The organism is Haladaptatus ordinarius (assembly GCF_054177595.1).
Genome location: NZ_JBPEHH010000015.1, coordinates 1 through 54,115, shown reverse-complemented (window position 1 = coordinate 54,115; position 54,115 = coordinate 1). Strand labels below are relative to the sequence as shown.

Annotated in this window: 58 protein-coding genes, 2 tRNA genes and 3 pseudogenes (1 of these 63 cut by a window edge); 27 read left to right on the top strand and 36 right to left on the bottom strand. The window is 61.2% G+C overall.

All coding sequences use genetic code 11. The features are described 5' to 3' along the window. A protein-coding gene (locus tag ACR3FF_RS07975) for a DUF1405 domain-containing protein (RefSeq protein ID WP_458187458.1) crosses the window boundary here: on the top strand, positions 1 to 545 show its 3' portion. It extends 175 nt beyond the left edge of the window; 545 of the gene's 720 nt are visible here — the last part of the coding sequence; its start codon lies beyond the left edge, outside the window; the stop codon is at positions 543 to 545. Between the two features lie 22 nt (positions 546 to 567). Here ACR3FF_RS07975 and ACR3FF_RS07970 read toward each other — a convergent pair whose 3' ends face one another. From ACR3FF_RS07970 to ACR3FF_RS07955, 4 genes are all read right to left on the bottom strand, one after another. Beyond that, positions 568 to 1,458, bottom strand: coding sequence for an HFX_2341 family transcriptional regulator (locus ACR3FF_RS07970; RefSeq protein ID WP_458187457.1), 891 nt, complete (start codon positions 1,456 to 1,458; stop codon positions 568 to 570). Between the two features lie 129 nt (positions 1,459 to 1,587). Next, positions 1,588 to 1,872, bottom strand: coding sequence for a phosphoribosyl-ATP diphosphatase (hisE, locus tag ACR3FF_RS07965; protein ID WP_458187456.1), 285 nt, complete (start codon positions 1,870 to 1,872; stop codon positions 1,588 to 1,590). After that, positions 1,869 to 2,321 (bottom strand): bifunctional nuclease family protein, encoded by a 453-nt coding sequence (locus ACR3FF_RS07960; protein ID WP_458187455.1) that lies wholly within the window; start codon positions 2,319 to 2,321, stop codon positions 1,869 to 1,871. The genes hisE and ACR3FF_RS07960 overlap by 4 nt, the downstream gene beginning before the upstream one ends. Positions 2,322 to 2,502: 181 nt before the next feature. Then, positions 2,503 to 2,769: a hypothetical protein gene (locus tag ACR3FF_RS07955; RefSeq protein WP_458187454.1), complete on the bottom strand. Its 267-nt coding sequence runs from the start codon at positions 2,767 to 2,769 to the stop codon at positions 2,503 to 2,505. A 182-nt stretch (positions 2,770 to 2,951) separates the two neighbouring features. Between ACR3FF_RS07955 and ACR3FF_RS07950 the strand changes: the two genes are divergently transcribed. After that, on the top strand, positions 2,952 to 3,680 hold the full coding sequence (locus ACR3FF_RS07950; protein ID WP_458187453.1) for an SDR family oxidoreductase: 729 nt from the start codon (positions 2,952 to 2,954) through the stop codon (positions 3,678 to 3,680). A gap of 27 nt (positions 3,681 to 3,707) precedes the next feature. On the opposite strand, the gene carA is transcribed toward ACR3FF_RS07950, so the two are convergent. Continuing rightward, positions 3,708 to 4,775, bottom strand: a complete 1,068-nt coding sequence (gene carA / locus ACR3FF_RS07945; protein WP_458187452.1) for a glutamine-hydrolyzing carbamoyl-phosphate synthase small subunit — start codon at positions 4,773 to 4,775, stop codon at positions 3,708 to 3,710. Between the two features lie 102 nt (positions 4,776 to 4,877). Here carA and ACR3FF_RS07940 point away from each other — a divergent pair, with 102 nt between their 5' ends. After that, positions 4,878 to 5,291, top strand: a complete 414-nt coding sequence (locus ACR3FF_RS07940) for an Lrp/AsnC family transcriptional regulator (RefSeq protein ID WP_458187451.1) — start codon at positions 4,878 to 4,880, stop codon at positions 5,289 to 5,291. Positions 5,292 to 5,310: 19 nt separating this feature from the next. Here the strand turns inward: ACR3FF_RS07940 and ACR3FF_RS07935 are convergent, their stop codons facing one another. Next, positions 5,311 to 6,015 (bottom strand): CehA/McbA family metallohydrolase, encoded by a 705-nt coding sequence (locus ACR3FF_RS07935; protein WP_458187450.1) that lies wholly within the window; start codon positions 6,013 to 6,015, stop codon positions 5,311 to 5,313. A 52-nt stretch (positions 6,016 to 6,067) separates the two neighbouring features. Between ACR3FF_RS07935 and ACR3FF_RS07930 the strand changes: the two genes are divergently transcribed. From ACR3FF_RS07930 to ACR3FF_RS07920, 3 genes are all read left to right on the top strand, one after another. After that, a complete protein-coding gene (locus ACR3FF_RS07930) occupies positions 6,068 to 7,024 on the top strand; it encodes a diacylglycerol/lipid kinase family protein (protein WP_458187449.1) in 957 nt (318 codons plus the stop codon). A 138-nt stretch (positions 7,025 to 7,162) separates the two neighbouring features. Continuing rightward, positions 7,163 to 7,669: a CBS domain-containing protein gene (locus ACR3FF_RS07925; RefSeq protein WP_458187448.1), complete on the top strand. Its 507-nt coding sequence runs from the start codon at positions 7,163 to 7,165 to the stop codon at positions 7,667 to 7,669. Between the two features lie 319 nt (positions 7,670 to 7,988). Next, complete coding sequence (locus ACR3FF_RS07920; RefSeq protein WP_458187447.1) at positions 7,989 to 8,918, top strand: DMT family transporter; 930 nt, start codon at positions 7,989 to 7,991, stop codon at positions 8,916 to 8,918. 81 nt (positions 8,919 to 8,999) lie between these two features. Here ACR3FF_RS07920 and purQ read toward each other — a convergent pair whose 3' ends face one another. Together purQ and purS are read right to left on the bottom strand one after the other, a co-directional pair. Beyond that, on the bottom strand, positions 9,000 to 9,674 hold the full coding sequence (gene purQ, locus ACR3FF_RS07915) for a phosphoribosylformylglycinamidine synthase I (protein ID WP_458187446.1): 675 nt from the start codon (positions 9,672 to 9,674) through the stop codon (positions 9,000 to 9,002). Next, positions 9,671 to 9,922, bottom strand: a complete 252-nt coding sequence (gene purS / locus ACR3FF_RS07910) for a phosphoribosylformylglycinamidine synthase subunit PurS (protein WP_458187482.1) — start codon at positions 9,920 to 9,922, stop codon at positions 9,671 to 9,673. The genes purQ and purS overlap by 4 nt, the downstream gene beginning before the upstream one ends. Positions 9,923 to 10,173: 251 nt before the next feature. Between purS and ACR3FF_RS07905 the strand changes: the two genes are divergently transcribed. Continuing rightward, positions 10,174 to 11,133 (top strand): formyltetrahydrofolate deformylase, encoded by a 960-nt coding sequence (locus ACR3FF_RS07905; protein WP_458187445.1) that lies wholly within the window; start codon positions 10,174 to 10,176, stop codon positions 11,131 to 11,133. An 84-nt stretch (positions 11,134 to 11,217) separates the two neighbouring features. Here ACR3FF_RS07905 and ACR3FF_RS07900 read toward each other — a convergent pair whose 3' ends face one another. Further along, positions 11,218 to 12,237: a phosphoribosylaminoimidazolesuccinocarboxamide synthase gene (locus ACR3FF_RS07900; protein ID WP_458187444.1), complete on the bottom strand. Its 1,020-nt coding sequence runs from the start codon at positions 12,235 to 12,237 to the stop codon at positions 11,218 to 11,220. A 144-nt stretch (positions 12,238 to 12,381) separates the two neighbouring features. On the opposite strand from ACR3FF_RS07900, the gene cofH reads away from it, so the two are divergent. Beyond that, a complete protein-coding gene (gene cofH / locus ACR3FF_RS07895; protein WP_458187443.1) occupies positions 12,382 to 13,731 on the top strand; it encodes a 7,8-didemethyl-8-hydroxy-5-deazariboflavin synthase subunit CofH in 1,350 nt (449 codons plus the stop codon). Here the strand turns inward: cofH and ACR3FF_RS07890 are convergent. From ACR3FF_RS07890 to pepF, 7 genes and pseudogenes are all read right to left on the bottom strand, one after another. Continuing rightward, entirely contained in the window at positions 13,724 to 14,212 is a 489-nt protein-coding gene (locus ACR3FF_RS07890) for a sensor histidine kinase (RefSeq protein ID WP_458187442.1), read from the bottom strand. The genes cofH and ACR3FF_RS07890 overlap by 8 nt on opposite strands. After that, positions 14,164 to 14,625: a histidine kinase dimerization/phospho-acceptor domain-containing protein gene (locus ACR3FF_RS07885; protein WP_458187441.1), complete on the bottom strand. Its 462-nt coding sequence runs from the start codon at positions 14,623 to 14,625 to the stop codon at positions 14,164 to 14,166. Before ACR3FF_RS07885 ends, ACR3FF_RS07890 begins: the two co-directional genes overlap by 49 nt. An 8-nt stretch (positions 14,626 to 14,633) precedes the next feature. Continuing rightward, positions 14,634 to 14,981 (bottom strand): GAF domain-containing protein, encoded by a 348-nt coding sequence (locus ACR3FF_RS07880; RefSeq protein WP_458187481.1) that lies wholly within the window; start codon positions 14,979 to 14,981, stop codon positions 14,634 to 14,636. A 60-nt stretch (positions 14,982 to 15,041) separates the two neighbouring features. Beyond that, complete coding sequence (locus tag ACR3FF_RS07875) at positions 15,042 to 15,623, bottom strand: PAS domain-containing protein (RefSeq protein ID WP_458187480.1); 582 nt, start codon at positions 15,621 to 15,623, stop codon at positions 15,042 to 15,044. 49 nt (positions 15,624 to 15,672) lie between these two features. Continuing rightward, positions 15,673 to 15,948 (bottom strand): annotated as a pseudogene (locus tag ACR3FF_RS07870) (response regulator); the annotation flags it as partial. A gap of 98 nt (positions 15,949 to 16,046) precedes the next feature. After that, positions 16,047 to 17,096, bottom strand: coding sequence for a 7,8-didemethyl-8-hydroxy-5-deazariboflavin synthase subunit CofG (gene cofG, locus ACR3FF_RS07865; RefSeq protein ID WP_458187440.1), 1,050 nt, complete (start codon positions 17,094 to 17,096; stop codon positions 16,047 to 16,049). Positions 17,097 to 17,212: 116 nt separating this feature from the next. Beyond that, positions 17,213 to 19,003, bottom strand: a complete 1,791-nt coding sequence (gene pepF, locus ACR3FF_RS07860; RefSeq protein WP_458187439.1) for an oligoendopeptidase F — start codon at positions 19,001 to 19,003, stop codon at positions 17,213 to 17,215. A gap of 99 nt (positions 19,004 to 19,102) precedes the next feature. Here pepF and ACR3FF_RS07855 point away from each other — a divergent pair, with 99 nt between their 5' ends. Beyond that, positions 19,103 to 20,437, top strand: coding sequence for a M28 family peptidase (locus ACR3FF_RS07855; protein WP_458187438.1), 1,335 nt, complete (start codon positions 19,103 to 19,105; stop codon positions 20,435 to 20,437). Positions 20,438 to 20,443: 6 nt separating this feature from the next. On the opposite strand, the gene ACR3FF_RS07850 is transcribed toward ACR3FF_RS07855, so the two are convergent. The 7 genes from ACR3FF_RS07850 to ACR3FF_RS07820 all read right to left on the bottom strand — a co-directional run bounded on the left by ACR3FF_RS07850 (position 20,444) and on the right by ACR3FF_RS07820 (position 24,775). After that, a complete protein-coding gene (locus ACR3FF_RS07850; protein WP_458187437.1) occupies positions 20,444 to 20,692 on the bottom strand; it encodes a PucC family protein in 249 nt (82 codons plus the stop codon). Between the two features lie 76 nt (positions 20,693 to 20,768). Then, positions 20,769 to 21,005 carry a hypothetical protein gene (locus ACR3FF_RS07845; RefSeq protein WP_458187436.1) on the bottom strand — a complete coding sequence of 79 codons (237 nt, stop codon included), beginning with the start codon at positions 21,003 to 21,005 and terminating at the stop codon, positions 20,769 to 20,771. A 31-nt stretch (positions 21,006 to 21,036) separates the two neighbouring features. Then, a complete protein-coding gene (truA, locus tag ACR3FF_RS07840) occupies positions 21,037 to 21,828 on the bottom strand; it encodes a tRNA pseudouridine(38-40) synthase TruA (protein ID WP_458187435.1) in 792 nt (263 codons plus the stop codon). 149 nt (positions 21,829 to 21,977) lie between these two features. Continuing rightward, positions 21,978 to 22,574, bottom strand: a complete 597-nt coding sequence (locus ACR3FF_RS07835) for a DUF7411 family protein (protein WP_458187434.1) — start codon at positions 22,572 to 22,574, stop codon at positions 21,978 to 21,980. Between the two features lies 1 nt (position 22,575). Next, positions 22,576 to 22,917: a DNA-binding protein gene (locus ACR3FF_RS07830; protein ID WP_458187433.1), complete on the bottom strand. Its 342-nt coding sequence runs from the start codon at positions 22,915 to 22,917 to the stop codon at positions 22,576 to 22,578. A 292-nt stretch (positions 22,918 to 23,209) separates the two neighbouring features. Next, on the bottom strand, positions 23,210 to 23,665 hold the full coding sequence (locus tag ACR3FF_RS07825; RefSeq protein ID WP_458187432.1) for a 30S ribosomal protein S19e: 456 nt from the start codon (positions 23,663 to 23,665) through the stop codon (positions 23,210 to 23,212). 75 nt (positions 23,666 to 23,740) lie between these two features. Then, positions 23,741 to 24,775: a lysylphosphatidylglycerol synthase transmembrane domain-containing protein gene (locus tag ACR3FF_RS07820; protein WP_458187431.1), complete on the bottom strand. Its 1,035-nt coding sequence runs from the start codon at positions 24,773 to 24,775 to the stop codon at positions 23,741 to 23,743. A gap of 79 nt (positions 24,776 to 24,854) precedes the next feature. Between ACR3FF_RS07820 and thiL the strand changes: the two genes are divergently transcribed. Next, on the top strand, positions 24,855 to 25,727 hold the full coding sequence (thiL, locus tag ACR3FF_RS07815; protein WP_458187430.1) for a thiamine-phosphate kinase: 873 nt from the start codon (positions 24,855 to 24,857) through the stop codon (positions 25,725 to 25,727). A 9-nt stretch (positions 25,728 to 25,736) separates the two neighbouring features. Here the strand turns inward: thiL and ACR3FF_RS07810 are convergent, their stop codons facing one another. From ACR3FF_RS07810 to ACR3FF_RS07795, 4 genes are all read right to left on the bottom strand, one after another. Beyond that, complete coding sequence (locus ACR3FF_RS07810; protein ID WP_458187429.1) at positions 25,737 to 26,858, bottom strand: site-2 protease family protein; 1,122 nt, start codon at positions 26,856 to 26,858, stop codon at positions 25,737 to 25,739. 34 nt (positions 26,859 to 26,892) lie between these two features. Beyond that, a complete protein-coding gene (locus tag ACR3FF_RS07805; RefSeq protein WP_458187428.1) occupies positions 26,893 to 27,843 on the bottom strand; it encodes an AEC family transporter in 951 nt (316 codons plus the stop codon). Between the two features lie 266 nt (positions 27,844 to 28,109). After that, positions 28,110 to 28,361 (bottom strand): DUF7123 family protein, encoded by a 252-nt coding sequence (locus ACR3FF_RS07800; protein WP_458187427.1) that lies wholly within the window; start codon positions 28,359 to 28,361, stop codon positions 28,110 to 28,112. Positions 28,362 to 28,604: 243 nt separating this feature from the next. Beyond that, positions 28,605 to 29,384: a molybdopterin synthase gene (locus ACR3FF_RS07795; RefSeq protein ID WP_458187426.1), complete on the bottom strand. Its 780-nt coding sequence runs from the start codon at positions 29,382 to 29,384 to the stop codon at positions 28,605 to 28,607. Between the two features lie 87 nt (positions 29,385 to 29,471). On the opposite strand from ACR3FF_RS07795, the gene pyrH reads away from it, so the two are divergent. From pyrH to ACR3FF_RS07775, 4 genes are all read left to right on the top strand, one after another. Continuing rightward, positions 29,472 to 30,191 carry a UMP kinase gene (gene pyrH, locus ACR3FF_RS07790; RefSeq protein ID WP_458187425.1) on the top strand — a complete coding sequence of 240 codons (720 nt, stop codon included), beginning with the start codon at positions 29,472 to 29,474 and terminating at the stop codon, positions 30,189 to 30,191. Beyond that, complete coding sequence (gene lysS, locus ACR3FF_RS07785; RefSeq protein ID WP_458187424.1) at positions 30,188 to 31,840, top strand: lysine--tRNA ligase; 1,653 nt, start codon at positions 30,188 to 30,190, stop codon at positions 31,838 to 31,840. Before pyrH ends, lysS begins: the two co-directional genes overlap by 4 nt. A gap of 176 nt (positions 31,841 to 32,016) precedes the next feature. Next, on the top strand, positions 32,017 to 32,322 hold the full coding sequence (locus ACR3FF_RS07780; protein ID WP_458187423.1) for a hypothetical protein: 306 nt from the start codon (positions 32,017 to 32,019) through the stop codon (positions 32,320 to 32,322). Between the two features lie 60 nt (positions 32,323 to 32,382). Continuing rightward, positions 32,383 to 34,209 carry a site-2 protease family protein gene (locus ACR3FF_RS07775; protein WP_458187422.1) on the top strand — a complete coding sequence of 609 codons (1,827 nt, stop codon included), beginning with the start codon at positions 32,383 to 32,385 and terminating at the stop codon, positions 34,207 to 34,209. A 72-nt stretch (positions 34,210 to 34,281) separates the two neighbouring features. Here the strand turns inward: ACR3FF_RS07775 and ACR3FF_RS07770 are convergent, their stop codons facing one another. Then, on the bottom strand, positions 34,282 to 34,797 hold the full coding sequence (locus ACR3FF_RS07770; protein ID WP_458187421.1) for a PadR family transcriptional regulator: 516 nt from the start codon (positions 34,795 to 34,797) through the stop codon (positions 34,282 to 34,284). A 134-nt stretch (positions 34,798 to 34,931) separates the two neighbouring features. On the opposite strand from ACR3FF_RS07770, the gene ACR3FF_RS07765 reads away from it, so the two are divergent. The 5 genes from ACR3FF_RS07765 to ACR3FF_RS07745 all read left to right on the top strand — a co-directional run bounded on the left by ACR3FF_RS07765 (position 34,932) and on the right by ACR3FF_RS07745 (position 39,990). Further along, a complete protein-coding gene (locus ACR3FF_RS07765; RefSeq protein ID WP_458187420.1) occupies positions 34,932 to 36,437 on the top strand; it encodes a heme-binding protein in 1,506 nt (501 codons plus the stop codon). Positions 36,438 to 36,776: 339 nt separating this feature from the next. Next, positions 36,777 to 37,676, top strand: a complete 900-nt coding sequence (locus tag ACR3FF_RS07760) for an acyltransferase (protein ID WP_458187419.1) — start codon at positions 36,777 to 36,779, stop codon at positions 37,674 to 37,676. A gap of 39 nt (positions 37,677 to 37,715) precedes the next feature. Then, a complete protein-coding gene (locus tag ACR3FF_RS07755) occupies positions 37,716 to 38,795 on the top strand; it encodes a PQQ-dependent sugar dehydrogenase (RefSeq protein ID WP_458187418.1) in 1,080 nt (359 codons plus the stop codon). Between the two features lie 131 nt (positions 38,796 to 38,926). Next, positions 38,927 to 39,205, top strand: coding sequence for a DUF7577 domain-containing protein (locus ACR3FF_RS07750; protein ID WP_458187417.1), 279 nt, complete (start codon positions 38,927 to 38,929; stop codon positions 39,203 to 39,205). Positions 39,206 to 39,282: 77 nt separating this feature from the next. After that, a complete protein-coding gene (locus tag ACR3FF_RS07745; RefSeq protein WP_458187416.1) occupies positions 39,283 to 39,990 on the top strand; it encodes an Nmad3 family putative nucleotide modification protein in 708 nt (235 codons plus the stop codon). 64 nt (positions 39,991 to 40,054) lie between these two features. Here the strand turns inward: ACR3FF_RS07745 and ACR3FF_RS07740 are convergent, their stop codons facing one another. Next, a complete protein-coding gene (locus ACR3FF_RS07740) occupies positions 40,055 to 41,299 on the bottom strand; it encodes a hypothetical protein (protein ID WP_458187415.1) in 1,245 nt (414 codons plus the stop codon). 172 nt (positions 41,300 to 41,471) lie between these two features. Continuing rightward, positions 41,472 to 41,542 (bottom strand) — tRNA-Gly (locus ACR3FF_RS07735). 176 nt (positions 41,543 to 41,718) lie between these two features. Between ACR3FF_RS07735 and ACR3FF_RS07730 the strand changes: the two genes are divergently transcribed. Continuing rightward, the gene (locus ACR3FF_RS07730; RefSeq protein WP_458187414.1) at positions 41,719 to 42,513 is read left to right on the top strand and encodes an NAD+ synthase; all 795 of its coding nucleotides are present in this window, start codon (positions 41,719 to 41,721) and stop codon (positions 42,511 to 42,513) included. Positions 42,514 to 42,576: 63 nt separating this feature from the next. On the opposite strand, the gene ACR3FF_RS07725 is transcribed toward ACR3FF_RS07730, so the two are convergent. Then, the gene (locus ACR3FF_RS07725) at positions 42,577 to 43,275 is read right to left on the bottom strand and encodes an enoyl-CoA hydratase/isomerase family protein (RefSeq protein ID WP_458187413.1); all 699 of its coding nucleotides are present in this window, start codon (positions 43,273 to 43,275) and stop codon (positions 42,577 to 42,579) included. 60 nt (positions 43,276 to 43,335) lie between these two features. Here ACR3FF_RS07725 and ACR3FF_RS07720 point away from each other — a divergent pair, with 60 nt between their 5' ends. From ACR3FF_RS07720 to ACR3FF_RS07705, 4 genes are all read left to right on the top strand, one after another. Beyond that, positions 43,336 to 43,977, top strand: coding sequence for a DUF7114 family protein (locus ACR3FF_RS07720; RefSeq protein WP_458187412.1), 642 nt, complete (start codon positions 43,336 to 43,338; stop codon positions 43,975 to 43,977). A 51-nt stretch (positions 43,978 to 44,028) separates the two neighbouring features. Further along, positions 44,029 to 44,100 (top strand) — tRNA-Thr (locus ACR3FF_RS07715). Positions 44,101 to 44,172: 72 nt separating this feature from the next. Beyond that, the gene (locus ACR3FF_RS07710; protein ID WP_458187411.1) at positions 44,173 to 44,877 is read left to right on the top strand and encodes a hypothetical protein; all 705 of its coding nucleotides are present in this window, start codon (positions 44,173 to 44,175) and stop codon (positions 44,875 to 44,877) included. A 245-nt stretch (positions 44,878 to 45,122) separates the two neighbouring features. Then, positions 45,123 to 46,301, top strand: coding sequence for an AI-2E family transporter (locus ACR3FF_RS07705; RefSeq protein WP_458187410.1), 1,179 nt, complete (start codon positions 45,123 to 45,125; stop codon positions 46,299 to 46,301). Positions 46,302 to 46,428: 127 nt separating this feature from the next. Here ACR3FF_RS07705 and ACR3FF_RS07700 read toward each other — a convergent pair whose 3' ends face one another. Both ACR3FF_RS07700 and ACR3FF_RS07695 read right to left on the bottom strand, forming a co-directional pair. Next, complete coding sequence (locus tag ACR3FF_RS07700) at positions 46,429 to 46,860, bottom strand: GAP family protein (protein WP_458187409.1); 432 nt, start codon at positions 46,858 to 46,860, stop codon at positions 46,429 to 46,431. A 242-nt stretch (positions 46,861 to 47,102) separates the two neighbouring features. Beyond that, a complete protein-coding gene (locus ACR3FF_RS07695; RefSeq protein WP_458187408.1) occupies positions 47,103 to 48,878 on the bottom strand; it encodes an SLC13 family permease in 1,776 nt (591 codons plus the stop codon). 241 nt (positions 48,879 to 49,119) lie between these two features. Between ACR3FF_RS07695 and ACR3FF_RS07690 the strand changes: the two genes are divergently transcribed. Together ACR3FF_RS07690 and ACR3FF_RS07685 are read left to right on the top strand one after the other, a co-directional pair. Continuing rightward, positions 49,120 to 49,998: a universal stress protein gene (locus tag ACR3FF_RS07690; RefSeq protein ID WP_458187407.1), complete on the top strand. Its 879-nt coding sequence runs from the start codon at positions 49,120 to 49,122 to the stop codon at positions 49,996 to 49,998. Positions 49,999 to 50,073: 75 nt separating this feature from the next. Beyond that, positions 50,074 to 51,192, top strand: a pseudogene (locus tag ACR3FF_RS07685) (phage NrS-1 polymerase family protein); the annotation flags it as partial. A gap of 25 nt (positions 51,193 to 51,217) precedes the next feature. Here the strand turns inward: ACR3FF_RS07685 and ACR3FF_RS07680 are convergent. Together ACR3FF_RS07680 and ACR3FF_RS07675 are read right to left on the bottom strand one after the other, a co-directional pair. After that, positions 51,218 to 51,610: a type II toxin-antitoxin system VapC family toxin gene (locus ACR3FF_RS07680; protein ID WP_458187406.1), complete on the bottom strand. Its 393-nt coding sequence runs from the start codon at positions 51,608 to 51,610 to the stop codon at positions 51,218 to 51,220. Positions 51,611 to 51,974: 364 nt separating this feature from the next. Continuing rightward, positions 51,975 to 52,211, bottom strand: a complete 237-nt coding sequence (locus ACR3FF_RS07675; RefSeq protein ID WP_458187405.1) for a ribbon-helix-helix domain-containing protein — start codon at positions 52,209 to 52,211, stop codon at positions 51,975 to 51,977. A 272-nt stretch (positions 52,212 to 52,483) separates the two neighbouring features. Between ACR3FF_RS07675 and ACR3FF_RS07670 the strand changes: the two genes are divergently transcribed. Beyond that, positions 52,484 to 53,011: a DUF7342 family protein gene (locus tag ACR3FF_RS07670; protein WP_458187404.1), complete on the top strand. Its 528-nt coding sequence runs from the start codon at positions 52,484 to 52,486 to the stop codon at positions 53,009 to 53,011. A gap of 11 nt (positions 53,012 to 53,022) precedes the next feature. Here ACR3FF_RS07670 and ACR3FF_RS07665 read toward each other — a convergent pair. Further along, a pseudogene (locus tag ACR3FF_RS07665) lies at positions 53,023 to 54,003 on the bottom strand (RNA-guided endonuclease InsQ/TnpB family protein); the annotation flags it as partial. Between the last annotated feature and the right edge of the window lie 112 nt (positions 54,004 to 54,115).

Below are 54,115 nucleotides of genomic sequence, written 5' to 3'. Positions count from 1 at the left end.
TAACGTGGCAGTTCGCGGTCGAACCCCCCGTGATGTGGGCGTTCGTGCCGGATAGCCCGGTTGCGACGCTGTTCATCGCGCTCTCGCTCGGCCTGTGGAAACTCGGGCGGAATCGAGAGTGGGTGAACGCGCTGGCCTTCTTCGGCTGTATCAAACTCGGCGCGTGGACGCCGTACGTGCTGGCCACCTTCTTCTCGGGGTTCATCGGGGTCGGCTGGCCGATGTACGCGTTCCTGTTCGGCAGCCACCTCGCCATGGTTGTGGAGGCGTTTCTCATCCACCGATACAGCGATTTTCCGGTCGGAGCGGTGTTCGTCGCCGTCCTCTGGTACGGGGTAAACGACCTCGTGGACTACTTCGTCCCCCTCGTCGGCACGCCCCACCACACTGCCCTTCCCGGACAGGAGGCGCTGGCACTCGGGTACAGCCACCCGACGCCAGCACACGAAATTGCGGCGGCGGGAGCCGTGACACTCACCCTGCTGGCGACGTTTCTCGCCCTCTCGACGCGGGTGAAGAAGTTGGAAGTCGGGAACCGTCGGTGACCGTCGGTGACCGTCCGCCGTCTTACTCCCCGTTCGCGTGCGCTCGAACCCACAGCTCTCCGATTCGTGAGAGCCGCGTCCGATAGGATTTCCCATGTTCTTCCTGCTCTACGTATCCTTTTCCGCCCGGTCCCAGGCGGTCGACGTTGTAGATGACCTTCGACCGAAAGCTGTCGGTGTACTCCTCGTTCAGGTCGCGGGCCAGCGCCTGTGCGAGTTCGCTCACGCTCTCGAACTCGCCGTGTTCGCCCAGCGTGAAGAGGATGAGTTCCTCGAACGGTTTAACGTTGGAGAAGGATGCGACCGGAAGCTCTACGATGTGTCTCCCGTCTATCTCTTTCGCGCCGATGGTCGTCCCGCGCTCGTCGAACTCCGAGAGCAGATCGCTCGCGCTCTCTATGTGGGCTTCGATTCTCGCTTCGTCGACGTCGCCGTCGAGCACGGACCCGAGCAAATCCATCTGTTTGTGCAGTTCCTCGGCGAGTTCGGTTTCGAGGTACTTCTCCGGGGCGGTGTAGTAGGTGTGTATCTTCTCGCGGTCGGCCTGTCGCTCGACCATGATGGAGTGGGCCGCCGTCGCGAAGGCGAAACTGACCGTGCGGGGCATCGCGCTGACGTTCACCCACACCTCGCCGCCAGCGTCGAGTTCGGCGTTGATGCGGTCGTAGGCCTGTTCGAACGCGGCGTCGTAATCGTAGACGTCCTCGATGACGACGCGTTCCGTCTCGGCACCCAGCAGGTTCTCGAAGTCCTTCCCGAGTTTGCGAGAGAGATTGCGAGAGTACTCGACGTTGGCCTCGCTGCCGACCGCACCTTCCAGCAGGATGACGCGGTCGACGTCGAGTTGGTCGCGCACGAGCGGCGCGATGAGCCGGTCGTAGTCGAAGCCGACCGGAACGATGTGCGTTTGCATGGGCGTGGATTCTCGTGAAGTGGGTTTAAAGTCGTCGTCAGCGGGCGTCGTCCGGTTCGCAGGTTCTCACGACGACGCTCGGTCGTCGCGGACGAATCGCCGGTAGAATCCACGAAACGGTGACTCGACCTAGCGCCGCCGAGCCAGTTCCGCGTGTAAGTCGTCCAGGTCCATGTCTTTCATCGCCAGCAGGACGAGGAGGTGGTAGACGATGTCGGCGCTCTCGTGGGCTATCTCCTCGTGGTCGTCGTCTTTCGCGGCCAACACGAGTTCCGTCGTCTCCTCGCCTAGCTTTTCGAGGACTGCGTTCTCGCCTTTCTCGTGGGTGAAAAGCGAGGCGGTGTAGGAGTCTTCGGGGAGCGTCTCCTTTCGGGCCTCAATGGTGGCGAAGAGGTCGTCTAACACGTCGCTCATGGTCCGATCTGGGCGACTTCTCGGATGTCCTGCAGTTCGTCGAACTGCGCACGCTCCTGGTGGCCGTGTTCGAACACCTCGTCCGCGACTTCTATCGGTGCGTTGGTGCGCGAGGCGAGCGCCAGCGAGTCGCTGGGGCGGGCGTCGACGACCTCGTGGCCGCGCGGGGTCTGGATGTGCAGGTCGGCGATGTAGGTGTTGTCCTGCAGTTCACTGACGACGACGCGCTCGATGCGCCCGCCGAGTTCTTCGACGACGTCCAGCAGGAGGTCGTGCGTGAGCGGTCGTCCGATGTCCTCGGCTTCCATCCCACGAGCGATGCTGATGCCCTCCTCGAATCGGATGAAGATGGGAAGGACGTCGTCGCCGTCGTCCGGCGCGAGCACGACCACGGGGAGGGGGCCGTCTCCGGTCGCGGCGACGCGCACCGCGTCGATTGAAACGTTCATACGGGAACCGAAGCGACCCAGTGCCAAAAACTTGCTCACCGCCTGCGTGTTGGCGGTTCTCCACGGTGCGGGGGTGGGGTGTGGGCGGTACGGCCTCGATTCGACCCCGACTTCCACGTCACGCGTCACTTCGCAACCACGGCACATCGCCACACCGCGTGTCACGGTGACGTCGTCAGACTCAAACCATCGTCCCGACCACGCTACCGAGGAGAAACGCCGCTAGCCCGTACCACGGTTCACGCCGGAGGGTTCGCTGGGCCATCGGAACCGCACCGCGAACGCCGATGCCGAGTGCGATGATGACGAACACGACACCCACGGCGACGCTCCGAAAGCCGTGCGCGCTCGCGTAGCCCACCAGCACGCCGACGACGGCACCGAGAACACTAGCGTGGACTTCGGTGTACGTGATGGGGTTTCTACTTTCGACGACCGGTTTGCTCATATGCTACACACGACGGAGCGGTTCTTTTTTTATCACGAAATATTCGAGATAGACAATCTTGTGGGTGGCTCCAGTGGTGCGCTCCCGACGCGGCGGGTTCGTACTACCCGTTCGAACGGCGGAGCGTTCGACCCTCGTTGGCCACGAGACCTTTGCCCGTTCCGGCCGTTCGTTCCCCGAACATGGATATCGACATTCAGCGAGTCCTCGTCGCTGGGGCCAGTGGGGGGACGGGACGTGAAATCTTGCGGCGACTCCAAGACACCGACCTTCACGTCAGGGCGATAACGCGCTCTGCCGAAAAGGAGCGTGAACTCTCCGCACGCGGTGCGAGCGAAGTGTTCGTCGGCGACTTGCTCGACCCGGCGGATGCCTCTCACGCAGTCGCGGACTGCGACGCCGTCCTCTGTACTGTCGGCACGAAACCCGGACTGGGAGTCGTCCTCGACAGCGAACTCGTCGACGGCGCGGGCGTCGAGAATCTCGTCAACGCCGCCGTCGCCGGCGACGTCGACCACTTCGTCTTGGAGAGTTCCATCGGCGTCGGCGACTCCCGCGAGGGAATGCCCGCGCCGTTTCGCGCGCTCATCTGGCGTATCCTGAACGCGAAAAATCACGCCGAGGCGGTGCTCCGAACGTCCCACCTGACCCACACCATCGTCCGACCCGGCGGATTGACCAACGCACCCGCGACTGGCGATGTGGTGGTTGGCGAGGGTGGCGCGACCGTCAGGGGACGAGTTCCTCGTGCCGACGTCGCCCGCCTGATGGTCGCCGCGCCGTTCACGCCGGACGCGAGAAATCGAACCTTCGAAGTCGTCAGTCGAGACGGCCTGCGCGGGACTGCTCGGGGGGTGGTGGAACTCGATTGGCAGGTTCCCGGTGAACAAGAGATCGAACTCGACGAGTAGGTCGCTGTGGATAACCGGAGTCGACGGTCAGTCGGCCGCGACGAGTCGCTTTCGGGGTGCCATCGAAAGCACGTCGTCGAAGAAATCGAGGGTGTCGTGTGGGCCAGGGTTGGCTTCGGGGTGGTACTGGCGGGTGATGACGTCGAGTTCGTCGTTCTCTAGCCCTTCCGGCGTGTCGTCGTTGACGTTGATCTGCGTGACTTCGAGGTTGCCGGGGTCGGCGACGGTGTAGCCGTGGTTCTGGGTGGTCATCACGACCTTGTTAGACGCCACGTCGCGAACTGGCTGGTTGACGCCGCGGTGACCGAAGTCCATCTTCTCGGTCGTGCCGCCGAGTGCGCGGGCGATAATCTGTTGGCCGAGACAGATGCCGGCGAGCGGGAGTTCGCCGACGTAGGTTTCGACCAGTTCCTGTGCCGCTTCGAAGTTCGCAGGGTCGCCCGGGCCGTTCGAAACGAACAGCACGTCGGGGTCGACCTTGTCTACGTCGGCGGCGGTCGCGTCGTACGGGAGCACGTGGACGTCTGCCCCGCGCTCGACGAGCGAGTCGATGATGCTCCCTTTCGCGCCACAGTCGACGAGTGCGACGGTCTTCTCGACCTCACCCTCGCCGAGGTGAATCTCTCGCTCCTCGACGCTGACCTGCGCGCCGATGTCGTGGTGGTCGCTCATGCCCGGACAGGCTTCCAGTTCGGCGAGCGCGTCCTCGGGCGTGGCGTCGTCACCGACCGCGATACCGCACTTCATCGCACCTTCTTCTCGAATCCCACCGACGAGGTCGCGCGTGTCGAGGTGGTCGACCGCAGGAACGCCCTCTGCTTCGAGCCACTCCGCCACGTCGTCGGTCAACTCGCGCGCGACGACGGCGCGCGGATGAACTCGGTCGCTCTCGAACCGTTCCTCGCGGACGCCGTAGTTCCCGATGAGCGGATACGAGAAGGTGAGCACCTGCTCCTCGTAAGAGGGGTCGGTGAGACTCTCCTCGTATCCCGTGTACGCTGTTGTAAAGACCAGTTCCCCGCAAGCCGTTCCCGGAGCACGACCACGTGCTTCGACCACATGGCCGCCCTCCAGCGCGACGTAGGCACCCGGCATTACGAGATTCATATGTAACCGCCCCCTATAAACCTTGCTTTCGAAGCATTGTTACGATATTCGTAATCATCAAGTAGCGGGCCACACTAGGTGCAAACCTCCATGGACGCACTCGACCGTCAAATCCTGAACCTCCTGCGACGAGACGCCCGCACACCGTACACGGAAATCGCGGACGAGGTCGGCACGTCCGAAGGAACGGTACGAAATCGGGTCGAGCGAATGACCGACGACGGCGTCATCGAGCGGTTCACGGTCGCGACGCGCACAGGAAACGTAAAAGCGATGATAGAAATCGGCGTGGACGTCGCCGTCGATACCACGCGGATGTCCGACCGCCTCGCGGACTGGGAACAGGTCGACTTCGTCTGGCAGGTCAGCGGTGAAGACGACATCGTCCTTGTCGTGGACGCCGCCGACACGCAGGGGGTGAATCAACTCATCACCCGCGCACGAGAACTGGAAGAAGTAGTGAGCACGAAGACTCGACTCATCTTAGACGAGCGACTCGGGTAGGTCGTCCCCGGAGACACCGTCACTCCTCTGCCTGGGGCGGTTCTCCGACGCCCGGCGATTCGTCCGCCGGACGGTGAAGATTGTCCTTCCCTTCGTGGACTTTTCGGTAGAGACGGCGAACGCTCTGGTCGAGGGTTCCGCGTCGAACTCGCGGTTCGACGCGGCCGTTCCGAATCGCGTCGACGACGCTCTCGGGGGTGAGCACGTCCGCGTCTACGGCCGTGTACGCGCGACCCACCTCGACCGGGTAGTGGGCGTCGCTCCCGCCGACCAGCGGGAGGTCGTGGCGCTCTGCCAACGTTTGCACCCACTCTTCGGTTCGTGGATGTTTGCCGTTCACTTCGATGGCATCGAAGTCCGCGTCCACCTCGCGGACCGTGCTGTTCCGGTAGGGGTGGGCGACGATGGCCGCACAGTCGCGGTCGTGGGCGAGTTCGACCGTCTCCTCCGGCGTGAGGGTTCCCGGTTCGGTTCGGGTCGGTGGGTCGGGACCGACGACGAGGACGTGGCCTTTCGTCGTCGACACTTCGATACCCGGAATCGTTCGAACCGCACTACTGGAGAGCAGGCGATAGTAGTCGTGGTTCGTCAGCGCGATTCCGTCGAGATTCCGGTAGCGTGCGGCGAGCGCGAGCAGACGGACGCCGACTGGGTCGAACAGTTCGGCTGCCCGCTCGCGCCCGTGAAAGAATCGAGTGTGCGTATGAAGGTCGATGCTGAACACGTTCGAACATGAGGCCGTCAGAACTTTGGTTTTTCCGCCGAAAAATTATCACATGAATGCCGACGAGGCCGGACTCTCGGGCGACCTCGCGGCGACAGACGACATTGAGTACGACCGTGTCGTCGTCTCAAACCCCGTCAGCGGAAACGAAGACAACGCCGAGCAGGTTCGGAACCTCGCTGGAGACCACGATTTTACCGTGCTCGAATCGCGCGAGGAGGGCCACGCCATCGAGCTCGCTCGACACGCCGCCGAGAGCGGCGTCTCGACGGTGGCCGCGGCGGGTGGCGACGGGACGATAAACGAAGTCGTTCGAGGACTCGTGGCGGCAGACGCCCTGGACTCCGTGACGTTCGGCGTCGTCCCGACCGGCACCGGGAACAACTTCGCCGGTAACGTCGGCGTGACGGGCATCGAACAGGCGTTCGAACTGCTCGAAACCGGCGAGCGGAGGCGAATCGACCTCGGAACGACGAACGAGCGGATATTCGTCAACTCCTGTGTCGCGGGGCTGACTGCGGACGCCAGCAGCGAGACCGACTCCGAGCAGAAAGAACGATTCGGCGTGCTCGCCTACGTCGTGAACACGCTCCGCCTGATGACGGATTTCGAGGGCGTCCCGCTCACCGTGGAAGCATCGACCGAGGGCGAGGTGTCCTGGTCCGGCGAGGCCGTCTTCGTGCTCGTCGGTAACGGGCGACGATTCCCGGTGAAAGGTCGCACGCAGGCGAACATGGAAGACGGACGTCTCGACGTGACCATCATCGAGCAGATGCCCACCACGAATCTCGTCGGCGAGGCCACGATCCATCGGTTGTTCGGGGAAGAAACCGAGCACGTGACCCGACTCCAGACGCCCACGCTCGACGTTCGCGTGGAGCGTGACGACCCCGTCGAGTTCAGCCTCGACGGCGAGATGGGTGAGTGGACAGACCAGACGCTCGGCGTGATGCCGCGTGCGCTGGAACTCTGTGTCGGTCCCGACTACGAACCGCTTCCCGACGCATAGACTCTCTGCCCGTTCTCCGGCGGTAGTTGCGAACCAGCCATGGCGTGAGAAAACGGTTCCGTTCTCGAACGGTGCCCACGGCACGAAAACGAGCGCCGCGTAATAAGGTTTACACCGCCACCCTCCCACCAGTCAGGTATGACGATAACGGCCCGTGACCTGATGACGACCGACGTAGAGACCGTCGCACCGGACGACGAAATCGGCGACGTGCTAACCCGCCTCGCCCGCGTGGAGTTCAACGGGTTCCCCGTCACCGAGGACGGTCGACTCGTCGGAATCGTCACACAACACGACCTCGTCCACATGTTCCAGCCGAGCGACCGAACGCTGTGGATTCCGGTCGGATTCCCGCCGTTCCTCGAGAGTCTCGAGTACGCCATCGACCTCTCGTGGGACGAACTCGACGCCGGAATCGACCTCGCGAAGAGCGCGCGAAAGCCAATCAGCGAAATCATGACCGAAGACGTCGTGACCGTCACGCCGGACGACGATTTAGACCACATCCTCGATTTGCTGGCCGACGCCGAAAACGACATCAACCGCCTGCCCGTGCTGGAAGGCGACACGCTCAACGGAATCATCGCACGACAGGACGTGCTTCGAGCGGTCCGTGACCAGCGTCGCGCGTCGGAGGTACCGTAGACATCGCTGTGATACCCCGGGAACGTCGAACACCCCGCTCGAAACGCGACGCTGGTAGACTGACGCGTGGTAGACAGCATCCGACTCCGGCTATCCCTCGCCGAAAGCAGTGGTTGCGGGATGCCAGCCCGGTATCACCCATGAACCACCGTTTTCGCGGCGGTTCGTCTACTACATATATGCAATAAATAATAAATCTGTCTGGGGGTTTCTACACCGGTTCAAGGGCGATTCTGGGTCCCGCCGAGTGCGTTTTCGAATCCGGCATTCGACGGTGGATTTCGAAAGCTACTCCCTCGTTCGACGTGGATGGCAGACAGTGACTGGATATCGAAATGCGGTGTTGTTCGTCCTTCTCGCCGCGGCGTGGGGGTCTGCGTTCATGGCCATCAAGGCAGGGTTGGCGTACTTCCCCCCGGTATTGTTCGCGGCAATCCGCTACGACGTAGCGGGCGTGTTGATGCTGGCCTACGCCGTCTACGTCACCGACCGCTGGCGACCCCGTACCGGCGGCGAGTGGCGACTCGTCCTCGTCGGCGGCGCGTTGATGATCGCGGGCTACCACGCCCTGCTGTTCGTCGGCGAGATGGAGACGACGAGCGCCGTCGCCGCCGTCATCGTCAGTTTCAGCCCCATCCTCACCACCGGATTCGCTCGCGTTCTCCTCCCCAGCGAGCGTCTGGAACCCGCCGGCATCGTGGGGCTCTTGCTCGGACTGGTCGGCGTCGCGGTGCTGAGCCAACCGGACTCGAACAACCTGCTCGCCGCGGATTTCGTCGGGAAAGTGCTCGTGCTCGCGGCGGCGCTCTCTTTCGCCCTCGGGAGCGTGCTCACCAGGCGAATCGACGCCGAACTCCCCATCGAGACGATGGAAGCGTGGTCGATGCTCCTCGGCGCGCTGATGATGCACGCCATGAGCGTCGCCAGACCCAGCGAATCGTTCGCGGCGATCCGATGGACGCCCGAAGCACTGGCCGCGCTGGTCTATCTCTCCATCGTCGCCAGCGCGCTCGGTTTTCTCGTCTACTTCGACCTGCTCGAACGACTGGGGCCGATCGAAATCAACCTCGTCTCCTACGTCGCCCCCGTCTTCGCCGCGATTTCCGGTCTCGCATTCCTGGGCGAACCCGTGACGCCGCTCACCGCGGTCGGATTCCTCGTCATCTTCACTGGCTTCTGTCTGTTGAAGCGACGTGCGATAGCACGCGAACTCCCGCGACTCAGACGCGTCTTCTCGTCCAGTCGATAGGGAACAGGGATCGAGCGATGGACGGCGTCGCCGTCCGAACGTCGAGAAGAGCGCCGTCGGAGAGAACGGCCAGGGTTCGATTCAGCCGAAGGCGTACAGGACGCCTTCGCCGTCCGTGCCGCCGATGTCCGGCAGCGTCGCTCGCTCGGGGTGGGGCATCATGACCGCCACGGTGTCCGACTCGCCGACGATTCCGGCGACGCTCCCTTTCGACCCGTTCGGATTCGCGTCGTCGGTGACGTTTCCGTCCTCGTCGCAGTAGCGAAAGAGGATTCGCCCGTCCGTCTCGAGTTCCTCGTACAGTTCGTCCGTAATCTCGAATCGACCCTCGCCGTGTGCGATGGGTACCTCGATGACTTGGCCTTCGTCGTAGGCCGCAGTCCACGGCGTGTCGGCGTTCTCGACGCGCAGGTAGACGTGTTCACACTGGAACCGCGCGCTCCGATTGGTCGTGAACGCGCCGAGGGTCAGCCCCGACTCGCAGCCGATTTGCGCCCCGTTGCAGACGCCGAGGACGGGAACGCCCGACTCGGCGGCCTCGCGCACCTCGCCCATTATCGGCGAGTTCGCGGCGATGGCTCCCGCCCTGAGGTAGTCCCCGTAGGAGAACCCACCGGGGAGAATCACGCCGGTCGTCTCCTCGGGGAGACCGTCTTCGTGCCAAACGATTTCGGCCTCGATATCGAGGTGCGAGAGCGCGCGCTCCGTGTCGCGGTCGCAGTTGCTTCCACCGAACTCGACGATAGCGACCGTCATCGTTCCTCGATAGCCACCGTGTAGTCGTGAATCGTTGGATTGGCGAGCAGGCGGTCGGCCATCTCCCCGACGCGGTCTTCGGCCTCCGCTGGCGATTCCGCGTCGAGGTCGATTTCGAACTCGTCCGCCGACCGGAGCGACTCCAGTTCGAAGCCGAGTCGTTCCAGCGCCCGTCGCGTCGTCTCGGCCTCGGGGTCGAGGACACCTCGTTTCAGCCGAACGGTCACCGTCGCGGTGTAGGCAGTCATCACCTGCTCTTGCGCGTCCGTGCTCAAAAGCTCTTTTGGAATGAGTTCGATGTACACATTCGTGTAACCCGGTCGGCGAAGCGACGATCGAACCGCTTCGCCGACCGGAGAGACCAGGTTCGCCCCGGCGTCAGGCACTGCCTGAACGCGACAGGCTCCGATGGAAAAATCGCACCGAGGTGAATGTTTATGTACTCCCCAGTTGCACCCTGCGCTTCAACGATGGTTTCTGCTATCCCGCAGGTGAGACGATGAATCCACACGAGTTGACGGAGATAACCGTCGTCGGCGGCGACGATACCGGACTCGTCGCCCGCATCACGACCCTCCTGTTCGAACGTGACTGTAACATCGAGGACATCGAGCAAGCGGTTCGTGACGGCATCTTCCGGATGACCATGCACGTCGATACGAGCGAGATGTCGGTAGGTCAACATCATCTCCGACGTGACCTCGCCACCCTGGGCGACGATTTGGGCGTGGACGTACAGGTGCGATTCCCGGCGGAGCGCGACACCCGACAGATAGCCGTCCTCGTCACGAAAGAATCACACTGCCTCCGCCACCTCCTCGACGCGCGGCGTGACCTCGGAGCCGAAATCGGCGTCGTCATCGGGAATCACGACGACCTCAGACCGCTCGCAGAGCGCCACGGAATCCCCTTTCACGACGTGGGCGACGAGAAGGGTGCTCACGACGAAGACCGACTGCTTTCTTTGCTCGACGACTACGACGTCGACCTCGTCGTTCTCGCCCGATTCATGCGGATTCTCAGTCCGGAAGTCGTCTTCCGGTACGAGGGGCGAATCATCAACGTCCATCCGAGTCTCCTCCCCGCGTTCCCCGGCGCGAAAGCCTACCGGCAGGCCAAAGAGGCGGGCGTTCGCGTCGCCGGCGTCACCGCCCACTACGTGACGACTGACCTGGACCAGGGGCCGATTCTCACACAGCGCGTGTTCAACGTCCGGGACGGCGACAGCGTCGAACGGGTGCGCGAGCGCGGCCAACCGCTCGAAGCCGACGCGTTACTTGACGCCGTGCGCTTGCACCTCAACGACGACGTAACGATTCGCCGCGGCCGCACCGAACTCCGCGAAGACGCAGACCACGACGATACCGAGGAGTATCGCCTCGGCATGCCGTCCGAACTCGACGAGGCGTTACCCGACGGTCCCTCTGATGGCACGCTCACGGTCGACTCCGACGGTTAGGGCGTTCGTACTCGGCAGGATTCGGACGCGTCTCGAGAACGCAGGCGAGTCCAGAAATAGGTCGGGTGTGAAATTGTCGCGAGATTACACGTCTTTGATGGTCATGATGGCGTCTTCCAGCGAGGGGGCGTCGAAGAGTTCGCGACCGACGTAGGCGTTCGTCCCCGAGGCGTACAGACCGCGAGCGGCGGCGATAACCTCGGTCGGAAGCGGTTCCGGTTCGACCTCGCACAGCGACTTCCACTCCGCGATATCGCGCTCTTTCGCTTCGGTCTTCGCGTCTCGAATCGCGTCGACCCACTCGGTCTGTTCGCGCTTGTGGTACTGGCGCAGGAACTCTTTGCTCACCTGCTGGCCGTGGAACGTGAAACGGTTCTCGTCGAAGGTCCCCACCACGTCGGCGACGCGAACGTCACCCTCGTAGTAGAGGCACTCGATTTTTCCGTCCTCGTGAACCAGTTCGGCCTCGGCGGCGCGCTGGGTGACGATGTCGTTTACCTCGCGGGCGATTTGTTCCAGTTTGTCCACGCTGGCTTTCCCCGCGAGCTCGTCGGCCTCTCCCCGAGAGAGGTAGCGGTCTCCCTCCTCGAACTTCGTCGAGAACTCCACGACTGGCTCTTCGAGTTGCACCGCACCGTCGGGCCACTCCGGAAAGTCGAGTCCGTGGTCGGCGGGGTCGGTGCGACGTCGGAGACTCGACCCGACCGGGACGCTGTTTCGGAAGACGATTTCGAGCGGGACGAGATAGTTGTCGTCCGCGCCGCTGTGAAAGAGGTCGTAGTCGTAGTTACGACCCTCGCGCGGTAAGTTCGGGACCTGCGTCAGGTCGATGGCCATCTCCGTCGGCGGGTGGGTCGCGTCCGACAGGGAGACGACCTCGCCGTCCGAACGGACGCCGCGATAGTGGGTCGGAATCCCTGCTTCCTCGAGCAGTTCGAAGTTGAACGCGCCCATGGTGCAGAGACTCGCGCCCTTGTCCGGAATCTCGTCGGGCATCTTGCCCCAGTCGAACACCGAGTAGTCGTCGGTGAAGACGAACGACCCCCGCCCGAGTGAGTCCGGCGTCGGTTCGCGATCGACCCGGAACTCCTTCACACTCGTCATGGTGTGGTGTCTACCGTGCCCGGACTAAGAAGTTTCCATCGCCGTGCTGAACTGACTCCTCGGCACGACGAAAGTATGCACGCTCGTGTATTTCGACTGCCGTGACCAACCGCTTTTTGAGGGTCGAACTGGTTGACCAGAGTGATGAACACCGTCCGTGCAGAGAGCAACGTCCCCCGGGGGAAGTTCGGGTTCGAGCACATCCCCGAAACCGACCAGTCGTTCGAGAACGCGCTCGAAAAGGCGCGAAACGGGGAGCGTCTGTCGGTCGCCGACGGCGTCGAACTGCTGACGACTGGCACCGGCCAGCCTGGAATCGACCTCGTCCGGAAAGAACGCGTGCTGGAGGCCGCAGACCGCAGGCGCGAGGCGGTCGTCGGCGACCGCGTGACGTTCGTCGCCAACCTGAACAACAACGTCACGACGGCGTGCAACACCGGCTGTCTGTTCTGCAACTTCAAGAACACGGCCCAGAACTTCGAGACGGGCGGAGACGAACACGACGGCTTCACGAAGACCCCGGAGGAATCCCGCGAAATCGTCGCCGACGCCCGCGAACGCGGTATCTACGAAGTCACGTCGGTCAGCGGCCTCCACCCCGGACTCACGCTGGACGACGAGCACCGCGAACTCCTCGAAGCGAGCGACCGCGGCGACTTGAACTACAAACCACCCGACGCCTACGAGACCGATCCGGCCACGTACACCGACCACCTTCGTGCCATGAGCCTGCCCGGCATCCACGTCCACTCGATGACGCCCGAGGAAGCCTACCACGCACGCCGTGGGACGGAGTGGAGCTACGAGGAGGTGTACCGGCGACTGAAAGCCGCCGGACTGGACAGCGTCCCGGGCACCGCCGCAGAGATTCTGGTCGACGAGGTTCGCGGCGTCATCTGTCCCGGGAAGATTCGCTCCGACGAGTGGATAGAAGCGATGGAGGCCGCAGCGACCGTCGGTCTCGACACCACGGCGACCATCATGTACGGCCACGTCGAAAACGAGATGCACCGCGTGATGCACCTAGACCGCGTCCGCGACCTTCAGGACCGAACCGGCACGATAACCGAGTTCGTCCCCCTCTCCTTTGTCCACCGGAACACGCCACTCTACGACCGGGGCATGGTCGACGGCGGCGCGACGACACACGAGGACGAACTGATGATTGCGGTCTCTCGGCTGTTTCTGGACAACGTCGAGAACGTCCAGTCCTCGTGGGTGAAATACGGCGACGAACAGGGGCTGAAGATGCTCTCGTGTGGCGCGAACGACTTCATGGGAACCATCCTCTCGGAAGAGATAACGAAGCGCGCTGGTGGCGAGTTCGGTGAGTTCCGCTCGTTCGCGGAGTACGTCGAGATGGTGGGTGCCATCGGTCGAACGCCCGCCGAGCGGTCGACCGACTACCGCCAGATACGGGAGATAGATTCGGACGACCCGCCGTTCGGGCCGGAGTTTGGACCGTGTGCGGACGGGACGCCGCTGCTCAGGTGAATATCTCGAAACGCGCGCCGCCGTCTTTCGACTCCGTCGCTCGAATCTCCCAGCCGTGTGCTTCGGTGATACTTCGGACGATAGCGAGGCCGAATCCGGTCCCACCCTCGCTCGTCGAGTAGCCGTGTTCGAACACGTCTTCGTGCTCGTCCGGGGATATCCCCGGCCCGTCGTCGGCCACGAAAAAGCCGTCGCCGTCTTCGAGTGGGCCGACGACGACCGTGACATCCTCGCCGGCGTGCTCGATGGCGTTGCGAAAGAGGTTCTCGAGCAGTTCACACAGTCTTCCTCGGTCTGCGTCCACCACGGCCAGCGAGTCGTCCACGTGGAGAGTCGCCGTCTCCGTCGAGACCATCGACCACGCACTCCAGACCGCCTGTGCGAGCGAGATAGGCCCCGTCTCGCTGACGACCTTTCCCTGCTGGGCCAGCGTCAGTACGTCTTCGATGAGCGAAACCATGCGGTCGAGCGCCTGCCGCATCGGCGGATGTGGGGACTGTCACACTCCTCGCTCAGCAGTTCGAGTCGGCCAGTTGTGACGTTCAACGGGTTGCGAAGGTCGTGTGAGATGACGCTCGCGAACTCGTCCAGTCGCTCGTTCTGTCGTGCGAGTTTGCACTCGCACTGCTTTTGTACCGTGATGTCGGTGTAGATGATGAACCCTTCGTTTCTCTCGTTTATCTGCACTGGAGCGGTGTGGAGCAAGAAATCCCGAACGCCGTCTTCGGTCCGTCTGCCGATTTCGTCGCCCTCGATTCGACGCCCCCGTTTCACTCGCCCGTTTAGCTCTCGCGCCTCGGCTTCTTTTCCCGACGGAACGAGGAAGTCGTCGAGCGGTTCCCCGACGATGGCGTCGGCATCCCAGCCGAACACGTCTTCGAACGCCGGATCCACGTCGCGGACTATCGGGTCCCGTCGTCGAAGACGTAGCTCACGGTCGCGTTCGGAACATTGTCGAAGAGGGCCGCGAATCGGTCGATTTCCGTTCGAAGTTCTTCTTCGAACTGGACGCGTTTCAACGCCTGTACGATGTGTGTCACGAGCAGTTTTGCGAGTTCGAGGTCGTCCTCGTCGAACCCGCCGACCTCTTTCGATACGGCTTGAAAGACGCCGACGTCGCCGATGGGGATGCTCACCGCCGACCGGTACGTTGCTTCGGCGGGTGCGTACCCGGCTTCGTGGAGGTCTTCGACGAGAAACGACTCGCCGAGTCGAACCGTCTCTGCAGCGAGATTGTCGTCTGCGTCGATCGCCGTTCCTTCGTAGTAGCCGTCCGTGGGTGACTTCGTAGAAATGGCCCGTGGAAAGAGTCAGTCGTCCTCGATGGTATCGACGGCCAACATGTCGAATTCGAGGATACCCTCCGCCGCAGCGATGGCGAGGTCGTATATCTCCTCGTCGGAGGTGCAGGCGACGACTCGCGCGGCGATGTCGTGTAAATCTTCTATCTTCTTTTTCGTCTCTCGAATCTCCGACTCCATTTCCTTGCGCTTGCTGATGTCCTGAAAGTACACCGACAGCCCATCCGCCGCCGGATAGATGCGTTCTTCGACCCACTTTTCGGGGCGGAACAGCGACCGTGATTCGAGCGTAACCGATTCTTGCTCCTCGAACGCACGTCGGTAGGCGTCGTAACTACCCTCGTCTCCGTCGTCGGGGAACAGTTCTCGCAGGTCCTGGCCGACGAGTTCGTCCTGTGACCGGTCGAGAAACTCCGCCGCGCGCTGGTTGACGTAGGTTATCTCCCACTCGTTGTCGATGGCGAAAAACGCGTCCGTGATGCGCTGGAAAATCCTGAGCATCTGGCGATTCACCTCGCTCGCCTCCGCTTCGGCGCGATGCTGTGCGACGGCGTTCTCGATTCGCCAGCATCTCGTACTGTTCGGGTCCACCGACTTTCTGGAGATAGTCGGAGACTCCCGCCGAGATGGCCTCGCTCGCGATTTCCTCGCTCCCCTTGCCAGTGAATAGAATAAACGGAAGGTTCGACTCAACCTCACGAACCGCTTCCAGAAACTCCAACCCGTTGGTGTCCGGCATATCGTAGTCGCTCACGATACAGTCGATACGCTCCTCTCCGAGCGTCTTTAACCCCGCTTCCGGACCCGGTTTTCGGACCGTCGTAATCCGGTCGTTCACCCGTTCGAGATACGTCGACGTGAGCTCGGAAACGTCATCGTCGTCGTCGACGAGCAACACTCGTATTCTGTCACCCATACTTCAACGGGTTCCGGTTCACAAAGGACGAATAAAATCACTGTGATTGATTCTCATGGGTGTCGTCGTGTGACTACGGTGGAGTGGGTTGTCGTTCGTCAGCGGTGCTCTTCTACCGCCGTTCGAATCCGGGTGGAGAGCCACTCGTCACCCACGAATCGGTCGTAGACCGGCAATCGCTCGCGGAGTGGGACCTCCGCTGTCTCGGCGATGTCCTCCAGTTCGCGCAGGGCGGGCCACGCGTAGTCGGGGTTGATGTAATCGTCCGTCACGGGCGAGACGCCGCCGAGGTCGTCCACGCCACATTCAAGCAGTTCTCGCGTCGGCGAGAGGTTCGGGGGGACCTGTACCGACACCTCGTCGGGGAGCGCCACGCGTGCCATCGCTACCGCCCGTCGCATCGTCTCGACAGAGGGACGGTCGAACTGCGAACGCTCGTTCGGGACGACGTTCTGCACGATGACCTCTTGGACATGGCCGTAGCGTTCGTGCAGCGCACGAATGGCGAGCAGGCTCTCGGCTCTGTCGCGCCAGTTCTCGCCGATGCCGACCAAAATCCCCGTCGTGAACGGAACGCCCAGCTCGCCCGCCGTCCGAATCGTGGCGAGTCGCTGTCCCGGATTCTTCCGTCGCGGACCGGCGTGGGCGTCTACGTCCGCTGTCGTCTCCAGCATGACGCCCATGCTGGCGTTCACGTCCGCGACGAGTTCCATCTGTTCCGGCGTCTGGTCGCCCGGATTCGAGTGCGGGAGGAGCCCCTCGTCGAGCGCGAGTTCGCACATCTCGCGGAGATAGGAGTGGATGGAGTCGTGGCCCCACTCGGCCAACTGCTCGTCGACCTGCGAGTAGCGGTCGTCCGGGTCGTCACCGAAGGTAAAAAGCGCCTCCGTACAGCCGGCGTCGACGCCCATCTGTACGATTTCTCTGACCTCCTCGGGCGAGAGCAGTGACGCCTCCCCCGGCGGGTCGAAGTAGGTGCAGTAGGTGCAGGTGTAACGGCAGGCCGTCGTGAGCGGAACGAAGACGTTCTTCGCGTAGGTGAGCGAGTCGGCGGCGGTCACGTCCTCAGGGGTGACGGCGAGTAGTCGGTCGATTGCGGCGTCGTCGATAGCGATGTCGATGTCGTACTCGGTCGCCCCCTGTATCATGGCTCGGGGTACGAGACGGTGGGTAAAAGTGAGTTCGGAACTCGTGACGGGCCGCGACGTGAGGCCCTCGGTTCGTCCCGTCTCCCCGACCGTCTCGGTGTCCGTTCTCGGCGCTCTCAGATCAGCGATTCCATCTCGTCCAGGTGGTCGCCGTACACGTCGAGGGCACGCTGAATCGGTTCGGACGAGCGCATGTCGACGCCCGCGCTCTCGAGCAGTTCGAGGGGGTACTCGCGCGACCCGCTCTCAAGGAATCTGAGGTAGCGGTCGGCGGCGGGTTGCCCTTCCTCCAGAATCTTGTCGGCCAGCGCGACGGCGGCGCTGATGCCCGTGCTGTACTGGTAGACGTAGTAGGCACGATAGAAGTGCGGAATGCGCATCCACTCGCGCTCGATTCGCTCGTCCACGACGGCGGGGTCGTAGAACTCCCGTTTGAGGTCGCCGTACAGTTCGTCCAGTTTGTCGGGCGTGAGTGCTTCGTCGTTTTCCACGGCCCGGTGAGCCTGATGCTCGAAGTCGGCGAAGAGCGCCTGGCGGTACAGCGTCGAGCGGAACCGCTCCAGATACTCGTTCAGGACGTGCTGGCGGAACTCGGGGTCGTCTACCGTTTCGAGCAGGTGGTGGGTCAACAGCGATTCGTTGACCGTGCTCGCCACCTCGGCGACGAAAATCTCGTAGCCGCTGTAGACGTACGGCTGGGTCTCGCTCGTCAACTGCGAGTGAAGCGAGTGGCCGAGTTCGTGTGCGAGCGTATACATCGACGAGATGTCGTCCTGGTAGTTCATCAGGATGAACGGCTGAGTGTCGTAGGTGCCGGAACTGTACGCCCCGGCGCGCTTGTCCTGTGTCTCGTACACGTCCACCCAGCGCGATTCGATTCCCTCGGCGACCCGCGACTGGTAATCGGCGCCGAGCGCGTCCACGGCGTCGACGACGTACTCGATTGCCTGGTCGTATTCGAGGTCGGGACTCTCCGTGTCGGTCATCGGCATGTAGAGGTCCCACATCTGGAGTTCGTCCACGCCGAGACTCTCGCGTTTGAGGTCCGCGTGCTGGTGGAGTTTGTCGAGGTTGTCTCGGACGGTGTCGAGCAGGTTGTCGTACACCTCGACGGGGACGTTCGGCCCGTCGAGAGCCGCCTCGCGTGCGGTATCGTATTCTCGGGCGCGAGCGAACTTCACGTCCGACTTGACGCTGTTCTTGTACGCCGCCCCCACCGAGTTTCGCACGTCGTGCCACTCGTCGAAATAGCCCTCGTACACCGTTTGGCGGAACTCCCGATCGGGGTTTTTGAGGAGATTCGTGAAGTTGCTCTGGGTAATCTCGACCGCGTCTCCGTCGGGTTTCTCGACGGTCGGGAACGTCATGTCGGCGTTCGAGAGCATACCGTAGATTTCGCCGGACGCCCCGATGACCTCGCCGAACTCCGCGAGCAGGTTCTCGACTTCGGCGGATCGGGTGTGTTCTTTCATCCGCATCACGTCGTCGAGGTAGTGTTCGTACTGTTCGAGACCCTCCGTCTCCTCGACCATCCGGTCGAGTTCGCCGCGGTCGAGCGACTGAATCTCCGGTTCGATGAAACTCGCGGCACTCTGTGCGCGTGATGCGAGCGATTGTGCGCGAGTAGAGAGGGCTTGATACTGCTGGTCGGACGTGTCCTCGTCGCTTCGCATTCGAGCGTACGAGGTGACCATCTCGACCTCGCGGCCCAGTTCGTCCGAAAGCTGAAGAACGGAAAGCAGGGTCTCGCCGTCCTCGGTAGCCCGCCCCTCGTACGCTTCGAGGTCGGCCAGTCGCTCCTCGACCGCCGCGTAGGCTTCCTCCCACTCCTCGTCGGTCTCGTAGATGCTCTCTAAATCCCACTTGTATTCTGTGTCGATTTCGCCGCGTTCGGGAACAGAACTCATACCATGCCTTACGGACAGCCACCTCCTAAACGTTGATATTCAGGGAGAAGGTTTTGCCGCCGGACAGAGTTATTACCGGGTGGCGACCCAGTGACGGGTATGACCGACGCGGTACGCGAGGCGCTCAGCGAGATGTGGCGAGACGATTACCCGTGGACGTTCCTGACGAAACTTACCGAACTCGAAAACCGGATGGGCGGCCATCCCGGCGAGCGACGGGCCGCGGAACTCGCCGTCGAGGGATTCGAACGCGCCGGCGCACGGAACGCACACACCGAGTCGTTCGAGATGAACTGCTGGAGTCGCGGAACGACGGAACTCGTGGTCACCGACCCCGTCGAACGCTCGTTCGAGGCGATCGCGCTCCCCTACTCACCCCCTGGCGACGTGCGCGGCGAACTGGTCGACGTCGGCCACGGTATGCCCGACGAAATCGACGAGCGAGACGTGGCCGGGAAGATAGCGGTCGCCAGCACGACGACACCCTCCGGCAGTCGGTTCATCCACCGGATGGAGAAGTTCGGCTACGCCGCCGCCGCCGGTGCGGAGGGGTTCGTCTTTCACAACCACGTGCCGGGGCAACTCCCGCCGACCGGGTCGCTCACCTTCGGCGACGAAACCGCCATCCTCGGCATCGGCGTCAGCAACGAGACCGGTGCGTGGCTGACCGAGTACGCCGACCGCGGTGCCACGGCGAGACTCGCCGTCGATGCCGAGACGACGCCGGGAACGAGTCACAACGCAATCGCCGAACTCGGTCCCGACACCGACGAGGAGATAGTCGTCGTCGCACACCACGACGCCCACGACATCGCGGAAGGCGCACTCGACAACGGGTGTGGCATCACCGTCGTCGTCGCGGCGGCCCACCTGCTCGCGGAGATGCCACTCGACACGCGCGTCCGAGTGGCGGGCGTCGGCTGTGAGGAGGTCGGTCTCCTCGGGAGCCACGCACTCGCCAACTCGATGGACCTCTCGCGGGTTCGCGCCGTCGTGAACGTGGACGGCGCGGGACGCTACCGCGACATGCGGGCGTTCACCCACGACTCCGAGACGATGCGCTCGGTGATAGAGCGCGTCTCCGAGGATGCGAACCAGCCCATCCAGATTCAGGACGGTGTCCACCCCTTCAGCGACCACTGGCCGTTCCTCAAAGGGGGCGTCCCGGCGCTTCAGTTGCACAGCCAGCAAGACCACAGCGCCCCGGGCGCACGTGGACGTGGCTGGGGACACACCCACGCGGACACGCGAGACAAGGTCGACGACCGGAACCTCCGCGAACACGCCATGCTGACCGCGCTGCTCGTCCGGGAACTCGCCTCACGCGAGGAGATTCCCCGCAAACAGGCAGACGACGTGGCCGCGAACCTCCGAAAGAACGACTACGAAGAGGGGATGCGGGCGGCGGGAATCTGGCCCGAGGCGTGGGACTGAGTGGAATCAGGTCTCGATTCGTCTTCCGTCCACCACTGCCCCGACGTGGACGGCGAGACCTTTGAGGACGAAATAGACGCCGAAGAACAACGAAGCGAGTGAGACGACGGCGGAGAGGAAGACGCCGACCGTATCGAGGGCGAGAACGAGGACGGCGACGACTCCCGACCCCAGGACGGTGACCACCACGCCGAGGGTGACGTACATCGTCGCGTGCCAGAGCCAATCGGTGTCGTCGTCGTCGGAATAGTTCATAAACGTCTGTTCGAGTCAATAATAAAAAATGTTCGGTGAGTGGTGCTCTCGGTAGGCATGCGTCGTCAGAGCGCTGCTAGCCCCGATGGATTATCTCGTGTCGCACGATGTCTTCCACGAGAGTCCCGAGACCGCGAACGACGAGGTAGACACCGATGGCGACCGAGACAAGATAGACAAGCCCGTACAGGAGAAGTCCGACGAAACCGAACGCTCCGGTGACTGCCGCACCGAGCCACTGCCCGAACGAGAACGCCAGCACGCCGAGCACCACGTCTATCGTGACCGCCCACAGGAGATTGCTGTTGACCATAGAGAAAGAGCCAGAGTGGACAGATATAAATCTAGTCGAGTCGAGCACATATCTCACGAGCGGTACGCGACCGCGTTCGGCGCTCGACTCGCAGGTCTCCGAACACCTCGCGTGCGCTCTCCGCCCCATCTTCGTCCACCGAGAACTCACAGTCGTAGCCGACGTCAGCGAGCACGAGCGGGTGAGCGGGCGCGGGCGGGACGCCCGCTGGGCCGTCCAGTGGTTCCGGCGCGAGCACGCGGTCGACCTTCGCTATCGGGGCGTCGCCCACGGCGATGGCGTGGGCGAGCGAGACGACGCGTCTGACGAGGTTGCGAGCGAAGCCGGGGGCGCGGAGCGTAAAGACCAGATAGTCGCCGTCCTGGAGAACGCGGACGTTGAGGTCGCGGACGGTTCCCTCGTTGTCGGGGGTCAGGTTGTGGAAATCGTGCTCTCCGGCGAGGCGGTCGCTGGCGTCTTTCGCCAGCGCGAGATTCGCTCGTGGCGCGTAGCAGTGATAGACGTACTCTCGAAAGTAGGCGTCGTGGGTCGCGTGGAACTCCGGGACGACCTCCGTGCTGGCCCACGCTCGAATCGATGCCGGGAGTTCGCTGTTGAACGCCGAGGGTGTGAGCCAGTCGGGGCACTCGAACGCGACGGTCTGGGCGACGGCGGAGACGCCCGCGTCGGTTCGACCGGCGGTGGCGTACCCCTCGGGCACGTCGTCCGCCACGCCGAGAGCACGAAGTGCGTCGAACAGCGCGTCCTCGACGGTCGGCACGTCTGGCTGGCGCTGGAATCCGTAGTACGGACGACCGTCGTAGGCGATTCGGAACGCTCGCATCTCACTCTGATACTGGTGGCCGACGTTTAGTTTGTGTGGTGTTGTTCGAAACGACGGACGCAGTTGGGGCTACGTACCGAAAATCAGGGAGGCGGTTCGAGCGAGAAGGGGGTGGAAACGACCGGACAATCGTCGCCGACCCGGCGACGTCAGCGCTTCAAGAAGCCCGTAACGTAGGTCTGCTCGTGGTCAGGGAACACGTCGTCTACGGCCGTCTCGCCGTGTTCGCGAGCGAGGAGGGCGCGCAGTTCGGCTTCGTAGTCGGCTTTGCGAATCTCGTCGCTCGGGCCGGATTCCACGTCGAGCGTGGCCGAAACGAGGCGGTCGACCGCGCCGCGTCCGAACCCGGCGAGCGGAACGATGTAGTCGATGCTGTGGCGGTCTTCTAAGCTCTGTGCCTGTGCACGCGAGACGGTCGGCACGCGGTCGTCCCGGCGCGTCCCGTCCGCGACCGCGTCGAAACCCATCTCCGCCACGGTTTCGAGAGCGTGGATGTGCACCTGCTGGATACCGTTTCGCGGGTAACCGTCCTCGGCCATCTGTTCGACCGCGTCGATGGCGGCGTCGTGGTCGAGTTCGACCGCTTCGAAGTCGAACCCCGTCGCCTCGGCGGTGTCGCGGGCGTGCTTCCAGTCGTCCGTGACGCCGAAGTGGGCGGTGACGAGCGTCACGTCGTAGAAATCGTCGAGCAGGAGGGCGGCGAGCGTCGAGTCCTTTCCCCCGCTGTAGAGGAGTCCGAGTTCCATCTCAGCGGCGTTTGATGTTGAAGCTCTTCTTGTCGGGCTTCAGTTCGCGGAGCAACTCTTTCATCTTCTGGTCGTCGATTTTGCCGTTGATGCGGCCACTCTGGGCGATTGCGAGTATCTGCTGTTCGACCTGGTCGGCGAACTGCGGCTTGCTCATTCGCACCGAGTTCAGACGCTTTCGCGCGCCGTCGGTTAGATACTGGCGGAGCAGTGCTTGCTTCTGTGCGTCGGCCTGCTGTTGGGCCTGTTTCTGGGCCTCTTCTTGCTGATTTTGATCCTGTAGCTCCTCCATCTTCTGCTTTCGAAGCTCTTCGAGTCTATCGTCGTCAGGACTTCCACTCATGTCTTATCTGTAGCTTACCGGCCATGACCAAAAACAATTACGGAGAACGACGTTCCAAACGCCCCCGAAAATTGGTCGGGACACGGCGAGAAGTGTGACGTTCGGAACGGCGACGAGTACGACCGCCCGTCGAGCACCGGGAGGTCAGATCGTGCCGAAAACTCTCGAGCGGTTACTTCACGACCGCTACGTTGGGCCGTCGATAGAGCCGAACCGGTCATCGGGGAACTGGTCGGTCTACTCGACGGTTGCTCTGTGGACGATAGCTGAAAGAGACTTCGACGGTGTCAGTTTAGGCGTAGCGTTCGAGTTCCGGTCGGTCGAGGTCAGAGAGAACCTTCCCTGCCGTGTCGTCGAGGAGACTGCGACCCTCGCCGGTGACCTCACGGCCGCGACTCTCGCTGGACTGGATGAGTCCTTCGTCTTCGAGTTGCTGGAGGATGGTTCGGATAATCTTCTTGCTCCCGTCGGCGCGGTGGACGGGGGCGACGCGGTAGCGGGTCGAACCTTTCTTGCCGCCGCCGTACTCGGTGGAGAGTCGCTCGACACCGATCGGCCCGTTGATAGCGACTTTGCGCAGGAGGCTGGCCGCACGGACGTGCCAGAAGTTCTCCTGTTCAGGAGGCATCTCGCGCTGTGCGCCGGTCTTGGTGAACTCGGCCCAGTCCGGTTGGTCGAATCGATCTTCGAGGTCGTCGGCGAGCGCTTCGATGAGCGCTTCCGCCGGAACGTCGTAGAGCGTCGTCATAGGACAGATTTCCCTGCGGCGGCGTTTAAAGCCATCGTTACGGACTGGGGGCGCGCTTTCCTCCAGTCGGCCTGCTCAGTCGCCGTTGGCATTGTCTGCTTCCAGCATGACCGTCGCCGTCCACCCGAACATCACTGGAAGCCAGTAGGTCGCCCCACGGTGGATGACGGCCGCCGCCCCCGCAGTCGCCGCCGTCACGCCCGTAATCGGAACGAGCAGGAGCACCAACGCCGCCTCGACTCCACCGAGTCCACCCGGCAATGGGGCGACCCCGGCGATACTTCCGATGGGAACGATAAACAGCGCCGCCGCGAACGGAACTGTGTGGCCGAGCGAGTAGAGTGACAACCACAACGAAACCGACGAGAGAAGCCAACCGAGCGCCGAGAAGAAGACCGCGAGCAAGAGCTGACGACGGTCACCCGCGACGCGTTCGATGGCACGGAAGAATCCCCGAATACGTCGCGCTACTGCCGGTCGATTCGTCGGCTTCACGCGCGGAATGATACGAGCGACGGCACCGACGACGGGAACGACACCGGCCGAGATACCCGATTCGACCCAGTCGCGGTTTCGCCATCCGGCGACAGCGGCGACGGGGACCGCCATCGCCAGCGCGACGATTGAGACTGCGACCATCTCTATCGTGTCACCGAGCGTGAGCACCGTCGCGTAGTAGGCCACGCCGACCAGCGCGAAGGACATCGAGGGGACGAAATTGATAGCGTCGACGCTGGCTATCGCGCCGAGGCTCGTTTCGTACTCGGCGTCCGTGGCGCGTGAGATGAGCAGGGCGGCGAACGGTTCACCACCCGCCTGGCCGAACGGGGTCACGTTGTTGGCGAACGTCGCCCCCGCGTAGAGGAGAAACGCTCGTACGCTGGAGACCTGAACACCGAGAACGTCGAGGACGATTCGAAGCGACATCGCCCACGAAACGAGCCACGCGAGCGAGACGAGACAGACAAGGACGACGACGCGCAGGTCGGTCACGGCGAGTGCCGACACGACGCGCTCGATACCGACGAGTGAGAAGACGACGAGCAGGATTACGACCGCAGCCACGAAGCCGGCGGTCATCGTCCGCAGATCTCCCAGGTCGAGTCGCATCAGTTTTCAAATATCAGGGGGACTGCTTGAAGCCAGCGAAGACCGGTCGGCTTTTTTCCTGCGATGCCAGAGGAGGTGTATGGATGAACGGGCCGCGCTCAGACTGCTGGCGGGCGAACTTCCCGACGCGGGTGACGACGCGGCGGTCGTCGATGGACAGGTGTTGACGACCGATATGCTCCACGAGACGACCGACTTCCCGGCGGGGACGACGCGATACACCGCCGGGTGGCGGGCCGTCGGTGCCTCCCTCTCGGACGTCGCGGCGATGGGTGCGGCGGCAGTCGCCGCCGTCGCCGTCTACGCCGCGCCGGCGTTCGCCCGCGACGAACTCGAAGCGTTCGTCGCGGGCGCGAGTGACGTGTGCGAATCGGTCGGAGCGCGCTACGTCGGCGGCGACCTCGATACCACCTCCGAGTTCACGGCGACGACGACGGTGCTCGGACGAACCGACGACCCCGTCTTGCGGTCGGGAGCGCACCCCGGAGACGCCCTGTGTGTGACCGGAACGCTCGGCCGAAGCGGGGCGGCGCTCCGACTGTTCGACCGGGGGGAGACCGAGCGTGCGAACGACCTCTTTCGGTTCGAACCCCGCATCGCGGCGGGAATTGCGCTCGCGCCCCACGCGACCGCCATGATGGATTCAAGCGACGGACTCGCGCGGTCGGTCCACCAACTCGCGGAGGCGAGCGACTGCGGGTTCGAACTCGACAGCGAGGTGATTCCCGTCGCAGAGAGCGTCCGTGAGGTTGCGAACGACGCGGAAGACGAACGCGCGCTCAGTTGCTTTTTCGGCGAGGATTTCGAACTCGTATTTACGCTTCCCCAGGAACGCGTCGCGGACGCCCGAGACGCGTCGCCGATTTCCATCTCCGTCGTCGGCGAGGTCACAGACTCGGACGTGACGATGGACGGCGAGCCACTGCCCGACCGAGGCTACACGCACGGGTAAGGGAGACGGTCAGGCGACGATTTCGATGGGTGTCGGCGTGAAACAGAGCAGCCCGAGGATGAACGTGAGGACGCCGAGCAGTTTTCGGTTCATGTCGAGTTCGACGTCGTTGATGGGTGTCGCTGGGCCGACGTAGGCGAAGAACATCGACAGGAATCCCCAGATGACCCAGAGCACCGTCGCGTTGCTCACGTTGAGGACGTAGAAGACGTAGGCCGCCAGCCCGAACAACACCGCAGGAACGAGCGCTGCGACGCTCTCCTGTCGCTCCCCGATTATCGCCCGGACGATGTGGCCGCCGTCGAGTTGCCCGACCGGGATGAGGTTGAGAAACGTGACGAACATCCCGACCCAGCCGCCGATGACGACCGGATTGACCGATTTGGCCGGGTTATCGTACGTGAGCGGTTCGCCCATGACCGCCGCGATCGCTTTCAGGAGTGGCGGGTAGCCGAACTTCACTTCGATGGTACTCGCGCTGTTGAGCGTCTGCTGTGTGACGGTCACCGGTTCCATCGTCAACCCGATTGCCGTGACGACGACGGTGGCGACGAGGCCGGCGAGCGGCCCCGAAACGCCGATGTCGAACAAGGCTTTCCGATTCGGCATCTGGCCTTTCATCCGGATGACCGCCCCCATCGTCCCGATGAGCGTCGGCATCGGGATGAAGTAAGGGAGCGTTGCGTCGACCCCGTGGTAGCGACTCAGCAGGTAGTGGCCGAGTTCGTGGGTTCCGAGAACGCCGAGAACCGCGAGCGTGAACGGCCACGCGGTCAGTACCGCCTCGACCGGTTGTGAGACGGGACTGACGTGGTACCACGCCGCTCCGGCCCACAGCGTCGAGAGTACGGTTGCGACGAACAGGAAGACGTTCTTCCACGGAACTCCGTTCGGACCGAGTTTGACCGGTTCGGCGACGAGGACGTACTCGCCCATTCGGGTCGTGAGCGCGACTTCGTAGCCCTGCTCTCGAAAGAGGGGCCAGAGGGTCTTCATCAATCGGTCGTGGGGGACGAGGGGTTCGCCGTAGTACACCAACTGTTCCCCGTCAGTTCGAACGTCGTACACCCGGAACACCGAGTACAACCGGTCGATTGAAGGACCTGCCTCGTGCGGCTCGGTCGAATCCATTCACTCACAGTACGGAACGAACGAGTATAAACCCTTAGACGATGGTCCCCGACTGGAGGACGGCGATGAGGAGCGTCAACACCGGGACGCTCGCGAGCGTACTGACGAAAATCGCCGTACTCACGTACTCGGGGCCGGTGAGCCCTACCCCTCCTTCGTCGTACTCGATACAGAGGATGAGCGGCGTTATCGCCGCCGGCATCGCACATTCGAGCACGAACACGCGTGCGACGGTGGCGTCCTCGAACCCAAGCACGAAGACGACGGCGACCGCGACGAGCGGGGCGACGAGGAGTTTCAGCCCGTTCGAAACGCCGACGCGGCTGATAGCGGCCCCAGAGTCGGTGTTCGCTAGCTGAATTCCGAGCATGAGCAACATCACCGGAATCGCCGCGTCGCCGGTCAGTTTCAGCGTCTCCATCGCCGCCGAATCGACGGCAGGGACGACGTCGAGCGCGCGGGCCGCACCCGCAGCGAGAACTGCGTACACGAGCGGCAGTTTGAACACCTCTCGAACGGCCGCGAAACTGGACGTGCCGTTGCCACGCGAGGCGAGGTAGACGCCGACCGTGTAGGTCAGCACGGACTGGGCAGCGATGTAGAGAATCGCTGTACTGCGTCCGACCTCGCCGAACGCGAACTGCGAGAGAGGAATCCCGTAGTTGCCCGCGTTCGGGAACGCACTCGACAACACGAGCGCACCGAGGACGGGTTCCGACTCGCCGAGTGCCCGTCCGACGAATTCGGCTAACGCAGCCATCGCCAGCGTGAACACCACGACGCCGGCCGCCAGCGTCAGTGCTGTCGTCCCGCCGAGTGACGTCGTCGTGAGACTGTGGAAGACGAGCGCGGGCGTCAAGACGTAAATCGTGACGGTGCCCAGCGCGTCGACCTCGACGTCGTGGAACGTGCCGAGCAAAAATCCGACTGCAGCGACCGAGAAGACGGGTAAGATGGCGGTCGTCAACGCGGTTACGAGAGACACTGGTCGAACGAAAACAGTGGGATCCTACAAAGGCATCGAAGGACGAGTGGAGCGTTCGGAGACGCGATACGTGGGTCACGAAGGGGATGTGACAGCTGGGGGCGGATGGTGGCTGGAGGTGTTGTCGCCGTGGCGTTGGTGGGTGGGGACACGGGGCGACGACGGGGCTGGGTTTCGATAGGGTGGGGAACTCACAGGGCGTGCGGGCGTCGTGAAGGTGATGGCGTGTGAGGGCGCGGAGCCACGATGCGGGGACGGGGCCGTGTTTACGCGGGAGCGACGCGCCACGTGGTCGCGCTCGTGTACGACCACTTCTCGACTTCGAGTTCGTCGCTGTCAGTCAGTTTAACCATCAGCGCACCGATTTCCTTCGCAGAGAGACCGACTTCGTCCGCGATGAACTTGCTCTTGAAGTACAGCTCTCCGTCGCTGGCCTTCTCACAGAGGTACTGCTTGAGTCGGTCTTCTTTGGATTGCGGTTCAGGGCTTTCGGCGGCGAGTTGGGTGGTTGCGCTCATGTGCTGACTCCAGTTACCCCATGGAACGGAGGGATGTTATAAAGGGCAGAAGCTTAGGGTAGTTTTGGAAATCTTTAGCTCTTTACACCGGAAATCGACGTGAATGCGGGTAAAACCGACGTTTTAAAAATCCTTTTGACGCAGTTTAATAGTTTAAAACGCCTTCTATATTTTTATTTCCCTATTAAATTCACTATTATAACGTCTGACGAACAGGGTGGTAATCACGCCGGTATCCCCGATCTATCGCTCGTGAACCCAGAACTGCTCGTCCGTCGTGACCTCCTTTTTGAAGATGGGGACTTCCGCCTTGAGCCGGTTGATGCCGTCTTCGACGGTTCGAAACGCCTCTTCGCGGTGTCCTGCGAGCACGACGACGAACACGATGTCTTCACCGTACTGGATACGACCCGTTCGGTGATGCATGACCACTTCGAACACGCCCTCGCGCGCTTCGAGTTCCTCGCAGAGCGCCTCCATGCGCGTCTCCGCAACTCCCTCGTACTTCTCAAATTCGAGGGATTCGGTCGGCGTATCGTCCGGGTTGTCTTTCGCTCGAACGCGTCCCGTGAACGTGGCAATTGCGCCCGACTGTTCGGCGTTCGGTGCGCGTTTCACGCGCGCGACGAGCGATTCGAGCGTCTCGTACGGTTCGGTTTCGTCGAGTGCACTCACGACCGCTTCGACATCGAGCGCGTCTGCGTCGGGTACGCGAGCGAGCGGTTCGTCGGCGCGTTCGTCGAGGTCGGTCTCTCCGACGACGACCTGTGGGACGTTCGCCTTCGGAAATCCAGTGACGACGGCGTAGTCGTGGTTCGGCGCGATGTCGTCGAGCACGTCGGTCACCGAGCGATTCGTACCGCGGGCACGCCAACCTCCGTCACCGAGTTCGTACGCGGTCGATTCGACCGGCTCCGTGGACCCTCGGGTGATGGTTCCGACCGTGCCGCGTTCACCGAGACGGGTGGCGAGTCGGTCGGCGACGGCCGCCGACCCCTCGCCGACGACACCCAGTACCTTCATGCACGTACTGCAGGCGGCGAGGCGCTTTTAGCCTTCGGTCGGAAGTTGAGAACGCTTAAGGCCGCGTCCGGGTAACACCGCGATAGCATGAAGGTGGTCGTTTCTATCGGCGGGAGCGTACTCGCGCCGGACCTTGGATCCCAGCGCGTCCGTGGACACGCGGAAGTCATCGAATCGCTCGCAACGGAGGGCTGTAGTATCGGTGCCGTCGTCGGCGGCGGTGGCGTCGCTCGAGAGTACATCGGCGCCGCCCGTGACCTCGGTGCAAACGAAATCGAACTGGACGACATCGGAATCGACGTGACGCGACTGAACGCCCGGCTCCTCATCGCGGCACTCGGTGAGCGGGCCGCACCCAGTCCGGCAGAAACCTACGAGAAAGCCGGGACGGCGATGCATCGTGGCGACATCGCGGTGATGGGTGGCGTGATGCCCGGCCAGACGACCGACGCGGTGAGCGCGGCGCTGGCCGAGTACACGAACGCCGACCTCCTCGTCTACGCGACGAGCGTCGACGGCGTGTTCAGCGACGACCCGAACGAGGTCGAGGAAGCGACGAAGTACGACCAGCTCTCGGCGAGCGAACTCGTCGACGTCATCGCCGACCTCGAGATGACCGCGGGTAGTTCCGCGCCGGTCGACCTGCTGGCCGCGAAACTCATCGAGCGCTCCGGCGTTCGCACCATCGTCCTCGACGGAACCGAGCCGAAACGCATCGCCGACGCCGTCCTCTCTGGTGAACACAGCGGAACGGACATCATCCCGGCCGGGGCCGACGACGAGATGTCCTACTGGGTCCAAGGATGAGTGTCGATTCGGCACCAGCGGACGACCGCGACGATGGCGGAGACGACCACCACGTCTTTTGGGCCGACGAGGTAGCAGACCGAATCGAAGCCCGCGACCCGGACGACCCCATCATCATCAAGGGCGGCATCTCGCCATCCGGGGTTCCCCATCTCGGCAACGTCAACGAGATCATGCGTGGCTACTTCGTCGCGGAGGTCTTGCGCGACAGGGGTCACGAGGTTCGACAGGTCTTCACCGCCGACGACCGCGACCCACTGCGGAAACTGCCGCGAAAGCTCGCCGACCTGGACGGAAACATCGTCGAACTCGGTGACGTGAACGCTGGCGCACTGGGACGCAATCTCGGCAAGCCGTACACGGACATCCCCGACCCGTTCGGCTGCTGTGACTCCTACGGCGATCACTTCTCGAACCTCATCCAGCAGAGCGCAGACCTCCTCGGCGTACCCATCGACGTGGTCTCGAACACCAAACTGTACGAGACCGGCGAACTGGTGGACATGACCCGTCATTTGCTCGACAATACCGAGACTGCTCGCGAGGTGCTCGCGGAGTACCAGGACAAGGTGGACGAGGAGTACGTCCCCTTCAATCCCATCTGCGAGAACTGCGGAAAGATTACGGAGACGGTGACGGATTTCGACGTGGAAGCAGGTACCGTTGAGTACGTCTGTACCGACCTGAAGGCGGGCGACAACACCATCGACGGCTGTGGCCACGAGGGGACGGCGACCTTGCGCGATGGAAAGCTCCCATGGCGATTCGAGTGGCCTGCCCAGTGGAAGACGCTCGATGTGGACTTCGAGCCGTTCGGGAAAGACCATGCAGAAGGCTCGTGGCCGAGCGGCGAGGACATCGCTCGCAACGTCATGGGGTTCGAACCGCCAGTTCCGATGACCTACGAGTGGTTCACGCTCAACGGGAAGCCCTTCTCTTCCTCGGCGGGGAACATCGTCCTCGTCAAAGAGGTGCTGGAGCTGCTCGAACCCGACGTGCTACGGTACTTCTTCACCAAAGACCCGAACAAGGCCCGCGATTTCAGTATCGAGCGCCTCGACCTGTTGGTGGACGAGTTCGACCGGTTCGAACGAATCTACTTCGGCGAGGAGGACGCCGACCAGAAAGAGCGTGCGCTCGCCGAACGCATCTATCCGGTGCTCGTCAGCGAGATTCGCCCCGAGCGCATCCGCATCCCCTACACTTTCGCCGCCGTGCTGGGGATGACCGACGACCCCGGACTCCGCGAGGATATCGCACGACGTGAGGGACACATTCCCGACGACGCGCCGGAGTGGGCCGTCGAGGATGCGCTCGCGCGGGTCGAGCGAGCACGGACGTGGGCGCGCCGGACGAGCAACGAGTACGACTACGACCTGAAACGCACCGAGATGCCCGACGTATCCATCGACGTCGAGACGGAAGCGGCGCTGGACGAACTGGCCGACTTCGTCGAGGAGGGCCACGACGGTGAGGCGATTCAGGGCGAAATCTACGAGACGGCCAAGCGCCACGACATCGACATCGGCGAGTTCTTCGGCGTCGGATATCGGCTCTTTTTCGACGACGACCAGGGGCCGAAACTCGGCCCGTTTCTCTCGAACCTGGACCGCGAGTTCGTGCTTTGTCGGCTTCGTCGGAACGGATAGCTATCGTCGTCGATTCTGCCGGAACGAAAATCGCCAGCAGAGTTAAGTTCGACGGCAGGCAAGTATCTATTACCTCCAGCTAGCAACTGCATAACAAAGTACGTGCCAGCATTAATAGGGAGGTGCGAGGTTATCTGGCGAGCGCAAGCACGCCGGAAACTGAACGGTGATTTACCATGGCCCTGATAGAACTCAATCTAGAGAAACCAGCGTTGAAGCGAACCGAACTCGTCAAAGAAAACGAAGCGGAAATCGAGGAGACGGAGACGGAATCGGAAGAAATCGAGGAGATAGAAACCGAGGCCGACGAGTCCGAAACGACGAAAGGCAAGAGCCGAACCAAAACCTTCGCACGCCGCGTCGCGGTGCTCGGAGGTACCGCGGCCGGTATCGCCGCTGCACGCAAAGTCCAGCAGCGTCGAAAGAGCAAGAAGGAAGCCGCACAGCAGGAACTCGAAGAAGACTGGCAGGCTGCCGAGTAACTCCCGTTTTTTCGCCCGTTTCCCAAACGCATTTGAGCGACGCCGCCTTTCTTTCGGTTGATGGATACGATTGTGTGGGTGTTTCTCGGAATTGCAGCCTACTGGTTCGCCCTGATCGCGCTTCGGGCGAACGATATGTTGCCGTCCTATCTCGGTACGCAGGGGCCGATTCTGACGCTACACACCCAGAGAGGAAAACAATTGCTGGACCGTCTCGCCCGTCCGAAACGATTCTGGCGGGCGTGGGGGAACTTCGGTCTGGGCATCGCGCTGGTCGTAATGGTCGGCACCTTCCTCGTTCTCGTCGTACAGGCGATAGCCGTCGTCCAGAATCCACCGGAACCGACGGCGGTCACACAACCGCGAAACGTGCTCGTCATCCCCGGCGTCAACGACTTCCTCCCGCTCTCGGTCGCTCCCGAAATTCTGTTCGGTCTGCTCGTCGGACTGGTCGTCCACGAGGGGGGCCACGGCCTCTTCTGCCGGGTCGAAGACATCGAAATCCAGTCGATGGGACTCGCACTGCTCGCGTTCTTGCCCATCGGCGCGTTCGTCGAACCGGACGAAGAGAGCCGCAAGAAAGCGGATAGAGGGGGACAGAGCCGGATGTTCGCGGCGGGCGTGACGAACAACTTCGCCGTCACGTTAGTCGCTTTCTTACTTCTCTTCGGTCCGCTGATGGGGTCGATAACCGTCGCGTCCGGCGCGGCGATCGGTGGCGTCTTCGCCGACTCCGCCGCAGGTGACGCTGGCATCCAGCGTGGCGACCGAATCGTCGCGGTCAACGGAACCGCTGTCGAGAGCAACGGCGACCTCGGCGACAAACTCGCCGCCATCGAGAGTCGGTCGGTGTCGGTGACCGTCGAGAACGGCGACGAGCGACGAACCACGACGATTCGCCGTTCCCTGCTCGTCACGGGAATCGCAGTCGACTCGCCGTTCGCAGCGGCGCAATCCCAGAACGCGGGTATCGGGAAAGGTGAGCGAATCACCGCCGTCAACGGGACCGCAGTCTACACCGAGCAAGCACTGAACCGAGAACTCGCGGACAAGAAGGTCGCCACGCTGACCGTGAACGGGTCGAAGGTGACCGGGCCCGTCGGCGCACTCTCGACGGTGCAAAAAGACAGTCCCGCGAGCAAGTCGGGACTCGACCCCGGCCAAACGGTCGTCATCACGGCCATCGACGGGAAACGAGTGGTCAATAACGGCGACCTGACCGCCGTCCTCGACGGTTACGAACCGGGAGAGACCGTGACCGTGGAGACATACTCGAAATCGAACGGGAACTACGTTCGGAACACGTACGACGTGAAACTCGGCGAGAACGACGGCGGTGAGGCCATCGTCGGCATCCTGGTCGCACCGGGGACGTCGGGTATCACGGCCAGCGGGTTCGGCGCGGAACTCTACCCGGCGAAGACGTTCCGCGACGTCCTCGCGGGGCAGTTCCTCTCCGCCTTCGGCGGCGGTGGCGGTGGTGGGCCGATTACGACGTTCCTGCTGGGTATCGCCGGGACGCTCTTGCTCCCGTTCGCTAGCCTCTCGATGCCGGTCGGCTACAACTTCGCCGGATTCGTCGCGTGGAACAGCAACTTCTACGCGATACAGGGGCCGCTGTCGGGACTCGGCGGTGGTCTCTTCTTGCTCGCGAACGCCCTCTTCTGGACGGGGTGGATCAATCTCAACCTCGGCTTTTTCAACTGCATCCCGGCGTTCCCGCTTGACGGCGGGCACATCCTCCGGATGGGTGCCGAGGCGGTGGTGTCGCGTCTGCCGACGGACCAGCCTCGACAGGTGACGACGATGATAACGACGGCGGTCGGTTTGACGATGCTCGCCAGCCTCATCCTCATGATATTCGGCCCGCGACTGCTGGCGGGATAGACACAGTACGCGCTCGCAGTTTCGTCGTGACCGGTACCCGTTCTTCGTCGGCCGTCGCCGTTCGGTCCTCGCTCAGCGTTCGAGGTCCATCCGTTCGTAAAAATCGTCGGGCGCGTCGGGGATGCGTTCGAACTCGCTGAAGTCACGTTCGTGGTGGCGAATTATCTGCTCGACGATCCACGAACTGAACGTCTCGTCGAACTGCCACTCGCCGTCCGGACTCTCCACTTCGAATCGCTCGTCGGTGGCGAAGGCGACGTAGACGTGGTAAAAACCCAGGATGACGTCGGCGAACTCGCGTGCTTTCGCCCCACTTTCCTCGCGCTTTTTGACGAGTTCTTCGTACCCGGTGTCGGTGAGTTCGAAGTACTTCCGGTCGGGTTCGTCCTCACGCTCGATTCGTTCGGCCCACCCCTTCTCTTCGAACTTGTAGAGGATGGGGTAGACCGACCCGTAGGACGGTTCCCAGTGGCCACCACTGATTTCACGGATTTCTTTCAGAATCTCGTACCCATATCGGGGTTTTTCGTCTAAGAGTTCGAGCACCAGGTACGAGATCAGGCCTTTCGGCGGGCCACTTTTCCGCATCGACTGGGGATTTAAGTCGTGATTTTGAAAGGCTTTCGGTCGGTGCGACCAACTCCGCAGTGATACCGACACCGGGACGACGAACGCCGACTCGACTCAAAAGTTCCTTGTCCGGTCGCTCCTAACCCTTGCGTATGCCGAGAAAGGCCCCACCGACGCGAGAGGGGTGGTACGCACTCCACGACTTCAGAACGATCGACTGGAACGGGTGGCGAGACGCCCCGGAACGAGTCCGCGAGAACGCACTGGGAGACGGTATCGAGTTCCTGCACGACCACGAGAACGTCACCGACGCCGAGGACGGGTCGTCGGCCGTGTTCAGCGTCATGGGACACGACGCCGACCTGCTCGTGCTCCACTTCCGTCCGACGGTGGCCGCACTCGACACCGCTGAGCGGGTCTTCGAGCGAACCGGATTCGCCGACTTCACCGAACGAACCGACTCCTACGTCTCCGTGACGGAGGTCGGTGGGTACACCTCCGACGAGATGGTAAAAGACCCCGACGACATCGAGGACACCGGGATGGCTCGCTACGTGGCGAGTAAACTCTATCCGGACGTACCGGACGCGGAGTTCGTCTGCTTCTACCCGATGAACAAACGCCGACTGCCGGAGGACAACTGGTACGACACGCCGTTCGACGAGCGAGCCGAGATGATGGCGAGTCACGGCGACATCGGCAAGGGCTACGCCGGAAAGGTCACGCAAGTCATCACCGGCAGTATCGGGATGGACGACTTCGAGTGGGGTGTCGACCTGTTCAGCAACGACCCGACTCACATCAAAGACCTGCTGTACGAGATGCGCTTCGACGAGGGGAGTTCGCGCTTCGCCGAGTTCGGGTCGTTCTACTTCGGTCGCCGCTTCCCACCGGCGGACCTCCCGGCGTTCATGACCGGCGAGGAGATTCCGACACCGGACGACGCCCACCCACACGGAGGGACGGCCGGACACGCCCACGGCGAGGGCGGCGGCGAGCACACACACGCCCACGGTGACGAGAGCGGACACCCGCACGGTGAGACGTCCGACGGGAGCGACGACGGTGACGAGAACGAGGCGGGGGACATCCGGGGCGAACTCGAAGACCTCGACATCTACGCCGGAAAACCCCACGGTGAGGACGTGTACGCGATGGTGCTCTACTCCGAGGCCGACGCCGCCGACCTGTTCGACGAAGTCGATGGCCTGCGGAGCAACTTCGACCACTACGATACGCACGTGAAGACGGCAGTCTACGACGGTGACGAACGCTCGGCGGTCGTGAGCATCTGGAAGACCCAGAGTGCGGCCGAGACGGCCGGTGGCTTCCTCACCGACCTGCCGGGAATCATCGCCCGTGCGGGCGAGGAGAGCGGATTCGGCACGATGGGAATGTTCTACACCGTCAAACCCGACCGCCGCGACGACTTCGTCCAGAAGTTCGAGACGGTCGGTGGCGTCCTCGCCGACATGGAGGGCCACTTCGACACCGAACTGCTCACCAACCACGAGAACGAAGACGACATGTTCATCGCCAGCCAGTGGCGCTCGAAGGAGGACGCGATGGACTTCTTCCGAAGCGACGCCTTCAGCGATACGGTCGACTGGGGACGGGACGTACTCGCCGACCGGCCACGCCACGTCTTCCTGGCGTAACCGACCCGCTCGCGTTTTCGGTCGCCGAATCGGTCTGGCGAACGTCGTCGCGACTATCGGTATGCGTGACGTTTCACCGGGGTCGCCGTGACACCAGCGACGCTACGGGCCGACGCGACGTGCCGACCGACGGGGTCAGTAGAGCTATCCAGACGGGACCGATGGGTGCTAGTTAGTCCGGAGTGAAAGTGATACCTGGTCAGGTGAAACCCACTGCAGTCGGTCGGATTTCGAGGCGAAACGAAGGCGTTCGGAAGGAGCATGACGCGCCGGAACCAAAACCCCCTTGCCTTCGGGAGGGTAACTAACCTATAAGAATTCAGAGGGTGAAATAAGTGCATGACAAAGCGACACGTTACACTCCCTGAATCCGCCGAGGCCGGTTTACGCGGATTCATCGAGGAAGTAGACGAGCGCCTCGCCAGCGATGAGGATACGTGCAAGATAGTCGAGGAAGTGCTCATCGACCTGCACGGAGACCGTGACGCGTACGAGGCGTGGAAGAGCGGCGAACCGGTATCGAACGCAGAACGGGTACGACTCCAGAGTTACGACCCTTGTAATTCGACGCTGGAGAGCGAGTACTACGCCGAGAAAGACGAGGAGAAGTTCCGCGAATCGAAGCACCTCCAGTGGCTCTGGCGGCAGTTCGACGACACGCCCATGGCCGACAACGTGGAGTTCGCGCTTCGCTTCCGCCAGATGCTCGCGAAGCATCTCTTCGAGGAGGCGGGCGACAACCTCCGTATCTTCAAGGGCGTCACGATGACGTACGGACACAACATCTCCGTCGGCGACAACACCGTCATCCACGACGACGTGCATCTGGACGACCGTGGGAAACTGACGATCGGCAACCGGTGTTCCATCAGCGACGGCGTCCACATCTACAGCCACGACCACGACGTGGTCGACCAGACCGAGGTGACGAACTTCCACACCATCGTCGAAGACGACGTGCGACTCACCTACGACGCCATGGTCCGTGCCGGTCTCAAAATCGGGGAGAACGCCGTCGTCGGTGCGCGGGCGGTCGTCCAGAGCGACGTTCCGGCCCACCACATCGCGGTGGGGATGCCCGCGAAGAGCATCAAGATTAAGCCGGGGTGGGAAGACGTGGCCGTCCCTATCGACGACGTGCCACCGACGGAAAAAGAGTCGCGGCGAATCGACTACGACCTCCCCGATGACATGGAGGAGTTCGACGAGTTCGAGCGGACGCTTGACCCGCCGAACTAACCCGCACCGTTTTTCTTCCGTGGGGGCGTGACACGGAGTATGCGACGTCGTACGTACCTCCGGTCGATAGCACTCGGCATCAGCGGTATCGCCGGGTGTTTCGGGTCGTCCGGCCGTCCGACGGACACCTCGACCACGAAACGACGACGGGGTGTGCGCATCACGACGGTCGCCATGAATCTCGAAGTACCGTGGGGTGTGGCGTTCGATTCCGCTGGCGACCTCTATCTCACCGAACGACCGGGACGCATTCGGCGTCTCCGCCCGAACCGGAACGAAATCGTCGCCGATTTCACCGGACAGATTGCCCACTCCGGGGAGGGTGGTCTCCTCGGACTCGTCTTGCACCCGAACGACGAGAGTTTGGCGTACACCTACCAGACCTACGAATCGCAGGGAACGCTCCAGAACCGAGTCGTCTGCCACCGCATCGACGAAGGATTCGAGCCGAAATGCACGGTTCTCGATGGCATTCCGGCGTCTTCCATCCACAACGGTGGTCGACTCGCGATTCACGACGACGCGCTCTACGTCACGACGGGGGACGCCGGAAGCGGCGCACGAGCACAGGACAGACAGTCGCTGGCCGGAAAGGTACTCAGACTGACGCTCGACGGGGAACCACACCCGGACAACCCCTTCGGCAACGAAGTGTTCACCTACGGCCATCGTAATCCACAGGGACTCGCGTTTCGGGACGGTATCCTGTATAGCACCGAACACGGCCCCGACACGGACGACGAGATAAATGTCCTCGAAGCCGGGAACAACTACGGCTGGCCCGAGGTAACCGGACAGGGTGGGCAGTTCACCGACCCGATTACGTCCTACACACCGACCATCGCACCCGGAAGTGCGACCTTCTACGACGGACCCATCAGCGAGTGGCAGGGGGATTTCTTCTTCGGAACGCTCGTGGGTACGCACCTCCACCGAGTTCGAATCGACGGCCGGGAGGTGGTCGAACAGGAACGCCTGTTGGAAGGCGAGTACGGTCGTCTTCGGACGGTGTTCACCGGGCCGGAAGACGACCTCTACGTGACGACCAGTAACCAGGACGGGCGGTCGGCGAGTCCCGCTCCGCAGGACGACCGCGTGCTCCGATTGCAGCCCGCTTAATCACGATTCACGGCCGTAAACCGCCGCGAAGCGGTAGCCATTTTCGGGACACGTCACGGCCTATTCAAAAACGAGTCGATAGTCCTGTTCGAAGCTACCAAGTAGCATGACGACGTATGTCATGATGTCGCATGAACGTCTGGGGATGGATCGTCCTGTACGTCGTCCTCTTCGCAGGGCTGCAGTTGCTCATCTACCGGTATCTTCGGAGCGGCGAGGATTCACTCCTGTTCCGCTCTACGCCACCGAGTCCGGAACAGAGTGCGCCAGACGACGTACGCAAAGAACACGTCTTGGAGGAGTTCCACGAGGAGAATCCGGACGTGCGTTCGTGCCCTCACTGCGGGACGGAAAACGGAACGGGCTACACATTCTGTCGTGAGTGTATCGAACCGCTCGGCGTCTGGTAGGTCGGAACGGGGGTGGCCGAGATGGATCGTCGGTCCGGTAGCCACGTTTTTCCCGCCCGCGAACCCACACAGAGTCAATGGTTCGTGCCGTCGCCATCAACGTCGCCGCCAACACCAACCAACCCGGCGTCCGTGGTCCGATTCGTCCCGATGGGAGCTTCGAGTACGTCCCGATTCCGGAGTCGGAGCCGACGACTCGTCCAGTGCCGACCTACGCCGACCTCGACCTCGCGGTCGAACTACCCGACGGTGCGGCGGAACTCCCGGTCCACCTGGACCCGGAGTTCGCCGAGTATCCCCGCTGTGAGCGGTACACCTACGGCGACCCATTCGGCGTGAAAGCTCGGCCACTCCTGGAGTTAGAGCGCGGTGACTACGTCTTCTTTTACGCCACGCTCACGACCGTCGGGGACCCCGACCGACCGTGGATAGCCCCCGACTGGGGTGCATACGTCATCGGGCAGTTTCGGTTGGCACGGGAGCCAGTTCCGGGGACAGAGTACGCGGAGTTGGCGAACGAACGGCGGGCCGTCTTCGAGAACAACGCCCACGTGAAACGCGCGGAGTTCGACGCGGCGGTGTTGCTGGAGGGGACGGACGCAGAATCGGGACTGTACGAGACGGCGGTGCCGCTGAGCACCCCCGAGTCTGGTGCGACGGCGAATCGTGTAGTGACCGAGCTGTCCAGCGATTCGGGGAAAGGGCCGTGGTGGCGGCGGCCGATGAAGTTCGAAGAGGACGGCGTTGCGGAGATTCTGCGGATGGGTGTGTCGACCGATTCCTGAGTCTCACACGCGCTCGGTGGATGTCCGAGGACGGAGAATGAAACGGACGTTTGCAGTGGACGTACTACAGTCGTTCTCGAAGCGCCCAGATATCCTCCGTCGGGTCGATATTCGACGGTTCTTTCCCACGATGGGTGACGATTCCAGCATGAAACAGTATCGCCTTCAGTTGAAACACGGTCGGCGAATGGTAGACGTTTCCATCTTCGAGTTCGGCCGCTCGAAGCTCGCCATCGCTGGTGAGAACTCGTTTTCGGACCGCCTCGTCTCCGCGGAAGAACAGTTCGACCGTAAACGATGGATGCAGGGCATGTAAATAACGAACGAACTGTGGAAGGGTTGGTGCTGGCTCTCCATCGTCGTGTAAATTCTGGAGTTCGCTGACGAGGAGTTCGGTCGCTGGATACGCGTACACGACACGTCGCGTCAGGAATCCCCACTTGGGTGCGAGATCACAGAACCGTTTTCGCGAACGTTTCCAGTCGTCGAACGTCGCAAGTGCCGCATCGACGCTCCCGTATTCACCGTGAGCAAATCGGACGACCTCCCTACCTAACGGTGTCAATCGCTCACGGTCCGGATCGATGGAAACGAGATTCAGAAACGAAGCGCCGGTCCGGGCACCATCCACTGCATTGACGACGTACCTTCGAAGCACTGCTGTCGTGTCGTCGGGATGGTAGACGGCCAGCGGATAGGCCAGGTAGTTTTTTGGATGGTTCAATCCGAACGATTTGTTCGCGACTCCCTGGGCGGTCGCCTGGAACCGGATGGAAGTCGCTTCACCGGTCGTTCTGTTTCCAACGACTCGGGGAACTTCCAGTGATTCGACGGTGCCGTCGTCAGTCACCCCGAGAACGCCAACGTTCAGTTCACGCGCAAGCGTCTGATTCGACAGAGAAATCGACGTGCGTGGTGCTGCGACGTACGCGGCGTTCGCTTCGTGGAGGCGGTCGTACGCCTGAACGATACCTCGTTCGACGTCGACGGTGGCCCGGTCGGTATACCCCTTGGCCTCGACGACGATGAGTGGCGGATCCTCACCGAACCGTTCGACAGCGAGGAGGTCCGTCTCGAGGTTTCGAACACCGACCAGATCGGGGTAGCCGGATCCGACTCGGACGTGGTTGAACGGTGAGAGCGCGTCTTTGACGTTTTCGGCGATTTCTTCTTCAGCAATCCATCGATTTCTGGCGAATTGCGTATCGACGACCGCGTACGTGTTCTCCGTGTCGTCGTCCGGGAAGAGTCGTCGTTTGGCATGTACGAGGACGAGCGGCTCGGTCAGGTGGTTCGATGCGCTCGCCATGGAGTAGTCGTTTCGGCGTGTTCCTAAGAACGTTTGGAGTATTTCTCGTCACTACTGAGATGAACGACGATTCTCGATCCAAGTATGTGGACACACTGATGGAATCAACTCTGAATCGATGAATACAGGAACGACCCTACCACCGAACTCTCAGGATTCGGTGTAACACTACTGCGCCGACCGGGAGTCGAACCCGGGCTATGAGCTTGGGAAGCTCATGTCCTACCACTAGACCACCGGCGCATATCACTCACTTCGTTGCACGTCCCGAGGCTCGCAAATCCTCCGGATTTGCTCACCACCGGCGCGCTCGTCACTTCGTTCATCCCGACTGCACTTCAAGATAGCGCTCTCCACGTTCGTCCACAAATCCAACACCGCCGAGGAGGTTTTAGTGACCTCCCTCCAAACAGCCAGGCATGGTAGACCTCGAACTCTCGGAGTCGGAACTCGACGCTCGGCGCGAACACATCACCGCGTTCATCCGTGAGACTGCCGGTGAGGCGGGAACCGATTCCGCAGTGCTCGGGCTCTCGGGGGGCATCGACAGCACCCTGACGGTTCATCTCGCCGTCGAGGCACTGGGCAGAGAGAACGTTCACGGTCTCGTCCTGCCGGGGGCAGTGAGCCGAGACGACAACATGAGCGATGCGGAGTGGGTCGCCCAGGAGCTGGAAATCAGCCACGACGTGTTCGAAATCAACCCAATCGTGGACGAGTTCCTGAACACCTATCCCGAAGCCGAAGGCGACCAGAAGGCGGTCGGTAACGCCCGCGCCCGCACGCGAGCCGTGCTGAATTACCTCGTCGCCAACCACGAGGGGTCGATAGTGCTCGGCACCGGAAATCGAAGCGAGGCGCTGGTCGGCTACTTCACGAAATACGGCGACGGCGCGGTGGATTGCCATCCCATCGGTAACCTCTACAAACAGCAGGTGCGCCAACTCGCAGGTCACGTCGGCGTGCCGGACGAACTGGTCGAAAAAGAACCCACTGCCGGGCTGTGGCTGGACCAGACCGACGAAGAGGAACTTGGCATCGACTACAATACGCTCGACGCGATTCTGGCGCTCCACGTCGACGGGCCGTTTTCCGCCTCCGCGACCGCTCGGCAGGTCGAAGATGCGACAGAAGCAGACGTCGAGCGAATCGCGGCGATGTCGGAGCAAAGTGCGCACAAGCGTGCTGTCCCGTCGTCGCCCGAACCGCTGTGAGCCGACCGAGACGACTCCTTGAACTTCGCGACCTCTCGACCCGTTTTTCCCTCTCGGACGACGCTACTCTCGATTGCTTGTGATGTTCGCTCCGTTCGCGGCCACGAGGTCGCCGAACGCGCTCGCCTCGCGTGCGGCCTGCACCCCCATCGAAGACCGGTCACGGACCCTGGTTTTCACGACTCGGAGCGCGTCGGGAGCGTTTGCAGCGACCTCCTCGGCCACCGAACGCGGCGTTTCTGTGACACGCGAGACGAGACCCATCGTTCGCGCTTCGTCGGCGGTGACGACCCGACCGGAAAGCGCGAGGTCGAGTGCGTCGCCCTGTCCGACGATTTCGGGGAGTCGGGCGGTTCCACCCCACGCGCCGAAGATGCCGAGGCGGACGCCGGGTTCGGCGAACGTCGCGGTCGGCGTGGCGACGCGCAGGTCACAGGCCAGTGCGAGTTCGACGCCGCCACCCCGTACTGGCCCGTCGATTCCGGCGACGACGACGCTTTCGGCGCGTTCTATCTCGTTCGCCACTCGCTGACCGCGTTCCGCGAACGCTTGCGCCGACTCCCGGTCGAGGTCCGACACGACGTCGAGGTCAGCCCCGGCGCAGAACGCCGTTCCCTCGCCCTGCAGGTAGACGACCGGTCGAGTAGTCTCGCGAACGGCACGAGCGAGGTCGTCCAGGTCATCCGGCGTGAGCGCGTTGCGGCACTCGGGGCGGTCGAGCGTGATCGTTCTGATTTCCGACCCGTCGGTGACGCGAATCATACTACCCTGTTGGCGACGCTTTCCAAAGGTCTTTGGCAGTTCCGTCGTAACCCCCCGACAATGGAAGAGGCCGTCCGGGCGCGCGGGGCAGCGCGCGAGGCTATCGACGATATCACGCCAGCGCGGCTCCGCGACCACATCCGTGAGCTGCTGGAGTCGTCGGGAATGGTTCCGGGCGTGTTGGCGCTCCTGAGTGCGCGAGCTGTCGGTGGGGGTGCGAGTGCGTCCGAAATCGAGAGCCGTGCTGCCGGCGTCCAATTGATCTACGAGGGCCTTCGGCTCACGCGAACGCTCGCCTTCGACGAACCGTGGGAGTCAGAGCCAGAGCACACCGAGAGCAATCTCGCCATCTTGGCGGCAGACGTGATGGTCTCTCGCGGGTTCTCCCTTCTCGCACGAACCGAGGCCGCCGACAACGCGGTCCAGACCGTCAAATCGTTCGGGCGCGACCAGACCGAACGACGGAGCGAACACGCACTCGAAACGGACGTGTTCGAACTCGCTATCGTCGCCGGTACGACGGTCGTCGGTGGTGACTTTCCGACCGGAACTCGGCGGTACGCCGAGAAACTCGCCGCATCGGTCGCCGAGCGCGAATCGGCGGAGTTACTCTCGGACGACGCGGTCGATACGCTGGTGAAACTGTCGAGCAGTCGGACGAACTGGACGGATGGGGCCCCGTCGTCTGCCACCGACCCCTGACTCGAATCGAAACGCCTAAAGACGGTTCCCCGTGTACAAACGAATGCCTGTGCCTGGGTAGCTTAGCGGTAAAGCGCGTCCTTGGTAAGGACGAGAGCCCGGGTTCAAATCCCGGCCTAGGCTTGCTGTAACTTGGTTAAATCCTGCGTATATAAAGGCCCATAGTGGCGATACCACCCAGCTGGAGGTGGTTGTATGAGCCGCGACAGTTCAGCGGGTCGCGGCTGCTCGATGCCTCGGTGTCCGCAATCGGCCGTCCATTCGGTCGGCCCCGGGGCACTCTGTGACTACCATTTCAGGAAGCTCCAGCTGGACGACTCGGCAGAAGACGACGGAGCGTCCGAGGACTCGTCTCAGGAGCAATCGACTTCGACAGCGTCGGGGACAGAGACCACAGCCGAACCTAGTGACACTGTACAGGACGGTCAGGATACGGGAATCGATCTCCAGGGCGTTGCCCCTAATACCTATCCAAAGGATCTCGTCGAGAACGGTGCTCGCTGGCTGCTCTGGCAGTACAACGACGACCGAAAGGTGCCCCGTAACCCTGCCTGGGGATACTCCGACCACGGCGCAGGCTACGCATTCGCCGGTGCGAAGGATTCACGGGCCTGGTTCGAGTTCGACAAGGCCACTGGCTGGGTCGATCACGACGACGATCTCGGGCTTGCATACTACCTTACGAACCCCGACCGCGACGACCGGAACGACGACGAAAAGTACGACCACGTCGACCCTGCCGACGACGTCCCCGACGAGCCACACGTCGGCCTCCTTGATTTCGACGACATTCGTGATCCGGAGACCGGTGCGGTGGCACCAGCGGCAGCAGAGCTCTTGGAGCGACTAGTCGGGACGTTCTGCGCCTTAATGCAGGCTAGATTCCTTATCTACAGATAATCAAGGCGAGTTCCTCGAGGCATGACCCCGAGGTACTTCACAAAGATATACACTTACATCCTACGCAGCCGTCAGCAGAAGTTAGAAATATCGACTACTGAATGATTACTGACATAATATCTGAATCTTCGTTTCCTGAATACAGGCCCTGTACCGCCACCCTACTTGCGATAATCCTCTCATACTAAGACGATATATCCATTTCCAACGACAACGCTAACTCGCTCGATGGTGTATGGGAGCATATGGTGGGGGAAGGGGAGAATCCGGAAGCGACGCGAATCCGTATCGTGCGACCAGATCTAAAGTGGTGGATTGCTGGTCTGATAGTGTTTGGCATCATTGCCGCCGTCGTGTTCACGTTTCTACCATGGGTCGTCCTCGGATTGTTCATTTATTACGTTGCTCGCCCAATCAATCGACGGCTTCGATCCCGACTCGGGGGCTTCTCTCCCGTCGTCTCATTGCTCCTCATCGTCGTGCCAGTCGTGATTTTCTTGGGCGTGTTTCTCGCCGTTGCGATCGGACAACTCGCCGCCTTCGCGGACTCTGACATGGCGGCACGATTCCTCGAACAGTCACCGGTCGCCGTCGGGACGATACCGAACGATCCCGATCAGTTGGTCACCGCAGCAACGACAACACTCCAAGATCCATCAGTGCAATCGGTGATCGCCGATGTGCAGGCTATCGTTGGGGGTACTGCGGCCAGTCTCTCCATGATGTTTCTCTCGGTGTTGTTCGCGTTCTTCCTGCTGAGTGAGGATCGGCGTCTCGCACGATGGGGGAGAAAGTTTCTTTTGGGAGATGACGCGCTGTCCATCAGCTATCTCGAAGCGGTCGATGAGGGACTGAATTCCGTGTATTTCGGGTACACGCTGACCATTTTTGCCATTATGATCCTGACCGCCATCATCTACAACGTGTTCAATCTCTTCGCACCGGGAAATCTCCTCATTCCCGCGACGATACTGCTGGCGGTCATCACGGGCATCTTCACGCTCGTCCCAATCGTCGGTCGATCCATCATCTACCTCGCTATCGCTGCGATTCTCGCAGTCGGGGCGATCCAACGTGACCCGACGTCCATCTGGTATCCCCTCGTCTTCTTCCTGTTCATGGCGATAGCGTTCGACAACGTCGTTCGAACCTACATTCGACCGTACCTCTCGGGAAAGATGTTCCACCTCTCGCTCGTCATGTTTGCTTATCTGCTCGGCCCGAGCCTGTTCGGCTGGTACGGCATCTTCCTCGGCCCGCTGGTGATGGTCATTGTCGTCCAGTTCCTTCAAGTCGCTGTCCCACAGCTTCGAGGCGAGGAATCAATCACTGATACCGAGATCGGCCCAACGACGGTTCAGGAGACGGCTGACAGCCGTGATGAGGAGACGAAGGGTGGCGAAGCCACCGACGGTGGCCAGTAGCTATCGGTGATACTCATTATTGGAGATACCGCCAGAATAGTACCCGTCGGTATCCGTTTGGTTCTTTAACGGCTCGTCACTCAACGTGAGCGTTCAAGATCGCGACCGTCGAGGTAGGTTTCTTCGATCACCCCATGAGGTTGTTAATCGTGATCGCGATGAAAAACAGGAGGACAATCTCGTTGATGATCCAGGAATTTGTTTCCATCCAGCCACGCACTTTCGGCAGGAATGCCTCCCCCTGGTCACCAAATGCGAGCAAAATCAGTGATGGGATCGCCAGAATGAAGAGCGTAACTCCGATAAACGGGAGGGCATCTATCCAAGGTGCCCCTTGCGCCGCGAGATATGAACCGACGGCGGCGGACGTGAGGAGATCACTCGGGAAAAATCCCATCAGGAGGAATCCAAGCCTGAACGAAAATCGTGGGTTTGCCGATGTGAGCTTCCCCATCCATTTTGGCGGCTCTGTCTCCCGACACCGTGGATCGTAAGATATCGAACGAGATCGAGGGTCTTGAGACGTTGGTGAAAAACCATAATCCCCGTTTCTCTCCATTTAACTGCCTGGGTCACTCATGGCACCCCGGATGTCGTACTCCGGTACCACTCGCGATGGAACCCAGTGTTGATCTCGAATGCATCGAAACATCACCTACACCACGGAAGCAACTTCCCATCCTCAGGGAGATCCGTCGTCCGAGAGGCTCGCTGTGGTACCGCATTGGCGCCGCTGACTGTTGCCTGTCAGCATCATCACCGCTACACCGTTTCAGCCGACATCGATGCTGATTGAACCCCTCACAGACCAAAGTAGACCGCGATGGTGATGGGGGTAACGATTGCTAAAAGGAGCTGGAGAAGGATGCCAGCACGGAAGTAGTCTGTAAACCGGTAGCCTCCAGGACCGTATACAAAGAGGTTGGTCTGGTAACCAACAGGACTGATGAATCCAGCACTTGCGGCAAACATCACTGCAAGGAGGAAAGCGAGTGGGTTCGCTCCGATTTGTTGTGCCGCGTTGATAGCGACCGGAACCATAAGCGCGACACTTGCGTTATTACTGATGATATTAGTCAAGATAGCAGTCACAAAGTAGAACAGTCCAAGAACAACGACCGTCGGGAAGTACTGTGATGACGTAGCAGCGATTGCACCAAGGAACGCGGCTGTTCCGGTATTTTCCATCGCTACGCCGAGTGGGATAACACCGGCAAGCAAGAAGAACACTGTCCAATCTACTCCCTCATAGAGTTCGGTTGGTGCAAGTGTCCCAGAAAGAATCATCGCTACGACACCCAACAGAGCAGCAACCTGAATTTCGAGAATTCCGAGTGCTACCAACCCGATGACGCCCGCGAGAATGGCGATGGCAATGGGTATTTTCTCATACCGGAAATCTTCGTGTGGTACTTCGCGTGCAACGATGAAATCTCGGGTGCTAGCTACTCGTTCGAGTTCGTCAGCTGGTAGTTGGAGGAGGAGAAGATCACCGACGGAAAATTCATTTTCGTGTATTCTCGGTAATCGAGCCTCGGTTCGTCGAAGACCGACGAGTGCTGCATCGTATCGATCGAGTATGGTACTCGTTCCAATGGTTTCACCGATAAGGGTTGACCCAGTTGGAACGACGACCTCGATGAGCAGCTGTTCTTGTCCCTCAATAACCTCCGGTTCGCGGGCTGTCGTCAGTAAGGGCCGCAACTCTTTCGTTTCGATAAGTGACGTAAGTTCGTCTCGATTCGAGCTAATGAGTAGTATATCGTTGGGGAGTACCGATTCCGTGGAGGATGGGGAAAGAGCGGCCCCGCCCCGTTGAATTTCCATCACACTACCACTGAATTTTGCTTTTGAAGCGATATCAGTAATCGGAACCTCAACGAGTGGCGACGATTCAGAAACGACGAGTTCTGCGATGTACCCGTCACCAGCTTCGTACTCTTCGAGGAGCGTCTCACGTGGTCGCACCCGTTCTGGAAGTAATCGAGGTGCAACGAAGATGAGATACAGTGCTCCAATTATGAGGACGACGATACCAACCGGCGTGAACTGGAAAATACCTAGTGATCGACCGAGGAGTTGTTGTGCGAGTCCGCTTGCTAACAGGTTTGTCGAAGTACCGATGAGTGTGAGAGTACCGCCGAGCATGGCCGCGTACGAGAGGGGAATCATCAGTTTCGACGGGGATGTGTTCCCTCGATGAGCAAGGTCGGATGCAAATGGAACAAGGAGTGCAACGACTGCCGTATCGGTGATAAATCCAGACACTGATCCTGCGATTCCGACTGTTGCGAATACCTGCTTAAATTCGCTGTCGCCGACGAAAGTCGTTACTCGTTGACCGAGCAGTTGTACCGCCCCGGTTCGACGGATACTCTCGCTCAGGATAAGCATTGCGAGTACCGTAATCGTGGCTTCGTTCGAGAATCCTGAGAGACCATCCGTCGGTGAAACCTCCGTCCATGGGCCGAGTACCATGAGGAGAACGAGAACGATAAGCGCCGTCACATCGACGGGGAATAATTCGATGACAAAGAGTACGAGCGCAACGAGGATGATCGCCAGCACGACGATCATACTGATGGTGACCGGTGGAATTCGGACACCTGTTTGAATTGGAACTAACATTCATCCCCCCACAACACCGCAATGCGTGGCTCACGTGCTGCTCGAAAGAGCAGTACAGTAGAAAGTGATAAATGTCTATTCCAATCCTCCATCGTCCCTCGCCAAAATCCATTCTGGAAAGTAATTGTTGTATCGACGCTCCGTCAGCACATCGAGAAATCGATTGAAGTCAGTAGCAGGTGACACCGTAGTGGTGACGGAAATGTTTAACTCGATATTGATTCCAACGGATGGAAAAGAGGCGACCACGCCGGCAATCGAACACGGGCTTCGGATCGCTGAAAAGACTGATGCCACAATTCACGCACTCTATGTCGTCGATATTCCACCAAATGGTGGTGAGAGTGCAGAATTCAGTCTTGAGCCGCTGGTGAGTCGACTTGAGGCGAAGGGTAAAGAGGTGACAGAGGACATCGCTATCCAAGCCCGCGACTATGGTTTAGACGTAAGAGAGACGGTCGAACGAGGGCCCCCGTTTCAAGCAATACTGGACTATGCCGAAGCCCATGACATTGATTTTATCGCCATGGGAACCGGGGAACGTGGGGATATCGAATCGTATTTCCTCGGAAGCACGGCTCGAAAAGTAACACGCCTCTCACGAGCTCCTGTCCTGACGGTTCGAGCGTCGAAGGAGAAGCTCTCTACGGACTACAAATCCATCCTATTAGCTGTTGATGGAACGCAGGGCTCACAACGTGCTATCGATACGTGTGAACGATTTGCTCGTGACTTCGATGCTCTTGTTCACATTGTGTATGTCGTCGATTCACGCATCGCTCGTACTGGCTCACTGGTCGCACTCATGGAATCGGACGGAAAGCAAATTTGTAGCGACGTCGATTCTCGAATGAACAGGGCGGATGTCAATTCCATCAGTGAACTTCTCCGTGGACGACCGGCAGAACAAATCCTTTCGTACGCGGATGATCACGATATCGATTGCATCGTGGTTGGAACACATGGTCGGACGGGACTTGATCGATTCGTGATGGGGAGTGTTGCTGAGAAAGTGGTTCAACGAGCGACGAAACCAGTGTTGACCGTTCGTGACCTCAGTCAGAAATGAGTGACCTACTCCCGTTGGCTCGTGTGAACTACTCGCATAGTATCGGTAGGAACCGAAGATACCAGTAACACCCGGCCCGGGACGGGGTCGTTCGCGTCAGCGACGGATCCAGACACCTGGGCTACGTTCGAGGCGGCACGCGACTACGTCGAGGCTGGCAAGGCCGCCGGTGTGGGCTTCGTCTTCACCGAAGACGACCCGGTTGTCGGTGTCGACCTTGACGACTGTCGCGATCCCGAGACTGGCGACATCGACGATACCGCACAGGACATCATCGAGCGCCTCGACTCCTATACGGAGATTTCGCCGTCTGGAACCGGCTACCATGTGCTCATCAAAGGAGAACTTCCAGAGGGGCGGAACCGACGGGGCAGCGTCGAACTGTACGATACCGCTCGATTCTTCACTGTCACCGGCGACCATGTCGACGTCACTCCCACGCACGTTGCTCGTGGGCAGGATGCACTTGCAGCGATTCGCCGCGAGTACGTCCAGGAGACAGAGCCCGACACAGCGTCCAAGGCAGACTGTCGCGGTGCTGCTGACGACGAAGCGTCTGAACCGACGGTTGATCTCGACAACGACGAGCTACTGAAGAAAGCACGGAACGCTTCGAATGGCGCAAAGTTCGAGCGCCTCTGGCAGGGGAACACAGCCGGTTACGACAGTCAGTCAGAAGCCGACATGGCACTGTGTTGTTTGCTGGCGTTTTGGACGGGTGGCGACGCAACGTGGATGGATCAATTGTTCCGGCAGTCTGGCTTGCTCCGTGAGAAGTGGGACGACATCCACTACGCGGACGGATCGACGTATGGTGAGAAAACCATCGAGCGAGCGATTGCGACCACTTCGGAGTTTTACGATCCAGACGAAACGGATGTAGCAGCACGTGATGGAGCAAGGAGTTCTTCGATGGCCGAGCCGTCCACAACTGGGGGGCAACAGAAGGCGTATCTCGTTGAGAAGAACCGGCTCCTTAAGGAGCGTATTGAGGAACTTGAGTCTTCTCTCGCTCAGAAGAATGACCGTATCGACGAACTTGAAGCGATGTATTGTGAGCTTCGGGAGGCATCTACTGTCCAGCAATCGAATGCAAACCAAGTGCCGATCAGTGGGAAGGAATCGGGACGAGGATCAGAATCGGACTCGCTGTGGGCGCGTATACAACGCCTCATTCGTCGCACCAGCGAGTGACTCCTCGATTCGCCCACGAAGTACGTTACTCAACCAACTCTTCTGGCGTGGTTCCACCGTGATCAAGAAGTTCTCCGTCGAAGGTCACTAGCGCCGCGTCGACATCGTTCGCTAAGGCGAGCAGAATACAATCCATTGTATACAGAAGATTCTCTCGCTGTAGTTCATATGCCGTGATTTGGTCGCTGATTTCGGGTGCGTAGATATCGATGCTGTTGTAGATGTCCGATAGTACGTCTTCGACTCGTTCTTGCTCAACGTGCTTCTTCTTCGTCATCACGGATCGGATTTCCATGAGATTTATAATCGACGTACAGAAGTCGTGATCTTCGTTGAGCAACTGTGTTGCAATTTCGCCTCGGGTCGGTTCGTCAGTCAAGCTAGCGATGAAGACGTTCGTATCGACAAAGAGCTTCATTCTCGTTTTCGTTCGTCGCGCACCGCCTCAACGGAGTCAATATCAACATCTGCTAACCGACCGGAAAGCAAATCCCCGAGTTGTATTTCTGACTCGTCGCGCTCATCAACTGGCTCTTCACTCCAACTCGGCGCTCTCGCATAGCTACCCATGATTGGTAGTTGCAGACGCGCCTGTAAATCATTTTCTCCGTCTTTGTCCCCCTCGACAGTTAGGTGAGTTCTCCGGATGGGTGTGATGTCATTACTCTGTTGCCCCCTCGAACAGCGCAAAGTTTGAGCGCTTCTGGAGGGGGAATACAGCCGGTTACGACAGTCAGAAATCGCTCTGTGCTTTTGCTGCGAGTTCCCACGTCCATGCATCGTCACTCATCTTCGTCAGTGCCGAACTGGTCGCGTGCCTCCTCTGCGCTCATAGTTCGCCCTTCGCGGCTGTCTTCCTCCGCTTTGAGGAGCGCGACGAGTTCGTCGCGGTCGAACGTCGGGAACTCAGTCGCGTCGCGCAGGGTATACCGAATGAACTCACTGCGATTGTTGAAGCCACGTCCCTGCCACGTGCTGTCTATCTCGTCGAGAAACGACTGTGTGATTTTGAAATTCACCGTCACGATTTCGTCGTCGACGTTGTCCTCGGGTGGTCGCTTCAGACATACGCACGTAATACGTCTATCTTACCGATAATCGTTCTGACGAGAGATATCTCAGAAACTGACCAGCCTCCCTCAGCTCGAGCTGGAAGTGGTCGAAGACACAGTGCTGAGACACCACCGAGTGACAGATGGCCTACTCTCCTGATATTGACAAATCGATGTACTTGGCTCACATATGAGTGCTTAGAGTAAGATATATGCGCTTTGCCGCCGAATAGACAGTCATGACCGAGGATGGGACGCCTGTGGCAAACACACGTGAGCAGTGGCAGGCTGATCGGACAACGTTCCAGCGGGTCTATGATATCCTCGTCGGAACGTACGATCCAGCGTCTGCACACCAATTTGCCGAGTGGGCCGACTGCTCTGAGAACGGTGCGCGGCAAGCCCTCGGACAGCTGACGGAGATGGGGATCGCCGAGCGAACCGACACGCGACCAGTGACCTACCAGCGCAACCCCTCGTACTTCCGCTGGAAACGCGTGGAACAACTGGCTCGTGAGCATAGTCCGAGCGATCTTCGCGCGCGAATCGACGACCTCATCGAGGACGACCAAGCCTATCAAGCGGAGTATGGCGTTCCTGACCCGGACGCTGTGGTCACTCCCGACGATGCGGGCGAGGAGCATGAGACAGTACACGAGCGCTGGGATGACCTCACGGAGTGGCGAGCGATTCGGCGCGACATCGCCCTCCTCAAACGGGCAGTTCAGCGAGCCGAGTTCACGACTGATGACCGAGTGCAGGCGTGAACTACCCCACCCTACTCGCTCACCGCTGACGCGGTTCGCTCCGTGAGGGTGGGGCTTCCTGCTTCAACGACGCGCTGTGCAGGAACCGTAGTGGTTCCCGTCGGGAGCGCAGTCTCCACAGGCGTTGATTCGGGGCGTCCCTCTCCTACGTGTTTCGCACCGCGAGAAAGAATGTTCCACGCCGCGTTCCAATCCCTGTCGGCGGTGAATCCGCAGGACGGACAGGAATGTTCACGGACCCATAGCGGCTTATCCGTTGAGACACCGCACGCCGCGCACTCCTTGGTCGTCCCTCGCGGGTTGACCGCCACGAAGTGCGTTCCTGCTCGTTCGCACTTGTATTCAAGCAACGAAAGGAATGTTCGCCACGCGGCGGAGGCAGTGTTACGGCTGTCCGACGGACTTTCCCTCATTCCTGAGACGTTCAAGTCTTCGACGGCCACAAGGTCGTACTCTCTGGCGTAGTAGTTCGAGAGTTTGTGCAAGAAGTCACGGCGCTTGCGTCGGAGGTCTGCGTGACACTCTGCGACTCGTCGCCGTTGCTTCTCCCAGTTGTTCGACCCGTGCTGTTCCCGCGAGAGCTTGCGTTGCTCGCGTTCTAATCGCTCTCGTTCATCCGAAAGGTCGAGAGACTCGACTGCGTGACCATCGGTGTCGTGAGCGTACTTCAGGATGCCCACGTCGATGCCGACCGTCTCGGTCAACTCGTCGGGTTTCTCTGGTGGTTCGCGGTCAACCTCCACGCCGAAAGTAGCGAACCACTCGCCCGTCGGTTCTTTCTTGACCGTGACTTGCTTCAGGTCAGCGTCGTCGGGAATGTCTCGGTGGAGCCGTATCGGTATGTCCGCGAGTTTCGAGAGGGACAGGACAGTCTGACCGCCCTTCTTGTCGAGCTTGAAGCCAGACTGACTGTACGTGAAACTGTGGAACTCGCGTGGGGGCTTCCACTTGAGTTGGCCGACGCCGTAGCCGTTCTCCTTGAGTGTCGCTAGTTGTCCACTCTGGCTCAAGAGACCAGTTGCTGACACGTAGTAGTCAGAATGAGGCGACTGAATCAGTCGCCTGATTCAGCCGCTGTCCGGATTGGTGCGTAATGAGGCTACC

What these genes read in the sequence shown, in the direction of transcription:
- ACR3FF_RS07710 (WP_458187411.1), top strand. Translation starts at nt 44,173, where the DNA reads ATGAGCCGCGACAGTTCAGCGGGTCGCGGCTGCTCGATGCCTCGGTGT.
- thiL (WP_458187430.1), top strand. Translation starts at nt 24,855, where the DNA reads ATGGATGAACGGGCCGCGCTCAGACTGCTGGCGGGCGAACTTCCCGAC.
- ACR3FF_RS07800 (WP_458187427.1), bottom strand. Translation starts at nt 28,361, where the DNA reads ATGAGCGCAACCACCCAACTCGCCGCCGAAAGCCCTGAACCGCAATCC.
- lysS (WP_458187424.1), top strand. Translation starts at nt 30,188, where the DNA reads ATGAGTGTCGATTCGGCACCAGCGGACGACCGCGACGATGGCGGAGAC.
- pyrH (WP_458187425.1), top strand. Translation starts at nt 29,472, where the DNA reads ATGAAGGTGGTCGTTTCTATCGGCGGGAGCGTACTCGCGCCGGACCTT.
- ACR3FF_RS07850 (WP_458187437.1), bottom strand. Translation starts at nt 20,692, where the DNA reads ATGAACTATTCCGACGACGACGACACCGATTGGCTCTGGCACGCGACG.
- ACR3FF_RS07730 (WP_458187414.1), top strand. Translation starts at nt 41,719, where the DNA reads ATGGTAGACCTCGAACTCTCGGAGTCGGAACTCGACGCTCGGCGCGAA.
- ACR3FF_RS07940 (WP_458187451.1), top strand. Translation starts at nt 4,878, where the DNA reads ATGGACGCACTCGACCGTCAAATCCTGAACCTCCTGCGACGAGACGCC.
- ACR3FF_RS07670 (WP_458187404.1), top strand. Translation starts at nt 52,484, where the DNA reads ATGACCGAGGATGGGACGCCTGTGGCAAACACACGTGAGCAGTGGCAG.
- ACR3FF_RS07830 (WP_458187433.1), bottom strand. Translation starts at nt 22,917, where the DNA reads ATGAGTGGAAGTCCTGACGACGATAGACTCGAAGAGCTTCGAAAGCAG.
- ACR3FF_RS07900 (WP_458187444.1), bottom strand. Translation starts at nt 12,237, where the DNA reads ATGACGAGTGTGAAGGAGTTCCGGGTCGATCGCGAACCGACGCCGGAC.
- ACR3FF_RS07770 (WP_458187421.1), bottom strand. Translation starts at nt 34,797, where the DNA reads ATGCGGAAAAGTGGCCCGCCGAAAGGCCTGATCTCGTACCTGGTGCTC.
- ACR3FF_RS07905 (WP_458187445.1), top strand. Translation starts at nt 10,174, where the DNA reads ATGAATCCACACGAGTTGACGGAGATAACCGTCGTCGGCGGCGACGAT.
- ACR3FF_RS07760 (WP_458187419.1), top strand. Translation starts at nt 36,777, where the DNA reads ATGACAAAGCGACACGTTACACTCCCTGAATCCGCCGAGGCCGGTTTA.
- ACR3FF_RS07745 (WP_458187416.1), top strand. Translation starts at nt 39,283, where the DNA reads ATGGTTCGTGCCGTCGCCATCAACGTCGCCGCCAACACCAACCAACCC.
- ACR3FF_RS07970 (WP_458187457.1), bottom strand. Translation starts at nt 1,458, where the DNA reads ATGCAAACGCACATCGTTCCGGTCGGCTTCGACTACGACCGGCTCATC.
- purQ (WP_458187446.1), bottom strand. Translation starts at nt 9,674, where the DNA reads ATGACGGTCGCTATCGTCGAGTTCGGTGGAAGCAACTGCGACCGCGAC.
- ACR3FF_RS07750 (WP_458187417.1), top strand. Translation starts at nt 38,927, where the DNA reads ATGAACGTCTGGGGATGGATCGTCCTGTACGTCGTCCTCTTCGCAGGG.
- ACR3FF_RS07725 (WP_458187413.1), bottom strand. Translation starts at nt 43,275, where the DNA reads ATGATTCGCGTCACCGACGGGTCGGAAATCAGAACGATCACGCTCGAC.
- ACR3FF_RS07820 (WP_458187431.1), bottom strand. Translation starts at nt 24,775, where the DNA reads ATGCGACTCGACCTGGGAGATCTGCGGACGATGACCGCCGGCTTCGTG.
- hisE (WP_458187456.1), bottom strand. Translation starts at nt 1,872, where the DNA reads ATGAGCGACGTGTTAGACGACCTCTTCGCCACCATTGAGGCCCGAAAG.
- truA (WP_458187435.1), bottom strand. Translation starts at nt 21,828, where the DNA reads ATGCGAGCGTTCCGAATCGCCTACGACGGTCGTCCGTACTACGGATTC.
- ACR3FF_RS07705 (WP_458187410.1), top strand. Translation starts at nt 45,123, where the DNA reads ATGGTGGGGGAAGGGGAGAATCCGGAAGCGACGCGAATCCGTATCGTG.
- ACR3FF_RS07890 (WP_458187442.1), bottom strand. Translation starts at nt 14,212, where the DNA reads ATGCGGCAGGCGCTCGACCGCATGGTTTCGCTCATCGAAGACGTACTG.
- ACR3FF_RS07955 (WP_458187454.1), bottom strand. Translation starts at nt 2,769, where the DNA reads ATGAGCAAACCGGTCGTCGAAAGTAGAAACCCCATCACGTACACCGAA.
- ACR3FF_RS07960 (WP_458187455.1), bottom strand. Translation starts at nt 2,321, where the DNA reads ATGAACGTTTCAATCGACGCGGTGCGCGTCGCCGCGACCGGAGACGGC.
- ACR3FF_RS07925 (WP_458187448.1), top strand. Translation starts at nt 7,163, where the DNA reads ATGACGATAACGGCCCGTGACCTGATGACGACCGACGTAGAGACCGTC.
- ACR3FF_RS07845 (WP_458187436.1), bottom strand. Translation starts at nt 21,005, where the DNA reads ATGGTCAACAGCAATCTCCTGTGGGCGGTCACGATAGACGTGGTGCTC.
- ACR3FF_RS07835 (WP_458187434.1), bottom strand. Translation starts at nt 22,574, where the DNA reads ATGGAACTCGGACTCCTCTACAGCGGGGGAAAGGACTCGACGCTCGCC.
- pepF (WP_458187439.1), bottom strand. Translation starts at nt 19,003, where the DNA reads ATGAGTTCTGTTCCCGAACGCGGCGAAATCGACACAGAATACAAGTGG.
- ACR3FF_RS07740 (WP_458187415.1), bottom strand. Translation starts at nt 41,299, where the DNA reads ATGGCGAGCGCATCGAACCACCTGACCGAGCCGCTCGTCCTCGTACAT.
- ACR3FF_RS07775 (WP_458187422.1), top strand. Translation starts at nt 32,383, where the DNA reads ATGGATACGATTGTGTGGGTGTTTCTCGGAATTGCAGCCTACTGGTTC.
- ACR3FF_RS07825 (WP_458187432.1), bottom strand. Translation starts at nt 23,665, where the DNA reads ATGACGACGCTCTACGACGTTCCGGCGGAAGCGCTCATCGAAGCGCTC.
- cofH (WP_458187443.1), top strand. Translation starts at nt 12,382, where the DNA reads ATGAACACCGTCCGTGCAGAGAGCAACGTCCCCCGGGGGAAGTTCGGG.
- ACR3FF_RS07780 (WP_458187423.1), top strand. Translation starts at nt 32,017, where the DNA reads ATGGCCCTGATAGAACTCAATCTAGAGAAACCAGCGTTGAAGCGAACC.
- ACR3FF_RS07765 (WP_458187420.1), top strand. Translation starts at nt 34,932, where the DNA reads ATGCCGAGAAAGGCCCCACCGACGCGAGAGGGGTGGTACGCACTCCAC.
- cofG (WP_458187440.1), bottom strand. Translation starts at nt 17,096, where the DNA reads ATGATACAGGGGGCGACCGAGTACGACATCGACATCGCTATCGACGAC.
- purS (WP_458187482.1), bottom strand. Translation starts at nt 9,922, where the DNA reads ATGACTGCCTACACCGCGACGGTGACCGTTCGGCTGAAACGAGGTGTC.
- ACR3FF_RS07680 (WP_458187406.1), bottom strand. Translation starts at nt 51,610, where the DNA reads ATGAAGCTCTTTGTCGATACGAACGTCTTCATCGCTAGCTTGACTGAC.
- ACR3FF_RS07795 (WP_458187426.1), bottom strand. Translation starts at nt 29,384, where the DNA reads ATGAAGGTACTGGGTGTCGTCGGCGAGGGGTCGGCGGCCGTCGCCGAC.
- ACR3FF_RS07720 (WP_458187412.1), top strand. Translation starts at nt 43,336, where the DNA reads ATGGAAGAGGCCGTCCGGGCGCGCGGGGCAGCGCGCGAGGCTATCGAC.
- ACR3FF_RS07855 (WP_458187438.1), top strand. Translation starts at nt 19,103, where the DNA reads ATGACCGACGCGGTACGCGAGGCGCTCAGCGAGATGTGGCGAGACGAT.
- ACR3FF_RS07755 (WP_458187418.1), top strand. Translation starts at nt 37,716, where the DNA reads ATGCGACGTCGTACGTACCTCCGGTCGATAGCACTCGGCATCAGCGGT.
- ACR3FF_RS07950 (WP_458187453.1), top strand. Translation starts at nt 2,952, where the DNA reads ATGGATATCGACATTCAGCGAGTCCTCGTCGCTGGGGCCAGTGGGGGG.
- ACR3FF_RS07930 (WP_458187449.1), top strand. Translation starts at nt 6,068, where the DNA reads ATGAATGCCGACGAGGCCGGACTCTCGGGCGACCTCGCGGCGACAGAC.
- ACR3FF_RS07695 (WP_458187408.1), bottom strand. Translation starts at nt 48,878, where the DNA reads ATGATCGTCGTGCTGGCGATCATCCTCGTTGCGCTCGTACTCTTTGTC.
- carA (WP_458187452.1), bottom strand. Translation starts at nt 4,775, where the DNA reads ATGCCGGGTGCCTACGTCGCGCTGGAGGGCGGCCATGTGGTCGAAGCA.
- ACR3FF_RS07810 (WP_458187429.1), bottom strand. Translation starts at nt 26,858, where the DNA reads ATGGATTCGACCGAGCCGCACGAGGCAGGTCCTTCAATCGACCGGTTG.
- ACR3FF_RS07700 (WP_458187409.1), bottom strand. Translation starts at nt 46,860, where the DNA reads ATGGAGAGAAACGGGGATTATGGTTTTTCACCAACGTCTCAAGACCCT.